Source organism: Exiguobacterium sp. s21 (assembly GCF_018617975.1).
Lineage (GTDB): Bacteria > Bacillota > Bacilli > Exiguobacteriales > Exiguobacteriaceae > Exiguobacterium > Exiguobacterium mexicanum_A.
Window position 1 is genome coordinate 115,344 of record NZ_JACSLF010000002.1, and the last position, 56,145, is coordinate 171,488.

The window sequence follows — 56,145 nt, forward strand, 5'->3', positions numbered from 1 at the left end:
CCGGACGCTGACATCCGATTTCCTCTCTTTTTTATGCCGCCACTTTCGCCCGGTCGATGACCGAGACGAGACGCCGGAACTGTTCAAGCCAAAACTGGAAGAACGGACCGATCAAGAAAATCGACAGCACCGTCCCGAAAAAGACAGGTCCGCCCAGTACCCAGCCGATGAGGCAAGCCGTCAGTTCTATCCACGTCCGCATCATGCGGACCGACGTGTTGAACCGGTCGGCCAAGGCGAGTGTCAATCCGTCCCGTGGGCCGGCCCCGTAGCCGATGGCGACGTACAAGCCGGCACCCATGCCGATGACGAAGATGCCGAGGACGAGCCAGGCGATGTTGAGCGCGATGCCATCAAGCTGCGGCAACCAGTGATGGTCGAGAATCAAGTTCATGAACACGCCGACGAAGACAGCGTTGACGAGTGTCCCGAACTGGGGCCGAATCCGGTCGAGTATGTACTTGCAGAGGACGAGCAAAAGACCGACGAGCAAGATGATCGTCCCGACGGAAATCGGAGTGTGCCGGGCGAGCCCGAGATGGAGCACGTCCCATGTCGACACGCCGAGGTCGGCCGTGATCATCATCGACGACCCGAGGGCGAGCAGGAACAGGCCGCCCATGAATAACGCCCACTTCAAACTGATTCGTAAAGATTGTACCCATACCGCGTGCATGATGGTCGCCTCGATTCCCTAAAATGTTCCACCATCATATCATATCTCGTTTCCACACAAGAAAAAAAAGCCTCGGACGAGGTCCGAAGCGCTTGGCTCACTTTTTAGGTGTCGATGCTTTTTTTGCTTTGTTCTTTTTATAGTAATCGTAGACGAACGGTGCGACCGCCGTCGCGACTTTGATGAGTGTACCAAATTTACCTTTTCTAGCCATGTTGCTGCACCCCTTTCTGTTCTAATGATGTATATTCCACCTGTTTAGGAAATGAAAACATGTTTTCTACAGTTTCGTCTAAGGTAACACCAGCAGCCATGTCCCATAATGGGGGAAGGAGGCGAAAAAGATGAAGACGATTATCTGGTATCAAAACGATTTACGGGTCGACGACCATCGTCCGCTCGAGGAGGCGCACCGTCATGACGATCCGATTGAGGGCCATTACGTCATTGCGCAAGAAGAGCTCATTGAAAACCGCTTCGGCCATATTCCGCTCGGGCCGCGGCGACTCCAGTTTTTGAACGAGGCACTCGACGACTTGGCCGGTTCGCTCACAGCGTTTGGCATCCCGCTGTTCATCCATGTCGGACATCCACTCGACGTCTTCGAACCGACCGACCGCTTGTTATTCCAACGGTCGATCGGCTATAACGAACGGAGACGTGAACGTGAGGTCACAACCGCGTGGCAAGGCGAATATCAATCGTTCGACGGATTCACCCTCTATCCGCGGGAAGAGATTCCATTTGAGAAGCTGCCATTCCTCTTCACCGAGTTTCGGAAAGCGGTCGAAGCTGATGCGAGACCGGACCGATTGGTCGAACGTTCGCCTATGAAGGAATGGCGTGCCGTCGATTTTCCGGTCGCTTATACACAGCCGGGACAGGACGCACGGACTGCGTTCCCGTTCCAAGGCGGGGAACGGGCGGGGCGAGCGCGTCTCGCCGCCTATTTGGCCGATCCGGTCAGAACGTACAAAGAGACACGAAACGGCTTCGGGGTCGACGACTCGTCGAAGCTGTCGGCTTATCTCGCCAACGGGTCGCTCTCACCGCGCCGGGTGCTGCACGAGCTCGAGCAACATGAGCGGTCACACGGGGCGAATGAGTCGACGTATTGGCTCTATTTTGAATTGCTCTGGCGTGATTTCTTCCAATGGGTCGCACTCGAGCAAGGGAAACGACTCTTTCGGGCCCAAGGCATCCGTTCGAAACGAAAGACGTGGCGCGTCGACCCTGACGTCATCGCGCGTTGGCAGGCGGGTGAGACAGGCGTCGACTTTGTCGATGCGTTCATGCGTGAGTTGAACGCGACGGGATGGATGTCGAACCGGGGCCGTCAAATCGTCGCGAGCTACTTCGCAAAAGAACTCGGGCAAGACTGGCGCATCGGCGCGTCCTATTTCGAATCGACGCTAATTGACTATGATGTCGCGAGCAACTACGGTAATTGGGCGTACCAGGCCGGTGTCGGCAACGACTCACGCGACCGGCATTTCAACGTCAGTCGGCAACAAGACACGTACGACCCGACCGGTGCGTTTCGTAACATGTGGTTGTGACGAAACTGTCACGAGAAGTCATCGTTTCTGATTGACTTCTTTTTACAGACAGTGCTATAGTAAGGTCAACAGATGGGATACCTGAGGTGTACGAGAGCCGCCTTCGTTATTTTGAGCCAACACTTTGAATACGGGAGACCGAACTGCTATCCAGATCAACTGCCTCATCACGTGCAGGAGGACTTGTGAAGGGGACGCTAGGTCACCCACCTGCTTAAGCAGGTTCAAAAGCAGGGCATCGTCACGGCACTCCGGGTCCCATCAATTTTATTGTAAAACGTCGCTAGGCGTCTTTTTTTTGATTATAATTCCGAGTAAAATAGTGTGAGAAAATAGGATTCATTTGGAGGAAGAGTATGTTACACCAGTTTTCACGTAATGAGTTGGCCATTGGTCAAGAAGGTTTAGAAACATTGAAAGGGAAGACGGTCGCCATCCTCGGTGTCGGCGGTGTCGGGTCGTTCGCGGCCGAGGCGCTCGCACGCAGTGGCGTCGGACGAATCGTGCTCGTCGATAAAGATGATATCGATATCACGAACGTCAACCGCCAGATTCACGCGCTCTTATCGACGGTCGGGCAACCGAAAGTCGAAGCGATGGCGACACGCCTCCTCGATATCAACCCTGAGCTCGAGCTCGTCAAATTAAAAATGTTCTACACGGAAGAGACGTTCGAAGAATTCTTCGCGCAAGACCTCGACTTCGTCATCGATGCCTCGGACACGATCATCTATAAGATCCACTTGATCGTCGAGTGCAAACGTCGTGGCATCCCGGTCATCTCGAGCATGGGCATGGCCAACAAGATGGATCCGACGCGCATCAAAGTCGTCGACATCAAGGATACGACATACGACCCGATCGCCAAAATGGTCCGGACGCGTCTCCGTAAAGAGCGCATCCATAAAGGCGTCCCGGTCGTCTTTTCAGACGAGTCGCCGATCGTGACACGCGAAGACGTGAATGAGGTCGTCGGGAAGAAAGATGCCCCGATCCGTAAAGCGAAGATGCCGCCGAGTTCGAACGCGTTCGTCCCATCGGTCGCCGGCCTCGTCGCAGCAGGGTACGTCGTCAACCAAATGCTTGAGACAGCTGGTGTCGAGATCAACCGCATCCAGAAATGAAAAAACGACGCGGCTCAAAAGAGTCAGCGTCGTTTTTCCCAATAATCGAGTCGTTTTTGCAGCTGTTGCTCGAAGCCACGGCTCGTCGGTGTATAATATTTAGGACGTTTTCGGGCCAAGTTCTCCGGCCAGTAGTTTTGCGCGACGTAGCCGTCTTTCTCGTCGTGCGGGTATTTGTATCCGGCACCGTTGCCGAGCTCGCGGGCGCCTGGGCTGTGCGCGTCACGGAGATGGACCGGTACCGGACCGCCTTCGACCGTCCGGACGTGGTGAATCGCCTTATCGATGGCGGTGATGACCGCGTTCGATTTCGGTGCCGTTGCGAGATATAGGACGGCCTGTGCCATCGGGATGCGCGCTTCCGGGAAACCGACGTGTTCGCTCGCGCGAGCGGCTGCATCGACGATGACGAGCGCGTTCGGGTCACTGAGCCCGATATCTTCGGCCGCATGCACATAGAGCCTGCGCATGATGAAACGCGGTGATTCGCCGGCCTCGATCATGACGGCGAGCCAGTACAGTGCCGCGTCCGGGTCCGAGCCGCGAATCGACTTAATGAACGCCGAGATGACGTCATAGTGCCGGTCACCCGTCTTGTCGTACTTGATGGCCTTTTGTTGAATCGACTCCTCGGCCACGTCGAGTGTGATTTGAATCTTGCCATCGACCTCGGGCGTCGTCAATACGGCCAGCTCGAGGGCGTTCAACAGGACACGGTAGTCACCGTCCGCCATTTTGATATAATGGTCCACGGCAGCTTCCTCGATTTGGACGGGATAGTTGCCGAGTCCCTTTTTATCAGCGAGAGCCCGCTCCAAGACGACACGAAGTTCGTCTGGTCCAGGCGGTTCGAGCCGAAACACGGTCGCGCGCGACAGCAACGCCGCGTTGACCTCAAAACTCGGGTTTTCGGTCGTCGCCCCGATCAAGATGAGCTTCCCGGCCTCGAGTGCCGGGAGCAGGGCGTCTTGTTGCAGTTTATTGAAACGATGAATCTCGTCTAAAAATAAGATCGTTCGTTCTTGTTCGAAGTCGAATCGGGACTCGGCCTCACGGATGACACTCCGGAGTTCATCAAGTTTGGCCGTGACGGCGTTCAATTGGACGAACGTCGCTTTCGTATAATTTGAAATGACGCGGGCGAGCGTCGTCTTGCCCGTTCCCGGCGGTCCATACAGGATGATCGTGCCGAGGCGGTCGGCCTCGATGGCCCGCCGCAGCAATTTGCCTTCGCCGATGATGTGGCGTTGACCGATGACTTCGTCTAACGTTTCAGGCCGCATCCGATTGGCGAGCGGGCCGCTATTCGATTGCTGAAATAAATCACTCATACGTACACATTCCTTTCGACAAACGTTTGTTCGACTAGTATAGCAGAAGGAGACATGAAGATGAAAATATCTACAAAAGGTCGTTATGGATTGACGATCATGATCGCACTGGCCCGGGAAACGGACAACAAACCGCTCAGCTTGAAAAAGATTGCGGCCCGGCATGACTTGCCGGAACATTACTTAGAGCAGTTGATCGGTCCACTTCGCAACGGCGGTCTCGTCAAGAGCGTCCGCGGGGCGTACGGCGGCTATCAGCTCGTCAAACCGGCAACGGACATCACGGCGGGAGAAATCATCCGCTTGCTCGAAGGGCCGCTCACAATCGTCGAAGACTCAGAAGCGGACGATGCCGTGAAACGGAAGCTTTGGGATAAAATCAAAGCGGCGATCGAGAAAGTGCTCGAAGAGACGACACTCGCCGATCTCGCTGAAGAAGATTCTGATGGCTATATGTTCTATATATAAAGATGAGGTGAATGAATATGAACTATTTTGATCATGCCGCAACGACGCCGATGCGTCCGGAAGTGCTCGAAGCGATGACACCTTATATGCTCGAACATTATGGCAACCCGTCGAGCATCCACGGCATCGGACGGACGGCCCGCGCCGAGCTAGACGCTTCGCGCCGGACACTCGCCACGTGGATTGGGGCGACTTCGAACGAGATCGTCTTCACGTCCGGTGGGACTGAGTCGGACAACTATGCGTTGTTCGGCGCGGCGTACGCGAATCAACATAAAGGCAAACATTTGATTACGACGAAAGTCGAACACCACGCCGTCTTGCACGCGATGGAGCAACTCGAACGGGAAGACTTTGATGTGACGTATCTCGATGTCGACGCGACGGGTGCGGTGACGCTTGACTCCGTTCGTGCTGCGCTCAGGGACGATACGATTCTCGTCTCGGTCATGTACGGCAACAACGAGGTCGGCACACTTCAACCGATTGCGGAAATCGGTGCGCTCCTCGCCGACCATCAGGCCTATTTCCATACGGACGCCGTCCAAGCGCTCGGTACGGAAACGATTGATGTCAAGGCGCTCGGGGTCGATTTATTGTCGGCCTCGGCCCATAAAATCAATGGCCCGAAAGGTATCGGTTTTCTTTTTATAAAAACAGGTGTAAAATTAGCGACGCGTTCTTTTGGAGGACAACAAGAACGGAAACGTCGAGCCGGCACGGAAAACGTTCCGGGTGCCGTCGGGTTCCAACAAGCAGCCGAACTGGCCAAAATCGAACAGGTCGAACGAGTGGGCGCGTACCAGCAAATGACCGAGGCGCTCTTCAAGCGACTCGATGAACTCGGAGTCGAGTATGACGTGAACGGGGCGAACCGCTTACCGCACATCGTCAACTTGTATCTCCCGGGCATCGAACTTGAACCGTTCCTCATCATGATGGACATGCGCGGCTTTGCCATCTCGAGCGGCAGTGCCTGCACGGCAGGGTCGATTGAACCGTCACACGTATTGACGGCGATGTTCGGGACGTCGGATCGGACGAAACAGTCCGTCCGCATCAGCTTTGGACATGGCAACTCGGTCGCAGACGTGGAGCGGCTCGCCGAACGACTCTCTGAGGTCGTCTCGACATTCACGAACGGAGTGAGATAAATCATGAACTTACGCACAAAAGCCCCTGCCGAGACGACGGTCGTCGTCGGGATGTCAGGCGGCGTCGATTCATCGGTGACGGCCCATTTGCTGAAAGAGCAAGGGTATAACGTTATCGGAATCTTTATGAAAAACTGGGATGATACGGACGAGAACGGTGTCTGTACGGCGACCGAAGACTATGAAGATGTCATTGCGGTCGCGAACCAAATCGGGATTCCTTATTATGCGGTCAACTTTGAGAAAGAATATTGGGACCGCGTGTTCGAATACTTCTTGGCCGAGTACCGTCTCGGGCGGACGCCGAACCCGGACGTCATGTGTAACAAGGAAATCAAGTTCAAGGCATTCCTTGACCACGCGCTTCGCCTCGGTGCCGACTTCGTCGCGACCGGGCACTACGCACGGGTCGAGTACGTCGACGGTGAGCATCGACTTCTTCGTGGGAAAGATGACAACAAAGACCAAACGTACTTCTTGAACCAGTTGTCACAAGACCAACTCGCGCGGACGATGTTCCCGATTGGTCATGTGGACAAGAAAGACGTCCGTGTCATCGCCGAAGAAGCGGGGCTCGCGACAGCGAAGAAAAAAGATTCGACGGGCATCTGCTTTATCGGAGAGCGCAACTTCAAAGAGTTCCTCTCGGAGTATTTGCCATCACAACCAGGCATCATGCAGACGCTCGATGGGGAACAAAAAGGAAACCATGACGGGCTCATGTATTACACGCTCGGTCAACGCCACGGCCTCGGCATCGGCGGCGACGGGGACCCATGGTTCGTCGTCGGCAAAAACGTGGAAGAAAACATCCTCTACGTCGGCCAAGGGTTCCATCATGACGCGCTCTATTCGGACGCGTTGCTCGCATCGAAGCTGTCATGGACAGGTGCCGTCCCAACAGGCGAGTTCCGGGCGACGGCGAAATTCCGCTACCGTCAACAAGACGTGCCTGTGACGATCGCGCCACTTGAAAATGGCGAAGTGCTCGTCAAATTTGATGAGCCGCAACGTGCGATCACGCCAGGACAGGCCGTCGTCTTCTATGACGGTGATATCTGCCTCGGTGGTGCGACGATTGACGAAGCGTATCGAAACGGAAAACGACTCGACTATATCGGATGAGGTGATGACTTTGAACGCAAACGAATTAGGCATCCAAGCGATGCAACAAGGTGAGTTCGAACAGGCGGCCAAGCAGTTCAATGCTGCCATCGAAGCGGACCCGACGGACCCGACCGGTTACGTCAACATGGGTACGCTCTTGCAAGCGATCGGCGACCATGAACGGGCCGTCGTCTTTTACGATAAGGCGCTCGAACTCGACAACGCGTTCGGCGCGGCCCATTACGCGAAGGGAGCGCTCGCCTATGAGCTCGAACAGCTCGACTTGGCCGAGGCATCTCTGCGTCAGGCGCTGCTCGCCGGGATGGACGACGCCGACCTTCATTTCATGCTCGGCTTGACGTACAAGGCGATGGGCGACTTCGTCCGGGCCTTGCCGCGTCTTCGGGAAGCGATGAAGCAGGCACCGGAAGACGTCGAAATTTCGTTCCAATACGGGCTCGCGCTCGCGCAGAACGAACAGCTCGACGAGGCCGTCGAAGCGCTCGAGCATACGCTCGACCTCGACGCGAGCCATACGGACGCACGCTACAACTTGGCGATCGCCTACGCCTTCCTCGGTGAACAGGACAAGACGTACGCCGAGCTTGAACGTGTGCTCGAGTTGCAACCGGACCACGCGCTCGCGTATGACGCGAAAGCGAAAATGGATGAATTGCTCGGTAACTAAATTAATATAGCGCTTCTCGCAGTTTTTGCGAGAGGCGCTTTTTGTTAGTCCCAATAATGGAAGATGACGTTACCGACCGTCTCTGGTTCCCAATATTTGATTTCTCCGCGTTCCGCCTTGTTCAGAAACGGCTGTAGCGACAAATCGAACCGCTCATTCAACTCAGCCGCTAACGGAATCTGATAGGTGTCAGGAAACATGTCGGTCAGTTCGGGTACATCGATGAATTCATATTGAAACGGTTCGAGTTTGGAGATGCCGATGACAGGATAGTTTCTGCTGAGCAGGACATAGATGGTTTGCTCACTCCATGTGATACTCGCCTGGTGATAATTCGGAGTGATTTCGTCCCCAATGGTAAAGGAACATATTCCTCGTTTAATCCGGGTGAACTCAAAACAAATCGATTTGAACGTCTTCCAATCTGACCCTGGGGCGGAACAGTCGCCGTATGAAAAGCCGGTGATACATTCAGGGAGGGTGAGCGTCATGCGGACACCTCCCCGATGACCCAAATCAAAAGATTAAAAGTCGTCAATACAAGCGTGCCGGAGAGCGCGAGGTAGCTCCACAAGACACGCTTTCCGGACTTGGCTCGTCGTACACCATCCATCAAAATCAGGAAACTCGTCCCGAATGAGACGAACGCCAACGCTGCAAACGAAGTGGGTCGGTCGAGCGTGGGAAACGCATCGATCACAAAATACAGCCCAAAGGTGAGCAAGCCTAAACAAGCCATGAGGAAAAGCGGGAAGAAACGCATAAAACACAACCTTTTCCATTTTCTCTCATCGTATCATGTGGGGTTGTCGAGCGTATACGTGAATCAGAGTTGCTTCGTCGTGATTTTTACGGGCTCGCCACCGAACTTCTCGTACGCCTCGTCCATATTTTTCGTGTATAGCTCGATCACGTTCTTGCTCGGGTCTTTGAAGTAGGCCGAGCGCTCTTTACCGTTGACCGTCTCGTCCTCGTCCCACGTCCGGAGTTTCGTCGGGATGTTTGACGCCTCTAACACTTCGAGCGTTTGGTCGAACGACTCCATCGGAACGAAAAATGCGCAGTGGACGTGGGCGCCGCCTTCATCATAGAGCGTGTCCCACTCGGTCACGTCCTCTTGGCGATTCGATTCTTCTTCTGACGTGAAATCTCGTTTCAGCCAAAGGCCGAGGCGCGTATTCCCACCGACATAGAGCCACGTCGCCCAAGGTTCGTCCGCGTGCTCCTGTGCCTCGCTCGGCTCGGCATCATCACCGACCCATTGTTCGACGACGGGCAGTCCGAGCTTGCCGTGCCAAAAATCGACGGCCTCGGTCATGTCGGTCACTTCTAACACGAGTTCACACAGGCCACTGATTGGAATACGGTTCATCATACATAATCCCTCCTTCATAGGTTCACTCGAACAGTTCCCGCTTTGATTCGACGAAAAACGTGCATAGCCGTCCGAGTGTTCGGGAAATGGATTAGCAATGTGAGAGGGGAGAAATCATATGCGGATGTTTAGTTTGGTCAGCGTCGTTATTTTTTTCATCATCGAATGGTTCATGCTCGGTCGTCTGTTCATCGAAGTCGATAATCGTCTCGCGACGGGCGAGTGGACGAATAATCTCTTGTTCCGGGTCGTCGTCGAGTCGGAACGGGCGACGACCGTGCTGTTACTCCTGTTTGCGACATTTTTTGTGATCGGTGTCGTCATGCATTGGGTATTGTCGGCGAACAAGTCCTGGTCCGTGACGTTTGGTGCGGTCGGGGTGGCGTGGGTCGTCCCGGCCCTGCTTGCCCTCGTGGCTTGGTTCATCCCGAACCCGTACGTCCAGCTAGGGATCATCGTGTTGCAGCTGTCGTTCATCCCGCTCGTCCCGTTCGTCGGACAGACGGTACGGCTCGGTCACGTCGTGTTGAACTGGGGCGTCCACGTCATCGCCGCGGGACTTGTGCTGTTGATTCAGCGACCATCGCTTGAGCAACTGTTTCGTGTCGAGCGGACCGAGCTGTTCGAGCGGCTCGAAGGTTATGTTAATTCGGGGGAGCTGGAACGGTTCGAACGACTGCTTGAAACCGTGGACTTGGAGCAACTTGAGCGCATCTTGAACCGAATCGATGTCGATCAGCTGATTCGGATTCTTGAACGTGTCGACCTCGACCAGCTCGAGCGCATCCTCAACCTGTTCAGTTAGGCGATTTGTCCTACCGTTCAAACTCGGGCTATAATGGGGGATGGAAAACTAGCTGGAGGTGGCTCGAATGATGGCAGCACCTTACGAGTTGACAGGAAAAGTCATCCGCGTCCTGTTTCAATCGGAAGAAGAAGCGCACACGATCGCGCTCGTACGTATAAAAGAAAAGAACTTTGAGACAGACGAGACCGAGATGGTCATCGCCGGTGTCGGCGTCGGCATCGAGAAAGGCGAGACGTATAAAGCGCACGGGCGTCTCGTCGACCATCCCCGATTCGGGAAACAGATGAAAGCGGAATGGATCCGCCGTGTCGTCCCGATGACAAAACGCGCGGCCGTCCGGTTTTTGACGAATGGCTCTTTCCCGGGAATCGGGCAAAAGACGGCCCAAAAGATTGCTGACGCACTCGGAGACGACTGCATCGACCAAATCGTCAAGCATCCGAGTATCTTGTCGAACGTCGACGGCTTGAAAGAAAAGCAGGCCCGTGTCATCACCGAACGGTTGAACATCTTGTATGGGGTCGATCAGTTGCTGTTGTTTTTGGCGCCGTTCGACGTCACACCACGACTCGCCTCGAAGATTCATAAAGAGTATGAAGGTCGGGCGATGGAGACGATCGAGAAAAATCCATACGCCCTCATGTATGACGTTCAAGGCATCGGCTTTAAGACGGCCGACGCCATCGCCGCCCATTTCGGGATTCAAGGGATTCACCCGGAACGGATCGCGGCGGCCGTGTTGTACGTGCTCGAGCTCGAGCAAGGGAACGGGCACTTGTTCGTCACGGCCGATCAGCTCGCGAATGAGATGCCGCGCATCATCGGCGGCGACCCGGGCGAGGCGCTCGTCTCGGCGCTCGAGACGCTCGCGAACGATGAACGTGTCATCGTCGAGGACGGGGTCGTCTATCATCCACGCGTGTACCGGGCCGAACAAAAAGCGGCCGAGGAACTCGCGCGCATCATGTCGACATCGACGACGGAAGACGTCGATATGACGACGATCTTTGATGCGGTCGGTCGCGTCGAGGAGATGTTCTCGATCGAGTATGCCAAGCAACAACGAGAGGCGATCGAACTTGCCTTGAAGTCGCCGCTCATGGTGCTGACAGGCGGACCCGGGACCGGTAAAACGACCGTCGTCCGCGGTATCATCCACGCGCTCAGCGACGTGTTCGACTGGAAGCTTGAACCGGTACAGAACCAACCGTTCCCGTTCGTGCTCGCCGCACCGACCGGCCGGGCCGCGAAACGGCTCAGTGAGTCGACGGGCTTGCCGGCCTCGACGATTCACCGTCTCTTAAAGTTTGATGGCAGCTCGTTCCAAGTCGATGACACGAATCCGCTCGTCGGAAAAGTGCTCATCGTCGACGAGGCGTCGATGATTGATATCTTCTTGTTCCGCAGCCTGCTTCGGGCCGTGCCGAACGGGATGAAAATCCTCTTCGTCGGTGACCGGGATCAATTGCCTTCGGTCGGACCGGGCCAAGTGCTCGCCGATTTGATGGCGACCGACGGGATTCCCGTCGTCCGGCTCGATGTCGTCCATCGGCAGGCGTCCGAGTCGAGCATCCTTCGTCTGGCGCACGCGCTCAACGCGAAACAGATGCCGGACGATTTGCTCGCGGCACTGCCGGACCGTCGCTTTTATACGGCCAACCAAGAGACGGCACTCCGGGCGATCTGTCAAATGGCCGGGGCCGCGCTGCGAAAAGGTTATTCCCCATTCGATATCCAAGTGCTCGCACCGACGTACCGTGGGGTGTGCGGCATCGACGGATTGAACGAGGCGCTCCAAAACGTGTTCAATCCGAAATCGGCGGCCCGGGAAGTGAAACACGGCAACCGGACGTACCGAAACGGGGATAAAGTGCTCCAACTCGTCAATAACGCCGAGGAGAACGTTTATAACGGCGATATCGGTGAAATCACGAACATTTTCTATGCGAAAGAAAACGTCGACAAGGTCGACAAAATCTATATCCGCTTCGATCAGACCGAGGTCGAGTATAACCGGAGCGAATGGGACCAGTTCACCCACGCCTATGCCATCACCATCCATAAGTCACAAGGGTCCGAGTTCCCGATCGTGCTCATGCCCGTCTTCTTCAACGGCGGCTTCCGCTCGTCGCGCAACTTGATTTATACGGCCGTCACCCGGGCGAAGAAGAGTTTGCTCTTGTTCGGGGACGTCCGTGCGCTCGAGGCGGCGACGCGAGAAGAAGAGCCGGTGCGGCGGACGAAACTCGTCGAGCGGCTAGGCGGCAAGTCTTGACGTCTCCCGATTGACGTGTGATAATGACGAATAGAAAACTGAAACGATTAAAGACGATGAAGGAAATGAGTACGTCGTAACCGCCTCACCAGAGACATCTTCCTAGGCTGTGAGAAGATGGGGGTCCGGTCGACCGAAGCTAGTCTGGAGTCCCCACTCACCCTGGGCGCCTCATCCGCGTTATCGGATGTTCGAGGCACGGCTTTGCCGTGCGAACGAGGGTGGTACCACGAAGCGATGCTTTCGTCCCTTTCCACAGGGATGAGCATCGCTTTTTTTCGTTTCGTTTAAACTGAAGGAGGAATTGTTGATGAAACCGCTCAAACCATTAACTGGCGCACAGATTCGCCAAATGTATTTAGATTTCTTCAAATCGAAAGGACACAGTGTCGAGCCGAGTGCCTCACTCGTACCGGTCGAAGATCCGACGCTTCTTTGGATCAACTCAGGCGTCGCGACGCTCAAAAAATACTTTGACGGCCGTGTCATTCCAGCCAACCCGCGCATCGTCAACGCGCAGAAGTCGATTCGGACAAACGATATCGAGAACGTCGGGAAGACGGCGCGTCACCATACGTTCTTCGAAATGCTCGGGAACTTCTCGGTCGGTGATTACTTCCGCGAAGACGCGATCAAATGGGGCTGGGAACTTCTGACGAGCGACGAATGGTACGGGCTCGACCCGGATCGCTTGTCGGTGACGATTCACCCGGAAGATGAAGAAGCGAAACAACTTTGGCTCGCACTCGGCGTGCCGGCCGACCGCATCATCCCACTCGAAGAGAACTTCTGGGAAATCGGGGAAGGCCCGTCTGGCCCGAACACAGAAATCTTTTTCGATCGCGGACCTGCGTTCGGCGACGACCCGACCGATCCAGAACTATACCCGGGCGGCGAGAACGAGCGTTACCTTGAAATTTGGAACATCGTTTTCAGTCAGTTCAACCATGACGGGCACGGCAACTATACCGAGCTCCCACGGAAAAACATTGATACAGGGATGGGTCTCGAGCGGATGGCGAGCGTCATGCAAGACGTACCGACGAACTTCGACACGGACTTGTTCATGCCAATCATCCGCGAGACAGAGAAAATCAGCGGCGAGACGTACCGCACCGACAGCAGCAAAGATGTGGCGTTCAAAGTCATCGCTGACCACATCCGCACCGTCTCGTTCGCGATCGGCGACGGGGCGCTCCCATCGAACGAAGGCCGTGGCTACGTGCTTCGTCGTTTGCTTCGCCGTGCCGTCCGCTATGCGAAGATGCTCGGCATCGAGCGTCCGTTCATGTATGAGCTCGTCGACGTCGTCGGCGACATCATGGTCGACTTCTACCCTGAAGTCCGTGAGAAGAAAGACTTCATCAAGAAAGTCGTCAAGAATGAAGAAGAGCGTTTCCACGAGACGCTTCATGACGGTCTTGCTATCTTGAACGAAGTCGCGAAAGCACAAAAAGCGGCCGGTTCGAACGTCATCAGCGGTGAAGATGCGTTCCGTCTCTACGATACGTACGGTTTCCCGCTCGAGTTGACGATCGAGTACGCCGAAGACCACAAATTGACGGTCGACGAGGATGGATTCAAACAAGCGATGAACGCTCAGCGTGAACGCGCTCGGACTGCCCGTGCCGACGTTGAGTCGATGCAAATCCAGTCAGGCGTTCTTGCGGAAATTACGCTTCCATCATCATTCGTCGGGTACACGAACCTCGGAACTGAAGCGAAAATCATCAGCTTGATTCATGATGGAGAGCTCGTTGACGTCGTCGCGGCAGGGGAAGAAGCACAAGTCATCCTCGATCAGACGCCATTCTACGCTGAGAGCGGCGGTCAAATCGGCGATAAAGGACAAATCGTCGGGTCGGACTTCGTCCTTCACGTGAAAGACGTCTCGAAAGCGCCGAATGGCCAAAACTTGCATACGGTCACGGTCACGTCAGGTGTCGCCAAGGCAGAAGTCGCGGTGACGGCTACGGTCGATCAAAGCTCGCGTCAAGCGATCATCAAAAACCACACAGCGACGCACTTGTTGCATCGCGCGTTGAAAGACACGCTCGGTGAGCACGTCAACCAAGCAGGTTCGCTCGTGACACCAGACCGTCTTCGCTTTGACTTCTCGCACTTCGGCCAAGTGACGGCTGAAGAGCTCCAATCGATTGAACGTCAAGTGAACGAACGCATCTGGGCGTCAATCGCTGTCGATATCGAAGAAATGAACATCGCCGATGCGAAAGCGAAAGGTGCGATGGCGCTCTTCGGTGAGAAGTACGGGGATGTCGTCCGCGTCGTCGCTGCCGGTGACTCGGTCGAACTTTGCGGTGGTTGCCACGTCGGCAACACGGCGGAAATCGGTCTCTTCAAAATCTTGTCGGAATCAGGAATCGGAGCCGGTACACGTCGCATCGAGGCGGTCACAGGAGCTGGTGCTTACGAAGTGATGAACCAGCACATCGAGACGCTCGAGACGGCAGCGAAACTGCTCAAGACAAAACCGCTTGAAGTGCCGACGCGTGTCCAAGCGCTTCAAACTGAAATGAAAGAACTTGAACGCGCGAGCGAATCGCTCAAAGCGAAACTCGCCAACATCGAAGCATCGTCACTCACAGACGCCATCGAGACGTTCGGTGATGTCCAATTGATCGCTAAGCGCGTCGACGGACAAGATATGGACGCGCTGCGTGGCATGGTCGACGAATTGAAAGGCAAGCTCGGCTCGGCCGTCATCTTGCTCGGCTCGGCGAACGGCGACAAGGTCAACCTCGTCGCAGGTGTGACGAAAGACTTGAACGACCGTGGCTTCCATGCCGGGAAATTGATCAAAGAAGTGGCGACACGTTGTGGCGGAGGCGGCGGAGGCCGTCCTGACATGGCGCAAGCCGGAGGCCGTGATGCGACAAAACTGGATGAAGCATTGAAGTTTGCTTCACATTACGTTCAATCACTGGCATAATAGAGTGTGAAGTGCAAACGGAAAGAGGTGGATTCTTGTGAGCCAAATGGATCGCACGATGCAATTCAATTTTCCAGAAGATGATAATCGAGCCAACACTCGGGAGACACTGATCACGGTGTATCAAGCACTCGAGGAGAAAGGCTACCAACCGATCAATCAAATCGTCGGATACTTGTTGTCAGGTGACCCTGCCTACATCCCGCGTCATAACGATGCGCGAAACTTAATTCGCAAAATCGAACGAGATGAGCTGCTCGAAGAGCTGGTCAAATCGTATTTGAACGATCGTAGAGAGGATTAATATGAAGCGAGTCATGGGGCTCGATGTCGGTTCGAAGACGATTGGGGTCGCCGTGAGCGACCTCATGGGATGGACGGCGCAAGGTGTGGAGACGGTCTACTGGACCGAGCCGGACTTTGAGGAAGCTGTCCGTCTGCTTCAACCGATTATTGAGCAGTACGATGTGAAAGAAGTCGTTGTCGGCCTCCCGAAGAACATGAACGCGACAATCGGACCTCGGGGCGAGGCGTCACAGGCGTTTGCCGCGGCCCTCACCGAAGCGACCGGTTTGCCGACAGTTCTCGTCGACGAGCGTTTGACGACGATGCAAGCGGAGCGGATGCTCATTTCAGCAGACGTCAGCCGAAAAAAGAGAAAGGCCGTCATCGATAAGATGGCAGCCGTCATGATTTTACAAAATTACCTGGATCGTGCAGGCAAATAAGGAGGAATTACTCATGGCAGAAATCCGTCGTGAAGAAGAAATGTACCGTATTCCAGACGAAAATGGAGACGAGCATTTATTTGCAGAAATTTTCCGGATGACGAGCGACCGCTCGAAGAAGACGTTTGTCGTTCTTGAGCCGGTCGGCAATCCAGAAACAGAAGACGAAGATGACGACACAATCGAAGTGTACGCGTTTGAAATCGAAGAACTTGAAGATGGCGAGTTCATCTTGAAGCTCGTCGAAGACGATGATGACTTCGAGGAAGTCATGGAAGCGTTCGATATCGTCAATGACGAAGTTGGTTTAGACTAATACGTGGACGGGCGACTAGGGGAAACCCTCGTCGCCCATCTTCATAACAGAAGAACAGGGGAGAAATGCGCATGAACCATCCATCGATGTTTGATGAGAAGCGTGCACGTAACCGGATTGTTCGGCGAATTACGGTTATCATCCTTGCTGTCTTTCTTCTAGTGATCGCCACAGGTGCCGCGGTATCTTATGCGTTCGTGAAACGATCGCTCGAACCCGTTGACCCAGCTTCGACCGAAACGGTCGAGGTCGAGGTTCCGCTCGGTGCAGGTTCTGGTTACATTGGCGAACTACTCGAAGAGAATGGCCTCGTGAGGAATAGCACGATTTTCCGTTTTTACACACGGTTTAAAAATGAATCATCGTTCCAAGCGGGGACGTATACGTTGTCTCCGTCACAATCACTTGACGAGTTGATCGCCACGTTGAAGACGGGGAAAGTCATCGTCGTCCCGGATATCAAATTGGTGATCCCGGAAGGTTTTACGATCGACCAAGTCATCTCGCGTCTCGCAAAACAGGCTGATATTCCGAAAGAAGAGATTTCGGACCAACTGAGCGACGAGGAGTATATCCGCTCGCTCGTCAATGAGCATGAGATGCTGACGGACGAAGTGCTCGCCGACGGAATTTATCACCCGCTCGAAGGTTACTTGTTCCCGGCAACGTATGAGTTCGATAAAGGTGTGACGCTCACTCAGATCATCGATGAGATGCTCAAGCCGACCGAACAGCTCTATCTCGAATACGGCGATGCGGTCGAAGCGTCGGGACGCACGTTCCATGAGACGTTATCGCTCGCCTCGATCGTTGAGAAAGAAGCGGTCTCGACGGAAGACCGTCAAGAGATCGCGGGTGTGTTTGAGAACCGTCTGGCCGATGGCATGAAGTTGCAGTCCGACCCGACCGTCTGGTATGGTACCGGGGAGACTTCGATTTTCACATCGTTCAACGATCTCCAAAACGATTCACTTTATAACACATACCGCTACGAAGGGATCCCAATCGGACCAATCGCTGCGGTCAGTCGTGACGCATTCGTCGCCACGCTCAATCCGAACGATACGGATAACGTTTATTTCTACGCCCGACCACCGCGTGAAGGATTCCCGAACGGGGAAGTCTTGTTCGAAGTGGAGTACGAGGCGCACCAACAGAACGTCAACAAGTATCGTCCAGAATGGGAAGCGTTCGAAGAAGCAAACAACAATTGACGGATATGCGACCGGAAGCCTTGGCTTCCGGTCGTTTGAATGATTAGAGAGGTGTACGACGTGGAACATTCATCCTATGAAGGTTACGTGGAGAACTTGGTCACGCCCCGGTCGCCGTTATTGGCGGAGATGGAGGCGTTCGCCCGAGAACATCACGTGCCAATCATGGACTTGACCGGATCTGAAGTGTTGCTGTCGCTTCTCGCGATGCAACGTCCGAAACGGATCCTTGAGGTCGGTACGGCAATCGGATACAGTGCGATTCGAATGGCTGAACTGTTGCCGGACGCGGAAATCGTCACGATCGAACGAAACGCACGACGTCACGAAGAGGCACTCGGCTTTATCGGACGCTCGGACGTATCGGACCGAATCACTGTCATTCATGGTGATGCGGTGGAGTTGATCGGGACGATTGAAGGAGAATTCGATGCGGTCTTTATCGACGCGGCCAAAGGTCAGTATCAAAAATTCTTTGATGGGTATGGCGCTTTAGTACCAATTGGTGGTACGATTTACAGCGATAATTTATTTTTACGAGGGGACGTCCTGCTCGAGGATGTGTCAGTGCTTGACCGTCGACGCCGCCGGCTTGTTCGTCTCGTAAAAGAGTTTACTGAGCAATTGATGGCACGGACCGATTATCATACTGCAATTTTGCCCCTTGGTGATGGCCTAGCAATCAGTCGTAAATTACGATGAGGAGGACTTAACTTTGATGCAACATAAACCCGTCATTATCGGCGTGGCCGGGGGGACCGGATCAGGTAAGACGACCGTGGCCCGCGCGCTCGTGGATGCGTTCAAAGGACAATCGGTCGTCATGATCGAGCAAGACGCGTATTATAAAGACCAGTCAGAGATGACGATGGAAGAACGATATAAGACGAACTATGACCACCCGTTCGCATTCGATAACGATCTTTTGATCGAGCATATCAAGCAGTTACAAGAGCACAAGGCCATCGAGAAACCGGTGTATGACTATGCGGCGCACACGCGCTCGGACAAGACGATCTTGATCGAGCCGGTCGACGTCGTCATCGTCGAAGGTATTTTGGCGCTCGAGGACGATCGTCTGCGTGACTTGATGGACATTAAAGTGTTCGTCGACACGGATGCGGACGTCCGCATCCTACGCCGGATGCAGCGCGATCTCAATGAGCGGGGCCGGTCAATCGACTCGGTTGTCGCCCAGTATACGAACGTCGTCCGGCCGATGCATCTTCAATTTTGTGAGCCGACGAAACGCTACGCGGATATCATCGTCCCTGAAGGCGGAGAGAACTTTGTCGCCATCGATTTGCTCGTGACGAAGATTCGCTGGGTGCTGACAGAACGTAACCGCGCGTAAGGGAAATAAATCGTTTTCAATGTGAACTACTCACCACTTGCTTGTTTCGCAACTTGAAGTGGGAGTTTCTTGGGAAGACCGTGCTTTTACTAGCCGCGGTTATGGACCAAGCTCGTCGGGCAGTCCCTGCCCTGAGGTGTTCCGGTCGGCGAGGCGCAACAGGTTGAGGCTCGCGTTGACGTCGCGGTCGTGGTGTGCGCCGCATGCGCCGCATGTCCACTCCCGGATGTCTAGGCCCTTCCTGCCGTCGTTCTCGCCACAGTTCGAACAGAGTTGGGTCGAGGCGAACCACGGGTCGGCCTTGATCAGCGTCCGCCCGTAGAACTTACATTTATATTCGAGTTGTCGGACGAACTCGCCCCATCCGGCGTCCCCGATCGATTTCGCCAGGCGGCGGTCTTTCATCATCTCTCTGGGCTTCAGCGTCTCGACCACGACGACTTGGTTCTCATCGACGATGCGTCGCGACAGCTTATGGAGGAAGTCGTGCCGTCGGTTTTTGACCTGTTCGTGTCTCTTCGCGAGGAGGAGCCGCGCTTTCTCACGGTTCTTGCTGCCGGGCTTCTTGCGGGCGAGGGCGCGCTGCGCTTGTTTGAGCCGCGCCTCGGCCTGTCGCAGGTTGCGCGGGTTCGCAATCTTCTCCGTGACGAGATCGTCGTTCGTCATGACGGCGAAGTGCCCGAGGCCGAGGTCGATCCCGACCTTGTGCTCGGCGGGGACCCACGGCTCGTCGTCCTGTTCGACGAGGAGCGACACGAAGAACCTGCCCGTCCGTGTCATCGACACGGTCGCAGACCGGATCTCCCCGTCGAAACTGCGGTGCTGTGTGAACCGGATGAACCCGACCTTCGGCAGACGGACTTTTCCCGCCTCGATGCGGATCGTGCCGTGCTGGTTGTTCGTCGTGTAGGAGGCGCGCGCCTTCCGTCTCGACTTGAACACCGGGAAGCCGGCCGTCCCTGCGAAGAATTTTACGAACGCCGCGTCGAGGTGCAGCTTCGCGTTCGCGAGCGCGAGGCTGTCCGCCTCACAAAGGAACGGGAACAGTGGCTTGTAGGAGGCGGGTGTCGGCGATTTCCGTCTCGGCCCACCGCCCGCCTTCGCCTCCTCGTGAATGGTGATACGGTCCTCGAGCAGCTTGTTGTAGATGAACCGGGCGCAGCCGATCGTCCGGATCAGGAACTCGGCCTGTGCCGCCGTCGGGTGGAGCCGGTATTTGTAGCCCTTCAGCATGTCCGTCCCTCCTTTGGGCGGTGTCAGGATGAGTCTCGTCCCATTCCGATACCCGCGGTGGGGGCGAGAGAATCTGACAGAATCACGAACCTTTGTTCGTTATATCTGTCACAGGGATATCCAAAGAATTTGCAAGCAGGCGGTTCATCTTCCACCTACGCTGGGCCTTCCCTCTTCGACGTTTAGAGGTGGGAGAATTCTCGCCAAATTTAGTTAAAAGAGCTTTGACACTCTCACCATTGAAACCGTGGGATTCTGAAGTGCTTGTGCGAACGCAGTTCATTTTTGTTTTGTTCAAGCCTTCAAATGAGAGTGTGCCATCACCTCTACCGAGATAGACTCTATAGGTCCCCAGGTTGGTGGACTGTGACCATCTACCACAGGTCGTTACAGGTGTGCCTACTTGATGTTTTAGCGTCTTTAGCATGACGACAAGCATCGTATCATCGGTCTGCTGCCGGACTCGATTTTAAAGGTCGGTGGACAAAGGTGTTTTAGAGACTTGTATGTGTCTATGCGATAGATTTAACCGAATGTCGGATATGGAGAACGTCCGAACTCACGTTTATCCCATGTTTAAAAACGGGATGTGTCGGATATGGGCTTTCCCGTTCGTAAATTCTGTAATATACTAGGAGACAATGAAGGAGTGACAGAAATGGCTGAAAAACAACATTACATGACGTTAGACGGAAAAGCGAAAATCGAAAATGAATTGAACGAACTGAAGACGGTGCGCCGTAAAGAAGTCGTTGAGAATATTAAGATTGCCCGCGATTTCGGAGACTTGTCTGAGAACGCTGAGTACGATGCAGCGAAAGAAGAGCAGGCAATGGTCGAAGGACGGATTGCTCAACTCGAAGAGATGCTTCGTAACGCAGTCATCATCCAAGACGATGTGGCTGATAACTCGATGGTCGCAATCGGAAAGACCGTGACGTTCTTCATTCAAGAAGATAACGAGAATGAAACGTACACAATCGTCGGTGGCGCAGAGGCTGACCCGTTCACAGGAAAAATCTCGAACGAATCACCGATTGCGAAAGCACTTCTCGGCCGTACGGTCGGAGATGTCGTCAACGTGCAAACGCCGGGCGGCGACATGGTCGTCGAAATCAAAGAAATCAAGTAACACAAACGAGCGACTTCCGCATGGATGTCGCTCTCTTTCTGAGGAGGCAATTATCATGAAAATCGGAATCATTGGAGCGATGGAAGAAGAAGTGAACTTGCTCCGCAACGAATTGACAGAACGGACAGACACAGAGATCGCCAACTATCACTTCTATGAAGGATACCTCGGCAACGTCGAAGTCGTCATTTTAAAGTCAGGCATCGGGAAAGTGAATGCGGCCATCGGTACGACGCTTCTCATTGACAAGTTCAAACCGGATGTCGTCATCAATACCGGTTCGGCGGGCGGCTTTAAAAAAGGAATGAAAGTCGGAGACGTCGTCGTCTCGACCGAAGTCCGTCATCACGATGTCGATGTGACCGCGTTCGGCTACGAGTACGGGCAAGTGCCAGGCATGCCGGCAGCGTACACGGCTGACGCTCATTTGATGGATGTCTGTAAAGAAGTGATTGAGAGCCTCCATGATGTGAACGTCCACACGGGCCTCATCGTGACAGGTGACTCGTTCATCAACGACTCGAAACGTGTTGCCGACATCCTCGGTCGTTTCGAAGGTGTCGCGGCTGTCGAGATGGAAGCCGCTCCGATCGCACAGACGTGCTACCAGTTCGGGATTCCGTTCGTCGTGACCCGTTCGATTTCGGACAGCGCCGACGAGGAAGCAAACTTGTCGTTCGATGAATTTTTAGAAACGGCATCCATCAATTCGGCAAAAATGGTCATGGCCGTCACGAAACGACTCGGTCAAAGTGAATAATCGAGAGGGATGCGTTGACATCCCTTTTTTATTCCCTTATATTAGTACCAGATACTAAGAATAGGGGTCATCACTATGAACATTGGAATCATTGGGATTGGTTCGTTCCTTCCGGAGCACCGGGTCACGAACATCGATTTGGAAAAACGAATGGATACGAGCGACGAATGGATTCGGACCCGGACCGGGATCGAGGCGCGCCATTTGGCAGACGCTGATTTGAGCGTTGCCGATATGGCCACAAAGGCTGCCGAACGGGCGCTTCAAAGTGCGGGTGTGTCGATTGAAGATATCGACGCGATCATTTGCGCGACGGCGACGGCGCCATCATTCCCAGCGACGGCTTGTCTCGTGCAAGCCAACCTTGGGGCAAAGCAAGCGGTCGCCTTCGACGTTAGCGCCGCCTGTAGCGGCTTCATCTTCGCGATGGATACGGCGAAGAGCATGATGCTCGCGAAAGGGTTGAAGCGCACACTCGTCATCGGAGCTGAGAAGATGGGCAACTTGATCGATTGGGACGACCGTTCGACCGCCGTCTTGTTCGGTGACGGGGCAGGTGCCGTCGTTCTCGGCGAAGACGAGGTGGCCGCCATCGAGTCGGTCATTCTCGGAAGTGACGGAACCGGCGGAAAGTTCTTATATGAGAATGAAGAAGGTAAGATTGTCATGAACGGTCGTGAAGTGTTCAAATTCGCCGTCCGTAAGATGCCTGACATCGTCTTAGAGGCGTTGCAAGGGGCCGGGAAGACGATTGAAGACCTCGACGTCCTCGTGCCGCACCAGGCTAACCGTCGTATCATTGACGCAGCGATTGAACGGTTAGGGATTGACGAAGCAAAAGTTGTCGTCACGATTCAAGACCATGCGAACACGTCAGCTGCTTCAATTCCACTTGCTTTGGCCGAAGCGGTCAAGCAACGGAAAATCTCAAACGGTCAAACGATCGTCGTCGCCGGCTTCGGCGCCGGGCTCACATGGGGAGCGAGCTGTTTAACATGGAATAACGCTAACATCACGGAGGAGATTAACGCATGAAACGAGTAGTCATCACAGGATTAGGAGTCGTTTCCCCACTAGGGAACGACGTTACGGCAATGTGGGAGCGACTGTTGAACGGGGAAAATGCAGTCGATACGTTAACAAAGATTGATATTAGCCAGTATCCGGCGAAAGTCGGGGCGGAAGTAAAGGAATGGAACATCGATCATTTGGTCGAACCGAAGGAAGCGCGCAAGATGGATTCATTCATTCAATATTCGATTCTTGCGGCTGACGCTGCGCATCGGGATAGCGGTCTAGATGTGAAAGCAATCGCGGACGATGTCGGGATTTGGATCGGAAGCGGGATCGGTGGTGTCGAAACGATCGACAAACAAGCGAGCATCTTGCATGAACGGGGACCACGTCGCATCAGCCCATTCTTCATCCCGATGATGATTCCAAACATGGCGAGCGGTCAAGTTTCGATTTACCTCGGAGCAAAAGGGCCGAGCAACTGCTCGGTCACAGCTTGTGCGTCTGGAACGAACTCAATTGGTGAGGCGTTTAAAGTCATCCAACGTGGTGATGCCCTCGCGATGTTCGCAGGTGGGGCCGAAGCACCAATCACGCCGCTCTCATTCTCAGGATTCTGTGCCAACAAGGCACTATCGACGAATCCAGACCCGAACACGGCATGCCGCCCGTTCGATCAGAACCGTGACGGCTTCATCATGGGTGAAGGCGCGGGCGTGCTCGTTCTCGAGGAATATGAGCATGCGAAAGCGCGCGGAGCCAAAATGTATGCGGAGGTCGTCGGGTATGGCATGAGTTCGGACGCTTATCACATCACGGCGCCGTCACCTGAGGCAGAAGGTGGATCAAAAGCGATGAACGAGGCGCTTCGTGACGCGGGAATTCGTCCAGAAGACGTTCAATACATCAACGCACACGGGACGAGCACACCACTCAACGACATGCTCGAGACGAAAGCGATCCACAACGTCTTCGGTGACCACGCGCACAACTTGGCCGTCAACTCATCTAAATCGATGATCGGGCACTTGCTCGGCGCAGCCGGCGGAGTCGAGGCCGTCATCACGGCGCTATCGATTCATGAGGGACGGATTCATCCGACGATCAACTGTGAGACACCAGCTGATGATTGTGATTTAGACTATGTCCGTGACGGAAATCGGGAACTTGATATCCAGTACGCACTGAGCAACTCGCTTGGCTTCGGGGGCCACAACGCGACGCTCGCATTCGCGAAAGTGAACGACTAATAGTAGAAAAAAGTGACAAAAACGGGTAGGGTATAAGGGTTGGTCTAACAGAGAGGAGAATGCCAGATGAAACGATTTTTCATCGGTGCCGCCTTGTTGGGTTCAGTCCTTATCCTTTTTTTCGTTATTTGGTACGGACAACGAGAGCAGGCACGAGAGTTACTACCACCAGAAGAACAAATCGTGACGATCCATGGAGAGACGTTGCCGGAGCAGCCGAACACACTGCTCGCGATCGATCCGAGTTCGCAAACTGTGTTATCGCATATTTATGAAGGATTGTATCGCTTCGGAGCGGACGGTGAGATTGAACCGGGACTCGTTGAGACGATGACGCGTTCCGAGGACGGGGCGACATATACGTTTAACTTGAAGGCAAGTCAAACTGTGAATGGAAATGCGATCACGGCTGAAACGTTCGTCGAGCATTTTCGCATGCTCGCCGATGACGATACGAATTCCCCGTTCAGTTTCCTCCTCGGAGATGTATTGAACGCGAAAGCGATCAGTCTCGGGACGAAAGAACCAGAGACGCTCGGCGTGAAAGCGATTGACGAACAGACATTTGAACTGACGCTCGAGCGTCCGATGGAAGGGTTCGAGCAGATGTTAGCGATGCCGGCCTTTCTGCCGCAGACGATGATTGGGGAGTGGCAAGAACTCGACGCGAACGGACCGTTCCAAATCGAGTCAATCGACGCGGCCCAGGCGACGTTGATAAAAAACGAGGATTATTATGATGCAGATCGCGTCACGCTCGAAAAGGTTATCATCTGGGCGGATGAAGGTCTAAGTTCAGAGCCCGACGGTATTCACCCGATCCCTTACGGCACGGACGAGGGGACAATCGAATCAGTCGAAGGTAAGCTCGTTGATGTTCCGCGAAGCGGCGTCTTCTATTTAAAACCGAACGTCGACGAGTATCCGTTCGATGATGCCGATTTCCGACGCGCGCTCGCGCTCTCCTTAGATCGCGAAGCAGTGGAAGGGTCACTCGCAAGAGCCGAACGGACGACAGAACGATTGCTCGTCACCGATCAAACGAAGACGGAGCCGACGCTTGAAGGAGAGGCGGCGACACTGTTCGCAGACGTGCTTGATCGGCTCGAAGAAGAGGAAATCGAGATTGAGTTGCTCAGCTTTGTCGATGAAGAGGCGAGACAGATCGCCCAGACGATTGAAACAGAGATTGAACAACTTCCCGGTCTTCAAGTGAACGTCGTCGAGTTGCCGCTCGGTGACAAAGTTAGGAAAGAAGTCGCAGGCGATTACGCGTTGTCACTATCAGGGTGGCAACCGGACTACCCGACATTCAGTGCCTATTTGACCCAATTCGAGACAAATAACTATTTGAATTCGAGCGGATACACGGACGAAACGTTCGATCGTTTGATGGATGAGGCCCGCTCGACAGAAGTACTTGCGGACCGGAACGAGACGTATCGACAGGCGGAAAAACGGCTGTTGGAAGAAGCTGTCGTTATCCCAATCTACCAAGCTGGAAGATCTTTCGCAGTCGATTCCAAATATGCGGAAATCGGTTTTCCGGTCATCGGTCCTTCGTACGTCCTAACTTTTTCTAAAGTTTATGAAAAATGAGCTAAAAGCCCGTCTCCCTAGGCGGGCTTTTAGCCTATAATAAAAATTTTTTAGAAAAATTAAAATAAACACTTTGCAAAATTATCAGAATATTGTATTATTGCTTCAACGGGATTGTGGTAGCAAATTTTGTAAAGTGAGATATCTGAATTTTCTACCATCGTTCATTTCGTTAAACCGAAAAAAATCAGGGGGTCATCGCAATGAATAAGAAAAAAGGTTTTGCTTTAGCAACGTCGGTAACGCTTCTATCTAGCGCGTTCCTAGCAGCATGCTCAGGTGGGGAAGAAGATACAACGTCAACGGATAAAGGGACAGGATCAGAAGGAAGTGCAGATGAAGCGCAAGTCCTCAACTTGCTCGATAGTTCTGACATCCCTTCACTTAACCCAACACTCGCGACAGACTCGGTTTCGTTCAACGTGTTGAACAACGTCAACGAAGGTCTTTACCGTATGGATAAAGATGACAACCCGACACCGGGAATCGCAGAATCACACGAAGTTTCTGAAGACGGAAAAACGTACACGTTCAAACTCCGTGAAGGCGCAACTTGGTCTAACGGCGAGCCTGTAACAGCGAACGACTTCGAATACGCTTGGAAAGAAGTGCTTAACCCGGACAACGCTTCACAATATGCTTACGTTATGTCAATCATCGAAGGTGCTGAAGCCTATAACACAGGCGAAGGCGAGCGCGACGCTGTCGGCGTCAAAGCACTTGATGAGCAGACACTTGAAGTTAAATTGACTGCACCAGCTGATTACTTCCTCGGTCTCACAAGCTTTGGCGTATTCATGCCTAAACTTGAGTCGTTCGACAAAGAGCAAGGCGAGAACTTCGGTACGTCTGCAGAGACAACGCTCTACAACGGACCGTTCAAACTCGAAAACTGGGAGCGCGAGCAAGGCTGGAAAATGGTCAAAAACGACGACTATTGGGATGCTGAAGCCGTCAAACTTGAAGAAATCAACGTTAAAGTCGTTAAAGAAGTTTCAACAGGTGTTAACTTGTACGAAAACGGCGACGTTGACCGCACTGGTTTGACTTCTGAACTCGTTGCTCAATACCAAGACAACGAAGACTTCTCGACTGTCGTTGAGCCAACACTCTTCTACCTTCAGTTCAACACTGAGGTTGAAGCGCTCGACAACCAAAACATCCGTAACGCGATTGACGCGGCATACGATAAAGCAGCGATCTCTGAAACGCTCCTTGCGAACGGTTCAGTCCCTGCGAACTACCTCGTACCAAAAGACTTCGTAACTGGACCAGACGGTAAAGACTTCCGTGAAGCGAACGGCGACATCGGCGGCTATGACGTAGATCGTGCGAAAGATCTTTGGGAAAAAGGACTTGAAGAGCTCGGTCAAGACTCTGTCGAAATCGAACTCCTCAACTATGACTCAGAATCTGCGAAGCAAATCGGTGAGTTCATCAAAGGTGAACTTGAGAAGAACCTTCCAGGGATCACGCTCACAATCAAGCAACAACCGTTCAACAACAAACTTGACCTTGAAAACAAAGGTGATTTCGAGTTGACATTCGCTGGATGGGGCCCTGACTACCAGGATCCAATGACATTCGTTGACCTCTTCGTCACTGACGGACCATACAACCGTGGTAAGTGGTCGAACGAAGAATTCGACAAGCTCATCGAATCTGCGAAATCAAGCACAGATGCTGAACAGCGTTGGGCTGACCTTCAAGCTGCAGAGAAAATCGTTCTTGAAGAGAACGCGATCTCGCCAGTTTACCAACGTGGATCGGCTCGCCTCACGAAGCCATACGTTAAAGGAATCGTTGAACACGCGTTCGGCGCTGACTACTCGTACAAGTGGGCATCTATCGAAGGCAAAGAGTAATAAGAAACAACACGCATACAAAAAAGAGACGGGGATGCCTGTCTCTTTTTTTGTGTCTTCAGTTTGACCAATCACGTTGCACGAACAAGCCGCCCTTTGCATGCAAAGGGCGGCTACTTTTTATTTCTTCACTTTGGCCCGTTTCCGGTTGAGTCCCATCGCTTTCTCGATTTTCGCGAGATTTTTGTTGGCGACGGCTTCTGCCTTTTCACGACCTGCGTCGAGGATCGCATCGAGCTCAGCTGAATCGACGAGTTCATGATAGCGATTCTGAATCGGCTCGAGCATGGCGACGACCGCTTCAGCGACATCTTGTTTGAACGTCCCGTAGTTCGAATCTTGATAATGTTCGACGAGTTCGTCGATTGGCGTATCGGTCGAGAGTGAATAAATCTCAAGCAAGTTTGAGATTCCCGGCTTGTTCTCTCGGTCGAAGCTGATGATCCCGCTCGAGTCTGTGACCGCGCTCTTGATTTTCTTGCGGATGACGTTCGGCTCATCGAGCATCGAGATGAAGCCTTTCACGTTCGCATCCGATTTCGACATCTTCTTCACCGGGTTCGTCAAACTCATGATGCGGGCGCCTTCTTTTTGAATGAGCGGCTCAGGAATCGTGAACGTCTCGTAGTATCGCTTGTTGAAGCGCTCGGCCAAGTCACGCGTCAATTCGACGTGTTGTTTTTGGTCATCACCGACCGGGACGAGTTCTGTCCCGTACAAGAGGATATCGGCCGCCATGAGCGTCGGATAGACGAACAGGCCGGCACCGATATTTTCACTGTTTTGGGATTTGTCTTTATACTGCGTCATCCGGCTCAGTTCACCCATGCCGGCGATACACGTCAACATCCATCCGAGCTGGGCGTGCGCCTTCACTTCCGACTGGACGAAAATCGTCGACTTCTCAGGGTCGAGACCACAAGCGAGATAAAGCGCCGCAAGTTTACGCGTGTTGTCCATCAACTCGACCCGGTCAAGTTGGACCGTGATCGAATGGAGATCGACGACACAGTAGAACGCTTCGTGCTCGTCTTGGAGCTCGACAAACTGTTTCATCGCCCCTAAGTAGTTACCGAGCGTCACGACGCCGGTCGGTTTAATGCCAGAAAAGATTTTTGCCATGATTGCACCTCCATAGAATATAAAAAAAACCGCGGTTCCCCGCCCGAAAAATCGGGACGAATAACCGCGGTGCCACCCAAATTTGCATGAAGCTCATGCCACTTGATCGCGTTAACGGGCGTGACCGTCTCACCATACTATCGTTCAGGTGAGCCACTCCGAAGTCCATTCGCTCGACGCTCTCCATCTACTCGCAGCAACGTAGACTCTCTGGGGGAAAGGGGGATCGAGGTACTTGTCTTCTTCATCGTGTTTCCTATTGTTCTAGCCATAGTGTAGCATATCGTCTGAAAAATCGGAAGGTCAAACGAGGGTGATAATGTAGGAGAGAATGATGCTACCGACGCCGACGTACACCCAACGCGAAGCCGAATGTTTTTGAGCGGCCCGTTCTTCCGGTGTCGCCTCTTCGTCTTCCTCGTAATCCGGGTCAATCTCTTTCAACTTGGCGCGTCGGTTACGTTTGAACCCGTACATGATGCCGTCGAATAGTCCGGACGCGCTCATTTGAGAGAACATACCGATTGCAAAGACGAGCATCCCGGCGACGAACAGACCGCCGCTCAAATGAAACAATAACGTTTCATCCTGGTAATAAGAGAGGCTCGACCAGACCGTGTAGGCAATTGTGACAATCCCCCAAACAATTAATATACTTCTAAATTTTTTCAATGTGACAAACTCCTTTCAGCTTGGATGTGCTCCATCGAGTTATCCGCCCTATGGCTCTATGATACCTGTTGCTTGGTGGAGAAGGCGAGAAGTTCGTGTTGAAAATGACGGCGGTTTATTAGGGAGTTGACAGTTTGATTAAAAATTTTTTACAATAGCCCTAACGTTTTTTCGTCGGATACAAAATGAAATATTCAGAAAATTAAAGAAAAAGTAAGATGTTATCGTCCGACGAAACGCCATGCTTCACGATTCAGAAAGGGGACATCGCAATGAAGAAAAAATCGATTTTGCTCATGATGACACTCATCTTGGCACTCGGTTCAGTGCTCGCCGCTTGCTCGACTGGCGGAGACTCTGACGGCGGTTCGTCTTCGAACGGAGAAAAAGTTCTCCGCTTGACGGACACGTCTGATATTACAACGGCTGACCCGGCGCTCGCGACGGACGCAGTCGCGTTCAACTTGATCGCCAACACGATGGAAGGTCTTTACCGTCTGGATCAAGACGGGAATGCCGTTCCTGCAATCGCCGAAGGAGAACCAGAAGTGAACGAAGACGAAACGGTCTACACGTTCACACTCCGCGACGCGGAATGGTCTAACGGCGAACCTGTCACAGCGAACGACTTCGTCTACGCTTGGCAACGCGCTGTGGATCCTGAAACAGGTTCACAATACGCGTACATCATGAACACAGTAAAAAATGCCGAAGCCATCAACACGGGTAAACTTCCTAAAGAAGATCTCGGTGTGAAGGCAATCGATGAGAAGACACTTGAAGTTACACTCGAGCGTCCAGACCCATCATTCATCTCGCTCACATCGTTCGGTACGTTCACACCGATTAACGAAGCGTTTGCGACTGAAAAAGGCGAAGACTTCTCGACGACTCCAGAAAACCACATCTACAACGGTCCATTCACATGGTCGGAGTGGGATCGCGAGCAAGGATACGTGTTGACGAAAAATGAATCGTACTGGGATGCTGAAAATGTAGCCCTAGAAAAAGTCGACGTTCGCGTTGTTAAAGATACATCGACAGTCGTCAACTTGTATGAAGCAGGAGAAGTCGACTACGCCGGCCTCTCATCTGAACAAGTTGCCGCATTCCAAGAGAACGATGACTACAGCACAGGCCTTCGATCATCTGTCGGTTACTTCAAGTTCAACCACGAAGATGAACTCTTCGCTGACATCAACGCTCGTAAAGCTGTCGCTCGTGCGGTCGACCCAACCGGGATTATCGATCAGCTGTTGAACAACGGCTCAATCGCCACGACTTCGTTCATCCCGAAAGACTTCATCAAGTATGAAGACGGCACGGATTACACGGAAGGCGTGACGCACTTTGAAACGAACGCTGACGAAGCGGCATCACTTTGGGAAGAAGCGACTGGCGGCGAAGCTGCTACAATCGAACTTCTCTCATTCGACAGCGAAGTATCGAAACAAATCTCAGAGTACATGAAAGGCCAAATCGAATCGAACTTGCCGAACGTGACCGTGAACATCTCACAACAACCGTTCAACAACAAGCTTGAGCTCGAAGCGAACGGAGAGTACCAAATGTCATTCGCCCTTTGGGGACCTGACTATCAAGATCCGCTCACAAACCTTGGCATCTTCACGTCTGACAACGGTCAAAACGACATCAACTACAAGTCTGCTGCCTACGACAAGTTGATTGATGAAGCATCTGCTGAAACAGCAATCGATGCCCGTTATGACAAATTTAAAGAAGCAGAGACGCTCTTGATCGAACAAGACCAAGCCATCATGCCGATTTACCAAGCTGGTGTCGCTTACTTGCTCCGTCCAAACGTCGAAAACTTCAACCGTCAACTATTCGGTGCTGATTACCAGTACAAATACGTCGATATCAACTAAATGAGAAGGGGGCATGCAACGTGCATGTCCCCCCTTTTATAAAAAAAAACTGGAAATGTGAGAAAATACTATTCAAATGTTTTGTTGGTAAAGTATAATGTAGTAACAGTGAAAATTCAGAATACTTTACAAACTAAGGATTCTTTAATTTTCAAGTGCTGTGCTAAGAGCCTTGAGATGACGTTTCATCTATTCTTTCAGAAAATTCCTTTCATTTCGTGAATTATAGAATAGAGACATATGTCATAGTGATGCTGTTGGTGCAAGCATAGACATTAGAAAAACAGGGGGTATTTATTTATGGGACGTTATATTCTGCAACGGCTGACTTACGGCCTCATCACGTTCTTCTTGATTGCGACGTTCACATTCTTCTTGATGGACCTGCTTCCAGGTTCGCCGTATCAGAACCAGGAGAAATTGACGGACACGCAAATTCAACTCTTGAACGATCGTTACGGACTCAATGATCCACTGCCGGTTCGTTACGCGACTTATTTAGGGAACCTTGTGCAAGGTGACCTTGGTGTGTCGTTCCGTACGGCCAACCGGCCAGTGACGGAGTTGATCATGGAGCGGATCGGTCCTTCGGCACAATTGGGTATTCAGGCATTAGTCCTTGGTACTTTCGTTGGGTTGTTGCTCGGAATCGTAGCGGCCATCCGTCACAACACGTACATCGACTATGGTTCAATGTTCGTATCGGTAATCGGGATTTCTGTCCCGTCGTTCGTCTTTGCAGCCCTCCTTCAGTACTATGTAGGGGTTAAGTTGCAGTGGTTGCCTGTCGCGTTCTGGGATTCACCGGCCCATACCATCTTGCCGACCATCTCGCTCTCCCTCGGTGTAACGGCGTCCATCGCCCGTTTCGTCCGGACTGAGATGCTAGAAGTAACCGGACAAGACTATGTCACGCTCGCCAAGGCGAAAGGGTTGACCGGGAATGCCATCGTTTGGAAACATATGGTGCGTAATGCGATGATTCCTGCCATCACCATTCTCGGACCGATGACGGCTGGCCTGTTGACAGGTACGTTCGTTATCGAAAAAATCTTTGCGGTACCTGGGCTTGGTGAATTGTTCGTTACGTCCATCACGTTGAATGACTATTCGGTCATCATGGGCACGACACTGTTCTTCTCAGCTTTGTTCATTATTATCATTTTGCTTGTCGACTTGCTCTACGGAGTCGTTGACCCACGTATTCGTCTTGGGGGGGATAACTGATGATTGAAAATAAAAAGAATTTCGAGCAGTTCGACCAAGACATGTTCCAACGTGTCGAAATGAATGAACAGCTCGGTGAACGGATCGCCGGTAAAAGTTTAAACTTCTGGCAAGACGCTTGGATGCGCTTAAAGAAAAACAAGGCCGCCATCCTCTCGTTGTCAGTCATTGTCATTCTTGTCTTACTTGCGCTATTCGGTCCGATGCTTTCAGGCCGTGACGCATATGAACAAAACATCTCACAAGCCAAACTCCCACCTAAAGTCACTGGACTTGAATGGGCTGGATTTGATGGGATGGCCAACCTCGGTGGGCGCGACATTAATTTTTATGAACAGAAAAATGTTGAAGAGAACTTCTGGTTCGGTACAGACTATCTCGGCCGTGATCTTTGGTCACGTGTTTGGGAAGGGACACGCATCTCGCTCTTCATCGGTTTGATGGCCGCCATCATCGATACGGTCATCGGTGTCGCTTACGGTGGAATCTCGGCTTACTTCGGTGGCCGCACGGATAACATCATGCAGCGGATCGTTGAAATTTTGACAGGTGTGCCGAACTTAATTTTGATCATCTTGTTCATCTTGATTTTTGACCCAGGGGTGTTCACCATCATCCTCGCGATGACGATCACCGGTTGGATCGGGATGAGTCGACTCGTCCGCGGTCAAATCTTGAAACTCAAAAACCAAGAGTTCGTCTTGGCAGCCCGTACACTCGGTGCTTCAAGTAACCGTTTGATTTTCAAACACTTGATCCCGAACACGCTCGGTGCCATCATCATCACACTCATGTTCACGATTCCATCTGCCATCTTCTTCGAGGCATTCCTCAGTTTCATCGGAATCGGACTTCAACCGCCGCAAGCTTCACTTGGTACGTTGATCAACGACGGATACAAAGAGCTACGGACGTTCCCGTACTTGCTCGTCATCCCGTCAGTCATCATCGTCTTGCTCATGGTCAGCTTCAACTTGCTCGCCGATGGCTTGCGTGATGCGTTCGACCCGAAAATGCGTAAATAATTATAGAAACAGGGGGACTCGTGAATGGAAACGATTTTATCTGTCCGAGACTTAGCGGTCTCGTTCCATACGTATGCTGGAACGGTACAAGCCGTTCGCAACGTATCGTTTGATTTGAAAAAAGGCGAGACGCTCGCCATCGTTGGTGAATCGGGTTCTGGTAAATCCGTCACTTCGAAAGCGATTATGCGTTTGATTCCGAACCCGCCAGGTGAAATCACGAACGGGGAAATCTTGTTCGAAGGCAAAGACTTGGCGAAGTTGTCGGAAAAAGAAATGTTGAAGATCCGTGGCCGTGATATTGCCATGATCTTCCAAGATCCAATGACATCACTTAACCCGACGATGACGATCTTCAAACAGATTGCTGAAGGATTGAAGCAGCACCAAGGTCTTACGGGTGAAGATGCGAAGAAGCGTACGCTGGAATTGCTCACACTCGTCGGGATTCCAAACCCAGAAGCACGTCTTAAGCAATATCCGCACCAACTCTCAGGTGGTATGCGTCAACGGATCGTTATCGCGATCGCGCTCGCATGTAACCCTAAAGTATTGATCGCCGATGAGCCGACGACGGCTCTCGATGTAACGATTCAAGCTCAGATTTTGGAGCTCTTGAAAGACATCCAACAAAAGACCGGCACAGCGATTATCTTCATCACGCACGACCTCGGTGTCGTCGCGAACATGGCTGACCGTGTTGCCGTCATGTACGCTGGTAAAATCGTCGAGAAGGGAACGGTCGATGAGATCTTCTACGAGCCGCGTCACCCATACGCATGGGGACTGCTCGGATCGATGCCGCGCCCATCTGATGACCCGAACGAGGCGCTTCCTGCCATCCCAGGTACGCCGCCGAACTTGCTCGACCCGCCAAAAGGCGATGCGTTCGCACCACGTAACCCGTATGCGATGAAGATCGACTTTGAAAAAGAACCACCGATGTTCCAAATTAGCGACACGCACTATGCGGCAAGTTGGTTATTGCACCCGCAAGCACCGCAAGTGAGCCCGCCGAAAGCAATCCGTGACCTTGCACTCAAGTATCGTCCGGACAGCGCGTTCGCCAAATCGATTTTGAAAGGTGGTGCTGAATAATGGAACGCGAGAAATTACTCGAAGTAAAAGACCTGAAGCAGCACTTTAAAATTGGCCGAGGCCGCGTCGTTAAAGCGGTCGATGGCATCTCGTTTGATATCTACAAAGGTGAAGTACTCGGTCTCGTAGGGGAGTCAGGTTGTGGGAAATCGACGACAGGTCGTACCATCATCGGTCTTTATGACGCGACGGACGGTGATGTCGTCTTCAAAGGCGAAAACGTTCATGGCAAGAAGTCGAAAGCGGAGAAGTTGAAATTCAACCGGGCCATGCAAATGATCTTCCAAGATCCTTACGCATCGCTCAACCCGCGGATGACGGTCGCTGATATCATCGCTGAAGGCATTGATATCCACGGCCTTGCCAAGACGAAGGAAGACCGGATGAACCGTGTCTATGACCTTCTCGAAACGGTCGGTCTTACGAAAGAGCACGCGAGCCGTTACCCGCACGAATTCTCGGGCGGTCAACGTCAGCGGATCGGGATTGCCCGCGCTCTCGCGGTTGAACCAGACTTCATCATCGCCGATGAGCCAATCTCGGCTCTCGACGTATCGATCCAAGCCCAGGTCGTCAACTTGATGAAAGAATTGCAACGCGACCGTGACTTGACGTACTTGTTCATCGCCCACGATTTGTCGATGGTCAAGTATATCTCAGACCGGATCGGTGTCATGTATCAAGGTCACCTCGTCGAACTCGCTCCAGCAGCGCGTTTGTATGAGAACCCGATTCACGCCTATACGAAGTCACTTCTCTCGGCGATCCCGCTTCCGGATCCAGAGCATGAGCGCACACGTAAGCGGATCGTGTATGAGTCGAAGTCACTCGGTGCCGTCGGACGTTCGGATGAGGATTCAAGCATCCCACCGCTCCGTGAAGTCGAGCCAGGCCATTACGTCTCATTGACAGACGAAGAATACGAAGCGTATAAAGCGCAACTCGTATAATTAGAAAGTCCCGAATCCAACCGGATTCGGGACTTTTTTGAACGCAAAGAAAAACACCATCCAAGGACGGTGTCAGGCGTTTGAGATGCGTGGCAAGTTCGAGAGCCGTTCGACGACCGCGTCAATCAGGCGGACACGGGCAAGGGCATCTTCGATTTCCATCGTCTCATAGTGATGCAGTCCGCCAGGTTGTTCCACGTACGTATCCGCATCATGGACGAGCTGTTGGAGTGGGGTACGTTGAATCCGGTTAGGCGGGAGATAGGAATCGGTATGAAGCAAAATCATGACCGAGATCTCTTTCGCGCGCGCTGGGTCTTCCCCGAGACGAATCAATAGCTTATGGGCGCGTTCGGCCCCTTTAATGGCATGAATGTCGTTTTGACGGTATAAATCGTAGTTCCATTTGCCTTCGGTGTACCATTCGTAGTGACCGATGTCATGGAGCAGAGCAGCTTTCGTCGCTAAATCCGTATCGAGTCCTCGTCGCGTCGCCAATTCGAGAGCGCGTTCACACACGTCGACGGCGTGTTTCAGACCGGAACGGGTCAAATATTTTTGGGTGACCGGATGTCGCATAATCGTCTCTAGCGTAATTCTCATATTCGCTCTCCTCCTTGGTGATTTCAAAGGTTATTTCTATTAACTATACGGGAATTGAAAAAGAAAAGCAAATTTGGAACGTGTGAAATGATGAAAATCTTCGAGATTGTTCAACCATTTTCATAAGAATGTGCTATAATTTAATTGTAGATTAGTGCAAGTTCAAGATTTTCAGATTCAGTAACGGTCGGTGGGTCGAGTCCTTATGGCGTTGGGGGTGAGAGACCATGAAAGAGCGTGACAAAGTATTGCAACAGAAAAAGAAACTTCTGAAGGAAGTCCTCAAGAAGAAATTGAAAGACTTACAAGTGAAGCCTGGCAAAGAGACGGTATCACAACCGGTTTCTCGAATGCCGGCGTCCTAGAACGGTCGATCAAGGGTCGCATTCTCCTGAATGCGTCCTCTTTTCTTACCCGAGTGAGAAAAGTTATCATTGAAGTTTCAATAAATAAGAATTATTATAATTAAGTGGACGAATTTTTGGGTATACAAATAGAGTCACTTGAAAATGATGAACGAACACTTGATCAGGGAGGAACGAAAATGGTCACATTGTACACGTCTCCGAGTTGCACATCGTGCCGAAAAGCACGAGCATGGCTCGAGGAGCATGATATTCCATTCACGGAACGGAACATATTTTCAGAACCACTCTCACTCAATGAGATCAAACAAATCCTACGTATGACAGAAGATGGGACAGATGAAATCATCTCGACCCGGTCTAAAGTTTTCTCGAAAATCGACGTATCGGTCGATGCGCTTTCACTCCAACAACTATATGATTTGATTCAAGAATATCCAGGATTGCTCCGCCGTCCGATTCTGATTGATGAAAAACGTCTTCAAGTCGGGTACAACGAAGATGAGATTCGTCGATTCTTGCCGCGCAAGGTCCGGACGTTCCAACTTCAAGAAGCGCAACGACTCGTCAACGAGTGAGGAAGCATACTGTCTAAGCAGTGTGCTTTTTATTATTCCGTTTTTCCGATAAAATAATAGTAACAACCCCATCATCAATAGATTGACACGTTAAAAAAAGGGTACTATGATAACAAGACAATTTCCCCTCTCCTCCTTAATTGTTGAAGTAGGAGTGAGGTGAGAAGGGAGTGGACAATCGTGAAAATTGAGCGCATCAACGACAACACCGTCAAATTTTTCATTACGTATGTCGATATCGAGAAACGCGGTTTCGCTCGTGATGAAATCTGGTATAACCGAGAACGTGGTGAGCAGCTGTTCTGGCAGATGATGGACGAAGCGCACGAACGAGAAGATATCTCGTTTGATGGTCCACTATGGATACAAGTACAAGCGTTTGAAAAAGGACTTGAAGTGACCGTGACGATCGCGAAAAATGTGATTGACTCTGAAGACGATTCTGAGCTTGGGTCACTGCTGCGCTCGGCAATCGATGAGGCGCGCGATCAGCAATCGGTGCTTGATCAATTGAGTGAACTTGATGAAATCGAAGCTGAGCCGGAGGCGTGGGCTCCGCTCGCCATGGAAACGGATGACTTTGAGGCGATCATCTCGCTCAGTAAACGAGCAGGAGAGGCGTTGAACAACGTCAACCTTAAGTTATTCCATTACGACAATCGGTATTACTTGTGGATTGACTTCCCAGACGAGATGGAACCGGAAGAAGAAGAGAACGTATTAAGTCTCTTAGCCGAGTATTTGACGTTCAGCACGCAGACGTTAGCGATGCTTGAAGAATACGGCAAGCTCATTCTCGACGGGGATGTCTTCTCAAAAGTCCGTCACTATTTCTAAACCCTAATCGCCTGTTCATGTGGACAGGCGATTTTTTTACCAATTTATACATATGAAGAGGTGTCGTGATGCTCAAGCGGATTCAATTAAAGTTGGAAGATAGCACCTGGTTCGTCCCGTTTTTATACGGAGTGGGAGGGATCACATTAACGTTCCTGACTCAATATTTTGGAAGCTTCTTTCGGGAGCTGTTACCGGAAATCATTTATTTAGACAAGGATTCAGCAGCTTCTGTCCTGTCTTCGTCGTTCACGAGCCTCATGACGATGATGACGTTCAGCTTTTCGACGATCCTCGTCGTCTTGACGACGTATTCGTCGCAGTTCTCGCCTCGGACGATCAATAACTTTTTGACGAACTCGGCGTCGAAGCATACACTCGGCCTGTTCATCATGACGACGGTGTACGGCATTACGAACTTGTTCCTTATCCGGACATCGGATGAAGACGTCGTACTCGCTTCAGGCATCAGTGTCCTGCTCGTCGTCAGCTCGATTTGGGCGTTCGTTAAATTCATTCAAACGATCAGCGTCTCGATTCAAGCGGAGCGCCTCTTATCGGCATTGCACCGCGAAGCGCTATCCGTCATTGAAAACCAGAGACGGGCGGTCGAAGAGGAAGACATGTATATCGTCCCGAAACGAACGGTGCACACGTTCGAAGGACAGGCGGTCTATGCCTCTCGAACGGGCTACGTCCAACTGTTCTCGAGCGAGAAGCAGGAGAGCCGTGACGTCGACTTCGAATCGGTCGTGGCCGTCGGGGACTTTGTAGCGGAAGGAGATATTCTCGGCTATTGGCTCGCAGAAGAAGCGCCCGATATCGACGTGTTCCAAATCGGTGAAATCCGTTCATCGATTCAAGACCCGGCGTTCGTCATCGAGAAGTTGAGTGAGATCGCGCTGAAAGGCGTCTCACCGGGCATCAATGATCCGAATACGGCGATTCACGCGATTCACTACATCGGCGATATTTTACGCGAACTGAGCCGATTGCCGGCAGGCGACTTTTTATTCTCCAACGACAAGAGCAACTGGCATGCCAAACGTAAAACGATGGAAGCGACATTGTTCGAGGCGTTCGCTCCTGTGAAGACGTATGCGAGTCACGACATTTTCGTGATGGCATCCGTCTTCGAGGCGATCCGAATCGCGCGGATTCAGGCACACGCCTCGCATGATGAAACGTTCGAGGACTTCATCGACTACTTTGAGGAAGCGCTCGACTTGGATGAGTTGCATCCACGAGAGAAAGCGTTCTTGACGAATCAGATGACGAAAGCACGGAAAATACGTGATTAACGAGAAAGGAAGGGGTCCGAGAAGACCCCTTCCTTTCTGTGCATCATGAGAGGGTATAGCCCCCATCGACCGTAATGGCTTGGCCGTTGATATAGCTCGACGCCTCACTCAACAAGAAGGTCACGACCGGCGCCACTTCATCCGGTTTAGCGGCATGTCCCCGGAAATGATGGGTCATCGCCTCTTGGAACTTGGCTTCCCCGCCGTACAACTTGTGACTGAGCGGGGTGTCGACCGGACCGAAACAGACCGCATTGAAGCGGATTTTGCCTTTCATTCGATGGGCGAACGTCTTCGTCAAGGCGATGACGGCCGCTTTGGAGGTGGCGTATGGACCGAGCATCGGTGGGAATTTGACGTGGCCGACGATGGCAGCGTTGTTGACGACGCTCGCTCCATTCGCGAGGAGCGGGATAGCGCGTTGGATAAGTCGGTTTGTCGCGAGCACGTTCAGTTCAAAGACGTCATCGAACGCGGACGCAGGCAACCGTTCTGGTGTCCCGGGGCGCCCGAACGTCGCCGCGTTATTGAATAGTCCGTCTAACGTGATGGCCCGGTCTTTGAGTTCGTCCATCATCGCCTCGATGTCGTCGGGTTGGGACAAATCGCATGCCATAAACGTGACGCGAGCGGATGCCGCCTCGATTTCTTCGCCTCGTGCCTCATCTCGGCCGATGCCGATGACGTCATGTCCTTCCTCTGCTAACCGGGGGGCGACGGCCCGTCCAATCCCGCTCGTCGCTCCCGTAATCAAAAATGTGCCCATATTTCGTTCGCTCCCCTCAAAAGATGGCGTTAAGTTGTATAATTATGATAATACAAGATAGAAACGGGGTCAGTTTATAATATGTTGCGACGCATACAAGTCCTTTTATCCCTGATTTTGCTCGCAGGTCTCATTGCCGTATTATCATATTACTGGAGCTCCCAAGTGATTGGCTTGTTCTCGGTGCTCGTCTTTTTGACGACGTTCAGCATTTTGCTCGTCATCTTGCTCGAGAACCGCAATCCGCAACGGACGCTCATTTGGGCGATCGTCATGCTCGGCTTCCCGGTCGTCGGTCTGTTCGCTTATTTCGTGTTCGGACAGAACTATCGCCGGAAGCGGATGTTCAAAGAGAAAGCGATGCTCGATGAAGAGACATACCTCGCCTATCGGCAGAAGGCGATGACGTTGTCGCCGTCACTCATGTTCTCCCACGACGATTATGAGAAATTGCTCCATTTGACGTCGTCACTCAATCAATTACCCGTCTCATCGAACACGTATACGCAAGTGCTGACGAACGGGCAAGAAAAGTTTTCGAAACTGTTGCCCGCCTTGAAAGGGGCGACCCGCCACATCCATCTTGAATATTATATTTTCCGGGAAGATCGTATTTCTCGGGAAATTCAACGCATTTTGATCGACAAGGCGAGGGCGGGGGTCGAGGTCCGCTTCTTGTACGATGCTGTCGGTTCGATCCATACGAGCGGGACGTTCTTCGACGAGATGCGGCAAGCAGGCGTCCACGTCCAAGCCTTCTTCCCCGTCGTCTTACCGCTCGTGTCGAGCAAGACGAACTACCGCAACCACAGGAAGATCGTCGTCATCGACGGGACGGAGGCGTTCACCGGCGGGTTGAACGTCGGTGACGAGTATTTGGGCGAACATTCGAAGTTCGGGTTCTGGCGTGACACGCATCTGTACGTCAGAGGGGAAGGGGTGTCGGAACTGCAACTGATCTTTTTGCAGGACTGGTACTATATGACGGGCGAGCGCCTGTTCACTCCGTTTTATCTCGAACCGCTCGAGACGGTACGCAGCGCGAGCGGGGGTGTGCAGATCGTGGCGAGCGGACCGGATGAACCGTATGAGACGATGAAGTCGATCTATTTTGCGCTGATCAACGCCGCGAAAAAATCGGTCTATATCTCTTCGCCGTATTTGATTCCCGATGAGGACATCATGAGCGCGCTCAAGACCGCCTCGCTATCAGGAATCGATGTCCGGATCGTGCTCCCGAGCTATCCGGACCATAAGATCGTGTTTTATGCGAGCCGGTCGTACTTCGAGGAGCTGCTCAGCGCCGGTGTGAAGATTTATCTGTATGAAGAAGGGTTCATGCACTCGAAAGTCATCGTCGTCGACGATGGGCTGGCGACGATCGGGACGGCGAACATGGACTTCAGGAGCTTCCACCTCAATTTCGAGGTGAATGCGCTCTTATACAACACGAATTCCGTCCATCAGCTCAAGCAAGATCTCTATAAAGACTTTGAAGGGTCACACGAGTTGGAGTTGCAGGCGTTCTCGGAACGGTCATACTTCATCAAACTCGTCGAGTCATTGGCCCGAATGTTTTCACCACTACTATGAGGGGGAAGCGGCATGCGGTTTGCCATCGATCGGACAGGGGGGTATGTCGATGCCCTTACGTTAAGTCGGGGGCGGATCGAACCGTTTGCCCCTTTTGTGTGTCCAGAATGCGGGGAACGGGTCATCGTCAAGCAAGGTGTGAGGCGACGGCTTCATTTCGCACATGTCCATCCGTGTGGACGAGGCGAGTCGACGGGGCACCACGAAGACAAATGGGGTGTTCGGCAGTGGCTTCAGACACAAGGTTACGCCGTCGAACAAGAAGTCATCATCGGCGCACGGCGTGCCGATTTGCTGGCCCGACGCGACGATACAAGTCTCGTCATCGAAATTCAAGCGTCGACGCTCACAATCGAGTCTTACGTCGAGCGGACGAGACATTATCGCGACAACGGACTCGATGTCGTCTGGCTGGCGAGCGGATTAGAACCTAGTGCTTGGCCTTCATTGCAGCCGTGGATGCGTCACGAACTGTTTAGACGGCATGGCCTCCATGTCCCTTACAAGCAATCACTTTATCGTTTCATTGGCTTCCCGATATCGGTTCGACGTGGCGTTGGTCATTGGCAGACCGTATCGTCATTCTCGAGTTCGCCGTTCGAATGTTATTATCGTTTCGACGCCCAGCAATGGGTTCAACTCGTCCGGCGGCGCCGCATGACCCCGCCCTATCCGACGCCGCAGTACCGGCGGCTCGTCTTGAACCGGTTGTATCCGATCGGAATGCTACCGTCTCTTATGCCGAGTTGCTGTTACTTGCCGTTATCCTCGCTTTGGGGCATCCACGTCCATCCGTTCACGTTTCAGAAGGTGCTTTATTTGAATCGGCGTGAGCGTCCCGACGACTCCGTCGCATGGAGTATCGAAAAGACGTGCCGCCAGTTTGACGTGACCCCGACAAGCGACTTTCTCCAAGCGTTTGAAGTACAATGGAGACAACTCTTGAACGTGTTTGATATGACGGAGTCGGTGCGGGATTGGCACGTCCCAAAGACGCTAGAGACGGCCCTTCTCCACGATCTTCGATTATTTCAAGGGTTTCAGCGATTCATGGCGAAATCGTATACAAACTAGGAAAAGGAAGTGGACATATGTCAGAAGTACTCACACGAAAACAAGTACCCGTCGAGGAGACGTGGAACTTGGAGACGATTTATGCGGACGATCAGGCGTGGGAACACGATTTTGAAGCATTGAAAGTAAACGTGCCGGCCTTGGTCGAGTTTAAAGGTAAACTCGGGGAATCAGCCTCTACTTTGTTTGAAGGCCTGCAACTTCGCGACGACATCTCACGTCAATTGCATAAACTGTATACATACGCCCATATGCGTTATGACGAAGATACGTCGAACAGTCATTACCAAGCGTTGAACGACCGGGCGGGCTCGCTCGCGGCCCAAATCTCGGCTCAGCTCGCATTCATGACGCCGGAACTGCTCGCCATCGATGAGAGTCAAATCGAGGCGTTCATGGCGGAACACGAATCGCTCAACGTCTATCGCCATGCGTTCGACGAGTTGGCGCAAGAGCGTCCGCACGTGTTGACGGAAGCCGAAGAGGCGATTCTCGCTCAAGCTGGTGACGTGCTCGGCCAGTCGAGTTCGACGTTCGGCATGCTCAACAACGCCGATTTGAAATTCCCGAAAGTGAAGAACGAGAAAGGTGAAGACGTCGAATTGACGCATGGCCGTTACATCACATTCCTCGAGTCGAGCGACCGTAGCGTCCGCGAAGGGGCGTTCAAGGCGATGTACGGCACGTACGAGCAATATTTGAACACGTTCGCCTCGACGTTGTCAGGCAGCGTGAAGAAGGATAACTTCTATGCGACGGTCCGTAAGTTCGAGAGTGCCCGTCAAGCGGCGCTCCATCATAACGCCATCCCGGAAGCGGTATACGACGGTCTCGTCGAAGCGGTGAACGAGCGCCTCGACTTGTTGCATCGTTACGTCGCGCTCCGGAAACGGGCACTCGGTGTGGACGAGCTGCATATGTATGACTTGTATACACCGCTCGTGAAAGACGTGGACATGAAAATCCCATATGACGAAGCGAAAGACTTGATGGTCGAGGGACTCGCACCACTCGGTGACGAGTACGTCCAAATCGTCAAGGACGGTCTCGATTCACGCTGGGTCGACGTCCGTGAGACGCGTGGCAAACGGAGCGGTGCTTACTCTTCAGGCGCGTACGACACGCAGCCGTTCATCTTGATGAACTGGCAAGACAACGTCAACAACTTGTTCACGCTCGCCCATGAGTTCGGTCATTCGGTCCATAGCCATTACACGCGGGCGTCGCAGCCGTATCCATACGGGGACTACTCGATCTTCGTGGCCGAAGTGGCATCGACGACGAACGAGGCGCTCTTGAACGACTATTTACTGAAGACGCGTACAGACCGCCAAGAGCGGCTCTATCTCTTGAACAATCAGCTCGAGACGTTCCGTGGCACGTTGTTCCGTCAGACGATGTTCGCCGAGTTCGAGCATATGATTCATAAAGCGGCCCAAGATGGCGTCTCGCTCACACCTGAGTACTTGAATGAGACGTACCTCGAGCTCAACAAGCGATACTTCGGAGACGAGCTCGTCATCGATGGGGAGATCGCCTTCGAATGGGCACGGATCCCGCACTTCTATTACAACTACTACGTTTATCAGTATGCGACGGGCATCTCGGCGTCAGCCGCATTGTCGCATCAGATCATGGACGAAGGGGAACCGGCCGTCCGTCGTTACATCGACAAGTTCTTGAAGGCCGGGTCGAGCGATTATCCAATTGAAGTATTGAAGGCGGCTGGAGTCGATATGACGACGAAAGCACCGGTGCTCGCAGCGCTCGATCAGTTCGAGGCCGTGCTAGACGAGATGGAAGCGTTACTTTTCCAATAAAAGGAGCGGGGAGTGAACATTATGTGACAATATGAACAAAGTGCTTGTCACGGTGCGCTCGTCTCGGTATATTATAAGTGTGAAATCAATCACAAACCCCTTTATTGACCGTAAACTTTCTCCCAACCTGTGATCTGTATAGATACTCGGGTACGATGTTTTCCGTCCCCGCGGGAAACATCGAAAAAACCCACGGCTCCCCGGCCGTGGGTTTTGTTGTGTCATTTATTCGTCGCCCAAGCTTCGCCGCTGCAGCCCGGGACAGGCCGGCAACGTTGTTGGAGCGACAGTTTTTTTAATTCTCTTTCGATGACAGGCTTGTCGAGCTCTAAAATGAAAGCGAGCTCGGTAATCGTCGAGGCGTCATAGTGTCCTAACACTTTCTCGACGTTCCAATCGGTCTCACGGGTCGGTACATAGCCGAGCAGTTCGACCATGACAGCCTGATAGACGTCATACGGATAGAGTCCTTCGATTTTGAGCGCCTCGTCACGCGTGACGAACGTCAAGGCGGGAAGCGATTCGATTTCCCAGTCTTTCAAGATCTCATGATCGACCGCCAGTGCGCTTAGCAGTTGATTGGATTGGATATCGGCAGCCAACTCATCGATGTCGAGTCCATAACTGACGAACGAGCGGGCAATTTCCCATAAGTCGTTGTCGCTAGAGCCATCCTTCAAAAAGATATCGTTAATATGCAGATGGCGCATGAAGCGCATCGCATGACGTTTCCCTTGTAACTCCATAGCCTTGATCATCGTGAGAAGGCGAACCTCTTCTTGACATCCGCCAACACAACTAGGAACCGTCGAAACCATACGGAAACGAATCAAGTGCCCGTATTCAAGTTCGAGTTTTTTAATGAGTGTCATCACGTGAAGCCCGTCTGGATCTGAGATGTCCATGAAATAGAATAACTCTAATGGCTTATATGTTACTTGGATAGAAGATTCTTCCAATGAACAGGATGACTCATTACATTGTTCAAGTTCCATTGTGTCGCCTCCTCTCGTAAACAAAAATCAAATATATCGTATGCTCATTGTAGCAACGAAAAAAAAAGGTTGGCAACGTATCTGCTCAACCTTGATTTCGACGCATCTTTTCTTCCGTGAATCGAACGATTTTATTTTTGGCGGGCCGGAGGGGAATGCCATGGCGATGAAGAAGCTGTTCGAACGCGAGTTTGCCCTTCGCTTCATCGGTCACTTCAAATTCTATTTCATAGTCGTGAATCTCCAAATAATGACTTTCGTCAAGGACGAGCAGACCGTCTGGCGTCTCGATTTCCGCACGTTTCGTCTCAAGGCGACCGAGATGTTCGAGCGGGCCGGACAACTCGAACGCGGCGAGCGCCTCTTTCATTTGGTCATCATGGATGATGCCGTATTTGAACAGGTTCTCGGCCTCTGCCTCATTGATTGGGGCATGTGTCTCGAGCAGTCCCACGTCATGCGGTTGTTTGAGTGTCAACACTTGGCCATGTTTTTTCTCGCGAATCCGTAGGGCGGCGCCGTGCTTCTTCAGTTCGAACGTCGGTGTATCGAAATAGTCATTCGCCTGCCATTTCACTTTGTCCGTTAAATCGTAGGCGGTGAGCAAGGTCTCATACTCGTCTTTCGTCAACATCGATTTGAATTCAATTTCCACTTCTTGGGTCATAAATCATCGCTCCATTCTATGAACAATTGTTCGTTTATGATACCATACAATCGGATACATACGGAAAAAGCAGGGTTTTCCGAAATGAACGAAAGTGGTGACAGCATATGCAATCAATGGATTGGGATCAATTTTTAGTGCCGTATCAAATCGCGGTCGATGAACTGAAAGTTAAATTCAAGGCGATTCGGAAACAATATAAATCTCAAAACGACCACTCACCGATCGAGTTTGTCACGGGACGGGTCAAACCGGTCGGTAGCATTCTCGAGAAGGCGAAGCGAAAGCAAATCCCTTACGACAAGTTGTCGACGGAGATGCAAGACATCGCCGGACTCCGCATCATGTGCCAATTCGTGGACGATATCGTCCACGTCCTTGAACTGCTCCATCACCGGACCGACTTTAAAATCGTCGAGGAACGTAACTATATCACGAACCAAAAGGAATCGGGCTACCGCTCATACCATTTGATTCTCGAATACCCGGTTCAAACGATTCATGGCGAGTTCCCGACGCTTGTCGAAGTCCAAGTGCGGACGCTTGCGATGAACTTTTGGGCAACGATCGAGCACTCGCTCAACTATAAATACGACGGGGATATGCCGGTCGAGGTGCAGGAGCGCCTGCGCCGGGCGGCTGAAGCGGCATTTTTGCTCGATGCCGAGATGAGTCAGCTCCGCGTCGAGATTCAAGATGCACAGCAAGTGTTCCGGGATAAAGAAATGAACGTCCAAACGGACCAAGACTAGGGGGCCAAGGCATGCAGTTTGCGATTGTAGCACGGGGAGACGCGCGTTCGGCCGATATTGCGCGCGAGTTGACGAATAAATTGACCGAAGCGGGGCATTCGGTCTCGAAAGAGCCGCGGATCGTCGTCTCGGTCGGTGGGGATGGAACGATGCTCCAAGCGTTCCACGAATATATCGACCGGCTCGATGATACGCTGCTCGTCGGGATCCATACGGGCCATCTCGGTTTTTACGCCGACTGGCAACCAGACGAGCTCGACGAGTTGACGGAAATGATCACGAGCGAATCGTTCGAACCGGTGTCTTATCCGCTCGTCGAGGTGCTCATCGATTACGAGGACGGGACGACCGAACGACAACTCGCCATGAACGAGTGTACGATTAAAAACTATAAACGTACGCTCGTCTGTGACTTGTCGATTCGCGACGATTATTTCGAGACGTTCCGCGGTGACGGGTTATGTATTTCGACACCATCCGGGTCGACAGCCTATAACAAAGCACTCGGGGGTGCCATCGTCCATCCGTCGATTGAAGCAATCCAAGTGACGGAGATGGCGTCAATCAATAACTTGGTGTACCGGACGATCGGTTCACCGCTCTTGTTGCCGAAGCATCATCAAGTGAAGATCGAGCCGCACACGAAAACAGAATTCGAACTCGCGTTCGATCACCAAGAAGCATTGTCTTGGTCGAACGTGCGCTCGATTCGCTGTGCGGTCGCGAAAGAAAAAGTGACATTTGCCCGGTTCCGCCCGTTCCCATTTTGGCGACGGGTCCGGGAATCGTTCATTGAGGAAGGGAAGTAACCGATGTACGGATTCACATTGCATCGCGTCGCGGGGACGAACGTCCCGCTGCGCGATTTTTTAATGACAGACTGCGGCATCTCGCGCAAGATGTTGACCCAAATCAAACAAGGGGGGCTCATCCTCGTCAACGGAGAGCCGCGGACGGTACGTTATGACATCAGCGAAGGAGATGATGTGACGGTCCATTTCCCGGTCGAACAGCCGGCGGAGACGATGGTCCGCTCGTCACGCCCGCTCACGATCCTGTTTGAGGACGACTATTTACTTGCCGTCGATAAACCGGCTGGGATCGCGACGATCCCGTCGCGGCTTCATCCCGACGACACGCTTGCCAATGCGGTGCTCGGATATTACGAGCGAATCGGATTGCAGTCGGCGATTCACGTCATCAATCGACTCGATCGTGACACGAGCGGCGTCGTCATATTCGCGAAATACGCATACGTGCACCATCGGTTCAGTGAATTGCAACAGACCGGCGGATTGTCACGGACGTATCTCGCTCTCGTCGAAGGTGAGGTTTCGCCACAGACGATCGACGCTCCCATCGGCCGTGCCCCGGATTCAATCATGGAACGAATCGTGACGGCAGACGGACAGCACGCCGTGACCCATATTCTCGAAGTAGAGCCACACGAGGCATATACAGCGCTGACGATCGCCCTCGAGACCGGACGGACGCATCAAATCCGCGTCCATCTGCGCCATATCGGGCATCCGCTCCTCGGGGATACGATGTACGGTGGTAAGACCGTACTCGACCGTCACGCGCTCCACAGCGCCTCGGCGACGTTTTGCCACCCGATGACGGGCGAGAGACTCGTCATTGAGGCGACATACCCGCATGATTTTCGACTTGAAGCATAATACAAACAGTCCCGCACTCGGATGAGTGCGGGACTATTGTTTAGTCGTCGTCGAACATATACGTTTTTGATTTAGAGGCAACGTTCATGACGAGGCCGACGGCAATCATGTTCATGAGTAACGACGTCCCGCCGTAACTGATGAACGGGAGTGGCAAACCGGTGATTGGAAGTACCCCAATCGTCATGCCGATGTTTTGGAACACTTGGAACGTGAACATGGCGACGATGCCGGTAACGATATAGCTGCCGAACGGGCTGCTCGACTCGAGGGCGATATGGATCATGCGATACAAGAACAAGAAGAAGACGATGATGACGATCGCGGCACCGATAAAGCCGTAGTGCTCGGCGATGACGGCAAAGATAAAATCGGTTTGGGATTCGGGCAAATAGACGAGCCCTTGGCCGTAACCGGCCCCAAACATTTGTCCCGAGCCAATCGCTTGGAGCGATTTGATGAGCTGGAACGCCAAATCGTCCGAATACTCGTACGGATAAATCCAGGCCTGAAAACGGTTGAGCGCGTGACCAGGGAAAATCTTCGAGAGCGTCTCGAACTGGAAGAAGAACAGATACATGAATCCGCCGATGGCGATTCCGGCCGCTGTGAACAGGCCGAGGAGCCACTTCCAACCGATCCCGGAGACGATGATGACCGCACCGAGCATCGTGATCAAGACGAGTCCAATCCCGAGGTCAGGCTGTGTAACGATGAGCCCGAGCGGCGGCAATGTCACGAGCACGAGTTTCGTCAACAGCCACGTGTCGAGCTGCGATGTGCCGAATCGTTTGTTATGGTCATAGATGATGGTCGACATCGTGATCAACAAGAACAACTTCATGAACTCTGCCGGTTGGAAGCTGAATCCCGGCAAGTTATACCAGCCATACGCCCCGTTGATGTTCGGGACGAGCGTCGTGTCGCGGAGCGGGATGAGCCCACCGAGTAAAATCAGACCGAACGCATATAAAAACCAATGAATCTTTCGAAGCTGTTCATATTCGATCGTCATGACGACAAGCATCGCCACGAACCCGATGACATACCAAGTGGCTTGTTGGACGGCAAAGTTGATGCCTTGCAGGCGGACAGGGAGCATCGGCTGGGCCGTGTAGATGGCTCCGAGGCTAATCACCATCAAAAAGAAGACGATGGTCAACAGCGTCGTGTCCAAACTTTTAAAATAAGATTGAATGCGGTTCATGTGGAGTCGTGTCACCCTTTCTATACGTATTTATCTTACATTAACTAAAAAAAATCGCAATACGTTCTGAGTCGGTTGACAAAACAGACACCGTTCTGTAATCTTATAACAGATATTATCACCAGGTACTAAAAAAGGGGAGTTTACAATGTCAATCTATCCAACGTTAACGAACAAGACATACGTCGTCATGGGGATCGCCAATAAACGTTCAATCGCCTGGGCGATTGCCAAAACGCTAGACGAAGCCGGAGCGAAGCTCGTGCTCACGTATGCCGCGGAACGGTTCAAGTCGGGACTCGAGTCACTCGCAGCTGAACTTAAAGGAGACGCGCTCCTGCTCGAGTGTGATGTGACGAATGACGAAGCGATTGACACGACGTTCAAAACGATCCATGAACAAGCAGGGCCGATTCAAGGAATCGCCCATTCAATCGCATTCGCTGACAAAGAAGCACTACGCGGCGAATTCTCGGAAATGACGCGCGGGCAGTTCGCGCAAGCGCTCGACATTTCGGCGTACAGTTTGACGGCAGTCGTCAAAGCGGCCAAGCCGTATTTCGCAGAAGACGCTTCGGTCATCACACTCACGTACCTCGGCGGTGAGCGCGTCGTCCCGAACTACAACTTGATGGGTGTCGCAAAAGCAGCCCTCGACTCGAGCGTCAAATACTTGGCGAACGAGTACGGACCTCACGGCGTCCGCGTTAACGCGATCTCGGCAGGACCGATTCGCACGTTATCGGCCAAAGGTGTCGGCGACTTTAACAGCATTTTGTCTGAGCTTGAACAGAAGGCGCCACTTCGTCGCAACGTCTCGGCAGAAGAAGTGGCCTCGACGGGCTTGTTCTTGTTATCGAGCATGGGCAGCGGTGTGACAGGAGAAGTCATCCACGTCGACAGCGGTTATCATATTTTGTAAATATAGGGGAAGGGCGCAGCGATGCGCTCTTTTTTGTATTATTCCGACCTGATTTCGGGTAAGGACCTGTGAAGGAGGTTGGATCATGGGTCCTTATCAGATTGATTTCACGGTCGTCCAATATGGAAATCGCCAAGTTCAACCGACAGAACGGGCGAATATCGAGCCGGTCACGCGGATTCAGCGTGTCCAACGAATCCGGCCGCGCCAAGAAGAATGGCTAGAAGCCGAACAACAAAACAGCCCCGGTCGATTTGTCGACCGGAGCGTGTAATCTTATCCGCGGAACCGGAACGTCTCATAGACGTTCCATGTTTCGTTTTCGAGCTCATACATGACGGCCATACGGTTGACCGTTTCCTCGAAATGAACTTGCTCCATGCGCATCCGTTCGAGCACGTCGAACAGTTCGGCATCGGTCAAATCTTGCCCGATGGTGATGTGCGGGAGAAACTCGTATTTGGGAGGCTGGTTGAGAAGCCCCTCGTGGAGCTTGTCTTGGAGCGCTGACAGTTCGCGCGTCGGCAACACTTTTAAGTAGAGGACGTTGTTCGTCGGTGCGAACGAGCGGACCCCATCGATTTTTAATTGGATCGGTTTGGTCGAGTCCGCGACTTGTTGCAAATACTCGAGCACTTTCGGTAAATCGGCTTCGTCAATCTCCGTGCGTTCCTTGATTGTCACGTGTGGTGAAATCAAGGCGTACTTCGTATCGTACCGCTTCCGATACGAGTTGGCGAAATCTTGAACTTGTTTTGATGGAAATAAGACTACCCCAATCTTCATTCCAGTTCCCCCTTTATAAAGTGGTCTACTTTTTTATGATGACCGATTTATTGAATGAAGTCAAAGCGGGCTTAGTCTTTTTTTCGAGTTTTCAGTATAATAGAGGTTGAGTACTTCGGGAGAAACCTTCTCGAGATGAAAGGATGTGTAGCGGGAGTGTTCCCGCCTAGATGATGAAACATGTACCACACTCACGAGACGTACGCGAGGCCGCACGGGCTCGCTTGATTGAACGGGGCGTATCGATTGAATCGATCGCCGAGATCGTCTATCAAATGCAGGCGCCGTATTCGCCACACTTGTCATTGAAAGACTGCACGGAATCGGTCGAGGCCGTGTTAGATAAACGAGAGCTCCAACATGCGATTCTCGTCGGATCAGAACTTGATATTCTCGCCGAACGCGGACAGTTGTCCGAGCCACTGTTGTCAATCGTGGCATCGGACGAGGGCTTGTTCGGTGTCGATGAGACGATTGCCATCGGGGCCGTCAACACGTATGGTTCAATCGCCGTCACGACGTTCGGATACTTAGACAAAGCGAAAATCGGCATCATCAAACAGCTCGACACGAAAATGGAAGATGGTCAAGTCCATACGTTCATGGACGACCTCGTCGGCGCGATCGCGGCGAACGCATCGGGACGCTTGGCGCACCGCTTGCGCGATATGACCGACTTTGGCGAAGACGAGATGCGGGAACGGAAAGGCTTGTATTAATGACACCGCGCTCAAACATGTTGGCGATCACCGGGGCGATCAGTTTCGTGCTCTTCTCGGTGGTCGTTGTTTTAGGTTGGGTGGTGCCGGTTGATCGGTTCATCACGTCTACGCTTGACCCGCTCGCCGGTCCGCTGTTCGTCTATGTGACCGAGCTCGGCAGCGTGAAGGTATTGATCGGCCTGTCGTTTATCGGCATGCTTTATTTTTTGTGGCGGGGCGACCGGTTCGAGGCGTTTCGTTTACCGATTGTCGTCATTACGACGCTACTTGTGACGCAAGGGCTGAAACTCATCTATGGTGTCGACCGGCCGTCGATCGATGCGGCGCTCGACGCGACGACGTACAGTTTCCCAAGCGGTCATGCCTCAGGGTCACTCGCGTTGTATGGACTGCTCGCCGTATTGGTGTATCGACGGAATGAGACCGTCGCCGGCTTGATTCTGCTCGTCACACTGACGTTGGCCGTCTCGTTCAGCCGGGTCATCTTGAACGTCCATTATTTTAGTGACGTCATCGGAGGCTGGCTCGTCGCCCTTGTCATCGTGGCGGGGTCAGAAATGGTAAGGAGGAAACAAATTTGATTCTTGTAACACAAGTCGAAACATGGTTGTTTATGGACCGCGACCGGGCTGATGCGGCGGAAGCGCCGACGATCCTGGTCGAAAAGGATGCGTCCGGAGCCAAATCGTTCACCGCGATGCGGACATTGTTCCAACTGAAGAAGTGGACAGGGCAACACCGCTTCGTGCCGCTCTTGTCGTGTGATGAAGCGGCTTATCGAGCCTACGAGGTGTTTCATGTCGATGCCAAGCCCCCATTCACCATCATTGAATCGGGACATGTATTGATGAAGGACAATGAGCGGGATGAGGCCTATGAAGGCGCCCTGCGCGACGCAGGTGTCACGACAGACCGCGAGCGGATCGCGTTCGCAGCGGATTACCTTGAACGGGAACTCGGTGAACCGGTCATACTCGCCATCGATGAGGCGATCACGTCGCATCCCCGCGTGCCAGATGACGTATGCGTACCGGGAAATGTGACGCAGACAAGTGAACGGCTGTTCGCTTGGGCGAACCGACAACAAGCGGAGAGAGGTGACGTACGATGAACGAGTGGGAACAAAAGATCCAAGCACTACTCGACGGTTCGGTCGAAGAGTTACTCGTGCCAAAAGACGATTTTTTGACGGTCCGCTCGCTGTTGATTGACAAGGGCTGGATGTTTGAAGTCGTCGGGGAAGCGAAACACGGGGGCGTCACAATTTATCGGAAGAACAAACAAAGCGCGTCCTCTTAAGAGGAACGCGCTTTGTTTGTTTAGGCATTTAGGCGTTAGAAGCCAACTTGATTTTTTGTCGTTTTAACTTGTGTAATAACCAGGCATGTAACACTTCACAAGAATGGTGAGGAAGGGTCAGTTCAACGAGCGGGTGTGACTGACCGAATATAGTGAAGCGCGAATGGTCCTCGTCGAGCATCGATACTTGAATATCGGTCGCTTCTTGAAGCGAAATCCGTTGCTCGCCGGCTACTGCATCTTTTAGTTTCAGCATTTTTCCATTCGTCGCAAACTTGGTGAACGAAGACATTCCCTGTACTTTCAGTTGTTCCATCTCGTGTATCTATCCATCCGCATGATGAATAGATTTTCACCTCGCTTTCTCTATATTGCCTTCCATTCCTCCAGAAGGTTATTCCTAGTATACCGCCCTCACGATAAAAGAAAAGAGTTAATTTAACGAAAAATTAAGACAATTTGTTATCAGTTTTTAAAAATAGTGTCACAGGCGCATCGCTAAGGGATTTAAGGTGTAATCCGTATGGGCGGGATAACAAAAAAGAACCTGATGAGATCAGGTTCGACAAAGATTCATGCAGGGATGAACTTAAAAGCGTTCGATCTCCCACGTGCGCCGGCGATACGTCAATTGTCCCTTCAACGCAATCGATTCCTTCTTCGCGTCAAAGTCTTCCTCGAGGACGGACATGTCCTCGTATCGGCCCGCGACATAGAAGGCGATCGACACGTGGCGATTGAATAGACTCCGTTTCGTATGGTCAAAGTCGATGATCAGGCCTTGCGGTGACAACGCCAAAATTTCATCGATCACCGGGAGGGGGATGGGGACAAAACTGATGTTACGGATGTCCCGATCGAGTTTGCTTTGCAAGACGCTTTGGAGAAACTGGCTAATCGTCGACCAGTCTCTGATGTAGAGGCTGCTGTGACGATCGTTCGACTCGTTGAAGAAAGCGATCTCGTTTTGAATCGAGTTGAGGAACGGCCCCTTCAAACCTCGTTCCATGTGGCTGAGGAACAAAATCTCGGCGATTTCATGGTCTGATAACGATTCGAGCAGGTGGTAGTCGGGAAAGTCGATAGCAGTGAAGCTTGTTTGATTGTTTAAGTATTTCGTCGAGAACGTCGACAGTTCGTGCGCCTCGATATAGCGAAACCGGGTCCGGGACGACTGTCTCATCCCTTTTATGTCCGTGCGACAGATTATCATCGGGCGAGCGAGTGATAGCGCCTCGGTGACATCGCTCAGCGTCACGCCGTGAAGTGTAAAACGTTGCAGTTCTCGGTCTTGTTTAATATAGAACAACTGTTTTGACATGTTTATCCCCTCAGTTCAAAGTCACTATAGTTTGATTTTAGCAAATCCCTATCGAGAGCGCCATGTTTGAGCGGTTCGGGAGGATTGAGATGATGGTTTTTTTGTGAAAATGGTTATAATTGAGGAAAAGAAGCAGAAAGGCGGATTCCATATGTGGGGGTTGAAAAAAAGTTTTCCTGAACTCATAACGAGTCGGTTCATCTTAAGAGAACTCGAACCCCGTGACGCGAGGGCGCTCTATGTGATTCTCTCGACCGGGGAAGTGATGCGCTATTACGGGTCTGACCCTTTATTGGCCGTATATGAGGCGAAGAACGTTATCGCTTATTTCAAAGACCAGTTTCAACAAGGCAAAGCGATCCGCTGGGCGATCTGCGACCGTGAGACGAACGAACTGGTCGGGACCATCGGCTTTCATAACTGGACGCCCCAATACTTTCGTGCCGAGATCGGCTTTGAGGTTGCGCCGAACCACTGGCGTCGCGGCGTCGCGCATGAGGCGGCATCGGCCGTCATCCGTCACGGGTTCGACGAGTTCAAGTTTCATCGCATCTCGGCGCTCGTCGCCCCGGAAAACGAAGGGTCGAACCGGTTGGTGCAGAAGCTTGGATTCACGGAAGAGGGGCTACTTCATGATTATGCCTATAGTCATGGCCGTTTCATGGACTTGACGATGTATCGTCTCTTGAAAGAGGAATGGAATGAGAGGGAGGAAAGATGATGAGACAACTTGTGCTGTTACACGGTTTATGTGGGTCACCTGACTACTTTAAGGAACTTATCCCGTTGCTTGATGCGGAAGTATATGCGCTGACGCTGCCAGGTCATGCTGGAACCGAAGCAGGACCTGAGACGATGGACCAGTTCGCGGATTGGGTGGTTGCCGAGATGCGGC

The 56,145-nt window shown here is 52.4% G+C and carries 60 protein-coding genes, 1 other RNA gene and 1 other annotated feature (1 of these 62 cut by a window edge); of the genes, 45 read left to right on the plus strand and 16 right to left on the minus strand.

Annotated elements, in window-relative coordinates; genetic code table 11:
* Window positions 1-31 precede the first annotated feature (31 nt).
* On the minus strand, window positions 32-676 hold the full coding sequence (locus KNP06_RS03070) for a YczE/YyaS/YitT family protein (protein ID WP_214787894.1): 645 nt from the start codon (window positions 674-676) through the stop codon (window positions 32-34).
* A 344-nt stretch (window positions 677-1,020) separates the two neighbouring features.
* On the opposite strand from KNP06_RS03070, the gene KNP06_RS03075 reads away from it, so the two are divergent.
* The 3 genes from KNP06_RS03075 to KNP06_RS03085 all read left to right on the plus strand — a co-directional run bounded on the left by KNP06_RS03075 (window position 1,021) and on the right by KNP06_RS03085 (window position 3,359).
* Window positions 1,021-2,235, plus strand: coding sequence for a DASH family cryptochrome (locus KNP06_RS03075; RefSeq protein WP_214787896.1), 1,215 nt, complete (start codon window positions 1,021-1,023; stop codon window positions 2,233-2,235).
* Window positions 2,236-2,310: 75 nt separating this feature from the next.
* Window positions 2,311-2,497, plus strand: a non-coding RNA gene (gene ssrS, locus KNP06_RS03080) — 6S RNA.
* 94 nt (window positions 2,498-2,591) lie between these two features.
* Window positions 2,592-3,359, plus strand: a complete 768-nt coding sequence (locus KNP06_RS03085) for a tRNA threonylcarbamoyladenosine dehydratase (RefSeq protein ID WP_214763823.1) — start codon at window positions 2,592-2,594, stop codon at window positions 3,357-3,359.
* Window positions 3,360-3,382: 23 nt separating this feature from the next.
* Here the strand turns inward: KNP06_RS03085 and KNP06_RS03090 are convergent, their stop codons facing one another.
* Window positions 3,383-4,690, minus strand: coding sequence for a replication-associated recombination protein A (locus KNP06_RS03090; protein ID WP_034776901.1), 1,308 nt, complete (start codon window positions 4,688-4,690; stop codon window positions 3,383-3,385).
* A gap of 60 nt (window positions 4,691-4,750) precedes the next feature.
* Between KNP06_RS03090 and cymR the strand changes: the two genes are divergently transcribed.
* The 4 genes from cymR to KNP06_RS03110 are packed head-to-tail and all read left to right on the plus strand — an operon-like array spanning window position 4,751 to window position 8,107.
* The gene (gene cymR / locus KNP06_RS03095; protein ID WP_021066920.1) at window positions 4,751-5,158 is read left to right on the plus strand and encodes a cysteine metabolism transcriptional regulator CymR; all 408 of its coding nucleotides are present in this window, start codon (window positions 4,751-4,753) and stop codon (window positions 5,156-5,158) included.
* Between the two features lie 11 nt (window positions 5,159-5,169).
* Window positions 5,170-6,312, plus strand: coding sequence for a cysteine desulfurase family protein (locus KNP06_RS03100; protein WP_214787898.1), 1,143 nt, complete (start codon window positions 5,170-5,172; stop codon window positions 6,310-6,312).
* Between the two features lie 3 nt (window positions 6,313-6,315).
* On the plus strand, window positions 6,316-7,437 hold the full coding sequence (mnmA, locus tag KNP06_RS03105; RefSeq protein WP_214787900.1) for a tRNA 2-thiouridine(34) synthase MnmA: 1,122 nt from the start codon (window positions 6,316-6,318) through the stop codon (window positions 7,435-7,437).
* Window positions 7,438-7,441: 4 nt separating this feature from the next.
* The gene (locus KNP06_RS03110) at window positions 7,442-8,107 is read left to right on the plus strand and encodes a tetratricopeptide repeat protein (protein WP_214763825.1); all 666 of its coding nucleotides are present in this window, start codon (window positions 7,442-7,444) and stop codon (window positions 8,105-8,107) included.
* A gap of 44 nt (window positions 8,108-8,151) precedes the next feature.
* Here the strand turns inward: KNP06_RS03110 and KNP06_RS03115 are convergent, their stop codons facing one another.
* From KNP06_RS03115 to KNP06_RS03125, 3 genes are all read right to left on the minus strand, one after another.
* Window positions 8,152-8,598, minus strand: a complete 447-nt coding sequence (locus KNP06_RS03115; protein ID WP_214763826.1) for a hypothetical protein — start codon at window positions 8,596-8,598, stop codon at window positions 8,152-8,154.
* Window positions 8,595-8,870 (minus strand): hypothetical protein, encoded by a 276-nt coding sequence (locus KNP06_RS03120; protein ID WP_214787902.1) that lies wholly within the window; start codon window positions 8,868-8,870, stop codon window positions 8,595-8,597. The genes KNP06_RS03115 and KNP06_RS03120 overlap by 4 nt, the downstream gene beginning before the upstream one ends.
* Window positions 8,871-8,933: 63 nt before the next feature.
* Complete coding sequence (locus KNP06_RS03125) at window positions 8,934-9,482, minus strand: VOC family protein (protein ID WP_214787904.1); 549 nt, start codon at window positions 9,480-9,482, stop codon at window positions 8,934-8,936.
* A gap of 118 nt (window positions 9,483-9,600) precedes the next feature.
* On the opposite strand from KNP06_RS03125, the gene KNP06_RS03130 reads away from it, so the two are divergent.
* From KNP06_RS03130 to udk, 9 genes are all read left to right on the plus strand, one after another.
* Window positions 9,601-10,287, plus strand: coding sequence for a magnesium and cobalt transport protein CorA (locus KNP06_RS03130; protein WP_214787906.1), 687 nt, complete (start codon window positions 9,601-9,603; stop codon window positions 10,285-10,287).
* A 70-nt stretch (window positions 10,288-10,357) separates the two neighbouring features.
* On the plus strand, window positions 10,358-12,565 hold the full coding sequence (recD2, locus tag KNP06_RS03135; RefSeq protein ID WP_251129595.1) for an SF1B family DNA helicase RecD2: 2,208 nt from the start codon (window positions 10,358-10,360) through the stop codon (window positions 12,563-12,565).
* Window positions 12,566-12,875: 310 nt separating this feature from the next.
* Window positions 12,876-15,515, plus strand: coding sequence for an alanine--tRNA ligase (alaS, locus tag KNP06_RS03140; RefSeq protein WP_214787909.1), 2,640 nt, complete (start codon window positions 12,876-12,878; stop codon window positions 15,513-15,515).
* 37 nt (window positions 15,516-15,552) lie between these two features.
* The gene (locus tag KNP06_RS03145; RefSeq protein ID WP_029595797.1) at window positions 15,553-15,819 is read left to right on the plus strand and encodes an IreB family regulatory phosphoprotein; all 267 of its coding nucleotides are present in this window, start codon (window positions 15,553-15,555) and stop codon (window positions 15,817-15,819) included.
* 1 nt (window position 15,820) lies between these two features.
* Window positions 15,821-16,243 (plus strand): Holliday junction resolvase RuvX, encoded by a 423-nt coding sequence (gene ruvX / locus KNP06_RS03150; protein ID WP_034776916.1) that lies wholly within the window; start codon window positions 15,821-15,823, stop codon window positions 16,241-16,243.
* Between the two features lie 13 nt (window positions 16,244-16,256).
* Entirely contained in the window at window positions 16,257-16,559 is a 303-nt protein-coding gene (locus KNP06_RS03155; protein ID WP_034776918.1) for a DUF1292 domain-containing protein, read from the plus strand.
* 71 nt (window positions 16,560-16,630) lie between these two features.
* Window positions 16,631-17,773: an endolytic transglycosylase MltG gene (gene mltG / locus KNP06_RS03160; RefSeq protein WP_138859711.1), complete on the plus strand. Its 1,143-nt coding sequence runs from the start codon at window positions 16,631-16,633 to the stop codon at window positions 17,771-17,773.
* Between the two features lie 60 nt (window positions 17,774-17,833).
* Window positions 17,834-18,475: an O-methyltransferase gene (locus KNP06_RS03165; protein ID WP_138859710.1), complete on the plus strand. Its 642-nt coding sequence runs from the start codon at window positions 17,834-17,836 to the stop codon at window positions 18,473-18,475.
* Between the two features lie 16 nt (window positions 18,476-18,491).
* Entirely contained in the window at window positions 18,492-19,127 is a 636-nt protein-coding gene (gene udk / locus KNP06_RS03170) for a uridine kinase (protein WP_034776924.1), read from the plus strand.
* 99 nt (window positions 19,128-19,226) lie between these two features.
* Here udk and KNP06_RS03175 read toward each other — a convergent pair whose 3' ends face one another.
* Window positions 19,227-20,360: an RNA-guided endonuclease TnpB family protein gene (locus tag KNP06_RS03175; RefSeq protein WP_138859709.1), complete on the minus strand. Its 1,134-nt coding sequence runs from the start codon at window positions 20,358-20,360 to the stop codon at window positions 19,227-19,229.
* Window positions 20,361-21,018: 658 nt separating this feature from the next.
* Between KNP06_RS03175 and greA the strand changes: the two genes are divergently transcribed.
* The 6 genes from greA to KNP06_RS03205 all read left to right on the plus strand — a co-directional run bounded on the left by greA (window position 21,019) and on the right by KNP06_RS03205 (window position 27,980).
* Window positions 21,019-21,492 carry a transcription elongation factor GreA gene (gene greA / locus KNP06_RS03180; RefSeq protein WP_138859707.1) on the plus strand — a complete coding sequence of 158 codons (474 nt, stop codon included), beginning with the start codon at window positions 21,019-21,021 and terminating at the stop codon, window positions 21,490-21,492.
* A gap of 55 nt (window positions 21,493-21,547) precedes the next feature.
* Window positions 21,548-22,252, plus strand: coding sequence for a 5'-methylthioadenosine/S-adenosylhomocysteine nucleosidase (gene mtnN, locus KNP06_RS03185; protein ID WP_138859706.1), 705 nt, complete (start codon window positions 21,548-21,550; stop codon window positions 22,250-22,252).
* A 75-nt stretch (window positions 22,253-22,327) separates the two neighbouring features.
* Entirely contained in the window at window positions 22,328-23,287 is a 960-nt protein-coding gene (locus tag KNP06_RS03190) for a beta-ketoacyl-ACP synthase III (RefSeq protein ID WP_214787912.1), read from the plus strand.
* A complete protein-coding gene (gene fabF / locus KNP06_RS03195) occupies window positions 23,284-24,516 on the plus strand; it encodes a beta-ketoacyl-ACP synthase II (protein WP_029595790.1) in 1,233 nt (410 codons plus the stop codon). Before KNP06_RS03190 ends, fabF begins: the two co-directional genes overlap by 4 nt.
* Window positions 24,517-24,582: 66 nt before the next feature.
* Entirely contained in the window at window positions 24,583-26,115 is a 1,533-nt protein-coding gene (locus KNP06_RS03200; RefSeq protein ID WP_214709590.1) for a peptide ABC transporter substrate-binding protein, read from the plus strand.
* A 203-nt stretch (window positions 26,116-26,318) separates the two neighbouring features.
* Window positions 26,319-27,980 carry a peptide ABC transporter substrate-binding protein gene (locus KNP06_RS03205; protein ID WP_214787915.1) on the plus strand — a complete coding sequence of 554 codons (1,662 nt, stop codon included), beginning with the start codon at window positions 26,319-26,321 and terminating at the stop codon, window positions 27,978-27,980.
* A gap of 120 nt (window positions 27,981-28,100) precedes the next feature.
* Here the strand turns inward: KNP06_RS03205 and trpS are convergent, their stop codons facing one another.
* Both trpS and KNP06_RS03215 read right to left on the minus strand, forming a co-directional pair.
* Window positions 28,101-29,102, minus strand: a complete 1,002-nt coding sequence (gene trpS, locus KNP06_RS03210) for a tryptophan--tRNA ligase (protein ID WP_214709586.1) — start codon at window positions 29,100-29,102, stop codon at window positions 28,101-28,103.
* 49 nt (window positions 29,103-29,151) lie between these two features.
* Window positions 29,152-29,359, minus strand: a binding site (T-box leader).
* 46 nt (window positions 29,360-29,405) lie between these two features.
* Window positions 29,406-29,774, minus strand: coding sequence for a DUF3899 domain-containing protein (locus tag KNP06_RS03215; protein WP_214709584.1), 369 nt, complete (start codon window positions 29,772-29,774; stop codon window positions 29,406-29,408).
* Between the two features lie 272 nt (window positions 29,775-30,046).
* Here KNP06_RS03215 and KNP06_RS03220 point away from each other — a divergent pair, with 272 nt between their 5' ends.
* The 5 genes from KNP06_RS03220 (at window position 30,047) to KNP06_RS03240 (ending at window position 35,963) form a co-directional block, all read left to right on the plus strand.
* A complete protein-coding gene (locus KNP06_RS03220) occupies window positions 30,047-31,663 on the plus strand; it encodes a peptide ABC transporter substrate-binding protein (protein WP_214710527.1) in 1,617 nt (538 codons plus the stop codon).
* A 300-nt stretch (window positions 31,664-31,963) separates the two neighbouring features.
* Window positions 31,964-32,890: an oligopeptide ABC transporter permease gene (opp3b, locus tag KNP06_RS03225; protein WP_214709580.1), complete on the plus strand. Its 927-nt coding sequence runs from the start codon at window positions 31,964-31,966 to the stop codon at window positions 32,888-32,890.
* Complete coding sequence (gene opp3C, locus KNP06_RS03230) at window positions 32,890-33,915, plus strand: oligopeptide ABC transporter permease (protein ID WP_371819500.1); 1,026 nt, start codon at window positions 32,890-32,892, stop codon at window positions 33,913-33,915. The genes opp3b and opp3C overlap by 1 nt, the downstream gene beginning before the upstream one ends.
* Window positions 33,916-33,939: 24 nt before the next feature.
* On the plus strand, window positions 33,940-35,013 hold the full coding sequence (locus KNP06_RS03235) for an ABC transporter ATP-binding protein (RefSeq protein ID WP_034776940.1): 1,074 nt from the start codon (window positions 33,940-33,942) through the stop codon (window positions 35,011-35,013).
* Complete coding sequence (locus tag KNP06_RS03240) at window positions 35,013-35,963, plus strand: ABC transporter ATP-binding protein (protein WP_034776942.1); 951 nt, start codon at window positions 35,013-35,015, stop codon at window positions 35,961-35,963. Before KNP06_RS03235 ends, KNP06_RS03240 begins: the two co-directional genes overlap by 1 nt.
* Window positions 35,964-36,035: 72 nt before the next feature.
* Here KNP06_RS03240 and KNP06_RS03245 read toward each other — a convergent pair whose 3' ends face one another.
* Entirely contained in the window at window positions 36,036-36,566 is a 531-nt protein-coding gene (locus tag KNP06_RS03245; RefSeq protein WP_214709578.1) for an HD domain-containing protein, read from the minus strand.
* 227 nt (window positions 36,567-36,793) lie between these two features.
* On the opposite strand from KNP06_RS03245, the gene KNP06_RS03250 reads away from it, so the two are divergent.
* The 4 genes from KNP06_RS03250 (at window position 36,794) to KNP06_RS03265 (ending at window position 39,647) form a co-directional block, all read left to right on the plus strand.
* On the plus strand, window positions 36,794-36,931 hold the full coding sequence (locus KNP06_RS03250; RefSeq protein ID WP_016510424.1) for a hypothetical protein: 138 nt from the start codon (window positions 36,794-36,796) through the stop codon (window positions 36,929-36,931).
* Between the two features lie 179 nt (window positions 36,932-37,110).
* A complete protein-coding gene (gene spxA / locus KNP06_RS03255; RefSeq protein ID WP_015881217.1) occupies window positions 37,111-37,509 on the plus strand; it encodes a transcriptional regulator SpxA in 399 nt (132 codons plus the stop codon).
* Between the two features lie 180 nt (window positions 37,510-37,689).
* Window positions 37,690-38,346 carry an adaptor protein MecA gene (gene mecA / locus KNP06_RS03260; RefSeq protein WP_034776946.1) on the plus strand — a complete coding sequence of 219 codons (657 nt, stop codon included), beginning with the start codon at window positions 37,690-37,692 and terminating at the stop codon, window positions 38,344-38,346.
* Between the two features lie 68 nt (window positions 38,347-38,414).
* Entirely contained in the window at window positions 38,415-39,647 is a 1,233-nt protein-coding gene (locus KNP06_RS03265) for a DUF2254 domain-containing protein (RefSeq protein ID WP_034776948.1), read from the plus strand.
* A gap of 43 nt (window positions 39,648-39,690) precedes the next feature.
* Here the strand turns inward: KNP06_RS03265 and KNP06_RS03270 are convergent, their stop codons facing one another.
* Window positions 39,691-40,413 carry an SDR family NAD(P)-dependent oxidoreductase gene (locus tag KNP06_RS03270; RefSeq protein WP_214710528.1) on the minus strand — a complete coding sequence of 241 codons (723 nt, stop codon included), beginning with the start codon at window positions 40,411-40,413 and terminating at the stop codon, window positions 39,691-39,693.
* A gap of 81 nt (window positions 40,414-40,494) precedes the next feature.
* On the opposite strand from KNP06_RS03270, the gene cls reads away from it, so the two are divergent.
* From cls to pepF, 3 genes are read left to right on the plus strand one after another with little or no spacing between them, the layout of a single operon-like run.
* Window positions 40,495-42,006: a cardiolipin synthase gene (gene cls / locus KNP06_RS03275; RefSeq protein WP_034776952.1), complete on the plus strand. Its 1,512-nt coding sequence runs from the start codon at window positions 40,495-40,497 to the stop codon at window positions 42,004-42,006.
* A 12-nt stretch (window positions 42,007-42,018) separates the two neighbouring features.
* Window positions 42,019-43,080 carry a competence protein CoiA gene (locus tag KNP06_RS03280; protein WP_214710529.1) on the plus strand — a complete coding sequence of 354 codons (1,062 nt, stop codon included), beginning with the start codon at window positions 42,019-42,021 and terminating at the stop codon, window positions 43,078-43,080.
* 17 nt (window positions 43,081-43,097) lie between these two features.
* Window positions 43,098-44,900 (plus strand): oligoendopeptidase F, encoded by a 1,803-nt coding sequence (pepF, locus tag KNP06_RS03285; RefSeq protein ID WP_214710530.1) that lies wholly within the window; start codon window positions 43,098-43,100, stop codon window positions 44,898-44,900.
* Between the two features lie 221 nt (window positions 44,901-45,121).
* Here pepF and KNP06_RS03290 read toward each other — a convergent pair whose 3' ends face one another.
* Window positions 45,122-45,895 (minus strand): DsbA family protein, encoded by a 774-nt coding sequence (locus KNP06_RS03290; protein ID WP_214709570.1) that lies wholly within the window; start codon window positions 45,893-45,895, stop codon window positions 45,122-45,124.
* 85 nt (window positions 45,896-45,980) lie between these two features.
* A complete protein-coding gene (locus KNP06_RS03295) occupies window positions 45,981-46,562 on the minus strand; it encodes a CYTH domain-containing protein (RefSeq protein WP_214709569.1) in 582 nt (193 codons plus the stop codon).
* A 107-nt stretch (window positions 46,563-46,669) separates the two neighbouring features.
* Between KNP06_RS03295 and yjbM the strand changes: the two genes are divergently transcribed.
* The 3 genes from yjbM to KNP06_RS03310 are packed head-to-tail and all read left to right on the plus strand — an operon-like array spanning window position 46,670 to window position 48,993.
* The gene (gene yjbM, locus KNP06_RS03300) at window positions 46,670-47,314 is read left to right on the plus strand and encodes a GTP diphosphokinase (RefSeq protein ID WP_034776960.1); all 645 of its coding nucleotides are present in this window, start codon (window positions 46,670-46,672) and stop codon (window positions 47,312-47,314) included.
* Between the two features lie 11 nt (window positions 47,315-47,325).
* Entirely contained in the window at window positions 47,326-48,123 is a 798-nt protein-coding gene (locus KNP06_RS03305; RefSeq protein WP_034776962.1) for an NAD kinase, read from the plus strand.
* Window positions 48,124-48,126: 3 nt separating this feature from the next.
* Entirely contained in the window at window positions 48,127-48,993 is an 867-nt protein-coding gene (locus KNP06_RS03310; RefSeq protein ID WP_214709567.1) for an RluA family pseudouridine synthase, read from the plus strand.
* A gap of 40 nt (window positions 48,994-49,033) precedes the next feature.
* On the opposite strand, the gene KNP06_RS03315 is transcribed toward KNP06_RS03310, so the two are convergent.
* Entirely contained in the window at window positions 49,034-50,200 is a 1,167-nt protein-coding gene (locus tag KNP06_RS03315) for an FtsW/RodA/SpoVE family cell cycle protein (RefSeq protein WP_214709564.1), read from the minus strand.
* Between the two features lie 148 nt (window positions 50,201-50,348).
* Here KNP06_RS03315 and fabI point away from each other — a divergent pair, with 148 nt between their 5' ends.
* Together fabI and KNP06_RS03325 are read left to right on the plus strand one after the other, a co-directional pair.
* Window positions 50,349-51,122: an enoyl-ACP reductase FabI gene (gene fabI / locus KNP06_RS03320; protein ID WP_214710531.1), complete on the plus strand. Its 774-nt coding sequence runs from the start codon at window positions 50,349-50,351 to the stop codon at window positions 51,120-51,122.
* Window positions 51,123-51,207: 85 nt separating this feature from the next.
* The gene (locus tag KNP06_RS03325) at window positions 51,208-51,396 is read left to right on the plus strand and encodes a hypothetical protein (protein WP_021066964.1); all 189 of its coding nucleotides are present in this window, start codon (window positions 51,208-51,210) and stop codon (window positions 51,394-51,396) included.
* A 2-nt stretch (window positions 51,397-51,398) separates the two neighbouring features.
* Here KNP06_RS03325 and KNP06_RS03330 read toward each other — a convergent pair whose 3' ends face one another.
* Entirely contained in the window at window positions 51,399-51,908 is a 510-nt protein-coding gene (locus KNP06_RS03330) for a YjcG family protein (protein WP_034776969.1), read from the minus strand.
* 173 nt (window positions 51,909-52,081) lie between these two features.
* On the opposite strand from KNP06_RS03330, the gene KNP06_RS03335 reads away from it, so the two are divergent.
* From KNP06_RS03335 to KNP06_RS03350, 4 genes are read left to right on the plus strand one after another with little or no spacing between them, the layout of a single operon-like run.
* On the plus strand, window positions 52,082-52,627 hold the full coding sequence (locus KNP06_RS03335) for a phosphatidylglycerophosphatase A family protein (RefSeq protein WP_034779805.1): 546 nt from the start codon (window positions 52,082-52,084) through the stop codon (window positions 52,625-52,627).
* Window positions 52,627-53,211: a phosphatase PAP2 family protein gene (locus KNP06_RS03340; protein WP_214710532.1), complete on the plus strand. Its 585-nt coding sequence runs from the start codon at window positions 52,627-52,629 to the stop codon at window positions 53,209-53,211. Before KNP06_RS03335 ends, KNP06_RS03340 begins: the two co-directional genes overlap by 1 nt.
* Window positions 53,208-53,741: a hypothetical protein gene (locus tag KNP06_RS03345; RefSeq protein ID WP_214710533.1), complete on the plus strand. Its 534-nt coding sequence runs from the start codon at window positions 53,208-53,210 to the stop codon at window positions 53,739-53,741. The genes KNP06_RS03340 and KNP06_RS03345 overlap by 4 nt, the downstream gene beginning before the upstream one ends.
* On the plus strand, window positions 53,738-53,929 hold the full coding sequence (locus tag KNP06_RS03350; RefSeq protein WP_138859685.1) for a nucleotidyltransferase family protein: 192 nt from the start codon (window positions 53,738-53,740) through the stop codon (window positions 53,927-53,929). The genes KNP06_RS03345 and KNP06_RS03350 overlap by 4 nt, the downstream gene beginning before the upstream one ends.
* A gap of 28 nt (window positions 53,930-53,957) precedes the next feature.
* On the opposite strand, the gene KNP06_RS03355 is transcribed toward KNP06_RS03350, so the two are convergent.
* Together KNP06_RS03355 and KNP06_RS03360 are read right to left on the minus strand one after the other, a co-directional pair.
* Complete coding sequence (locus KNP06_RS03355) at window positions 53,958-54,245, minus strand: FHA domain-containing protein (RefSeq protein WP_029595769.1); 288 nt, start codon at window positions 54,243-54,245, stop codon at window positions 53,958-53,960.
* A gap of 273 nt (window positions 54,246-54,518) precedes the next feature.
* A complete protein-coding gene (locus KNP06_RS03360; protein WP_138859683.1) occupies window positions 54,519-55,250 on the minus strand; it encodes a hypothetical protein in 732 nt (243 codons plus the stop codon).
* 151 nt (window positions 55,251-55,401) lie between these two features.
* Between KNP06_RS03360 and KNP06_RS03365 the strand changes: the two genes are divergently transcribed.
* Together KNP06_RS03365 and KNP06_RS03370 are read left to right on the plus strand one after the other, a co-directional pair.
* Window positions 55,402-55,971 carry a GNAT family N-acetyltransferase gene (locus KNP06_RS03365; RefSeq protein WP_214710534.1) on the plus strand — a complete coding sequence of 190 codons (570 nt, stop codon included), beginning with the start codon at window positions 55,402-55,404 and terminating at the stop codon, window positions 55,969-55,971.
* Window positions 55,971-56,145, plus strand: partial view of an alpha/beta fold hydrolase gene (locus tag KNP06_RS03370; protein ID WP_214710535.1) — the 5' portion only. Its footprint extends 539 nt past the window's final position; only the first 175 of its 714 coding nucleotides appear in the window; the start codon lies at window positions 55,971-55,973; its stop codon lies off the right edge, out of view. The genes KNP06_RS03365 and KNP06_RS03370 overlap by 1 nt, the downstream gene beginning before the upstream one ends.

Coding starts and splice junctions, on each gene's coding strand:
- KNP06_RS03070 (WP_214787894.1), bottom strand. CDS start 676: ATGCACGCGGTATGGGTACAATCTTTACGAATCAGTTTGAAGTGGGCG.
- KNP06_RS03075 (WP_214787896.1), top strand. CDS start 1,021: ATGAAGACGATTATCTGGTATCAAAACGATTTACGGGTCGACGACCAT.
- KNP06_RS03085 (WP_214763823.1), top strand. CDS start 2,592: ATGTTACACCAGTTTTCACGTAATGAGTTGGCCATTGGTCAAGAAGGT.
- KNP06_RS03090 (WP_034776901.1), bottom strand. CDS start 4,690: ATGAGTGATTTATTTCAGCAATCGAATAGCGGCCCGCTCGCCAATCGG.
- cymR (WP_021066920.1), top strand. CDS start 4,751: ATGAAAATATCTACAAAAGGTCGTTATGGATTGACGATCATGATCGCA.
- KNP06_RS03100 (WP_214787898.1), top strand. CDS start 5,170: ATGAATATGAACTATTTTGATCATGCCGCAACGACGCCGATGCGTCCG.
- mnmA (WP_214787900.1), top strand. CDS start 6,316: ATGAACTTACGCACAAAAGCCCCTGCCGAGACGACGGTCGTCGTCGGG.
- KNP06_RS03110 (WP_214763825.1), top strand. CDS start 7,442: ATGACTTTGAACGCAAACGAATTAGGCATCCAAGCGATGCAACAAGGT.
- KNP06_RS03115 (WP_214763826.1), bottom strand. CDS start 8,598: ATGACGCTCACCCTCCCTGAATGTATCACCGGCTTTTCATACGGCGAC.
- KNP06_RS03120 (WP_214787902.1), bottom strand. CDS start 8,870: ATGCGTTTCTTCCCGCTTTTCCTCATGGCTTGTTTAGGCTTGCTCACC.
- KNP06_RS03125 (WP_214787904.1), bottom strand. CDS start 9,482: ATGATGAACCGTATTCCAATCAGTGGCCTGTGTGAACTCGTGTTAGAA.
- KNP06_RS03130 (WP_214787906.1), top strand. CDS start 9,601: ATGCGGATGTTTAGTTTGGTCAGCGTCGTTATTTTTTTCATCATCGAA.
- recD2 (WP_251129595.1), top strand. CDS start 10,358: ATGGCAGCACCTTACGAGTTGACAGGAAAAGTCATCCGCGTCCTGTTT.
- alaS (WP_214787909.1), top strand. CDS start 12,876: ATGAAACCGCTCAAACCATTAACTGGCGCACAGATTCGCCAAATGTAT.
- ruvX (WP_034776916.1), top strand. CDS start 15,821: ATGAAGCGAGTCATGGGGCTCGATGTCGGTTCGAAGACGATTGGGGTC.
- KNP06_RS03155 (WP_034776918.1), top strand. CDS start 16,257: ATGGCAGAAATCCGTCGTGAAGAAGAAATGTACCGTATTCCAGACGAA.
- mltG (WP_138859711.1), top strand. CDS start 16,631: ATGAACCATCCATCGATGTTTGATGAGAAGCGTGCACGTAACCGGATT.
- udk (WP_034776924.1), top strand. CDS start 18,492: ATGCAACATAAACCCGTCATTATCGGCGTGGCCGGGGGGACCGGATCA.
- KNP06_RS03175 (WP_138859709.1), bottom strand. CDS start 20,360: ATGCTGAAGGGCTACAAATACCGGCTCCACCCGACGGCGGCACAGGCC.
- greA (WP_138859707.1), top strand. CDS start 21,019: ATGGCTGAAAAACAACATTACATGACGTTAGACGGAAAAGCGAAAATC.
- mtnN (WP_138859706.1), top strand. CDS start 21,548: ATGAAAATCGGAATCATTGGAGCGATGGAAGAAGAAGTGAACTTGCTC.
- KNP06_RS03190 (WP_214787912.1), top strand. CDS start 22,328: ATGAACATTGGAATCATTGGGATTGGTTCGTTCCTTCCGGAGCACCGG.
- fabF (WP_029595790.1), top strand. CDS start 23,284: ATGAAACGAGTAGTCATCACAGGATTAGGAGTCGTTTCCCCACTAGGG.
- KNP06_RS03200 (WP_214709590.1), top strand. CDS start 24,583: ATGAAACGATTTTTCATCGGTGCCGCCTTGTTGGGTTCAGTCCTTATC.
- KNP06_RS03205 (WP_214787915.1), top strand. CDS start 26,319: ATGAATAAGAAAAAAGGTTTTGCTTTAGCAACGTCGGTAACGCTTCTA.
- trpS (WP_214709586.1), bottom strand. CDS start 29,102: ATGGCAAAAATCTTTTCTGGCATTAAACCGACCGGCGTCGTGACGCTC.
- KNP06_RS03220 (WP_214710527.1), top strand. CDS start 30,047: ATGAAGAAAAAATCGATTTTGCTCATGATGACACTCATCTTGGCACTC.
- opp3b (WP_214709580.1), top strand. CDS start 31,964: ATGGGACGTTATATTCTGCAACGGCTGACTTACGGCCTCATCACGTTC.
- opp3C (WP_371819500.1), top strand. CDS start 32,890: ATGATTGAAAATAAAAAGAATTTCGAGCAGTTCGACCAAGACATGTTC.
- KNP06_RS03235 (WP_034776940.1), top strand. CDS start 33,940: ATGGAAACGATTTTATCTGTCCGAGACTTAGCGGTCTCGTTCCATACG.
- KNP06_RS03240 (WP_034776942.1), top strand. CDS start 35,013: ATGGAACGCGAGAAATTACTCGAAGTAAAAGACCTGAAGCAGCACTTT.
- KNP06_RS03245 (WP_214709578.1), bottom strand. CDS start 36,566: ATGAGAATTACGCTAGAGACGATTATGCGACATCCGGTCACCCAAAAA.
- KNP06_RS03250 (WP_016510424.1), top strand. CDS start 36,794: ATGAAAGAGCGTGACAAAGTATTGCAACAGAAAAAGAAACTTCTGAAG.
- spxA (WP_015881217.1), top strand. CDS start 37,111: ATGGTCACATTGTACACGTCTCCGAGTTGCACATCGTGCCGAAAAGCA.
- KNP06_RS03265 (WP_034776948.1), top strand. CDS start 38,415: ATGCTCAAGCGGATTCAATTAAAGTTGGAAGATAGCACCTGGTTCGTC.
- KNP06_RS03270 (WP_214710528.1), bottom strand. CDS start 40,413: ATGGGCACATTTTTGATTACGGGAGCGACGAGCGGGATTGGACGGGCC.
- cls (WP_034776952.1), top strand. CDS start 40,495: ATGTTGCGACGCATACAAGTCCTTTTATCCCTGATTTTGCTCGCAGGT.
- KNP06_RS03280 (WP_214710529.1), top strand. CDS start 42,019: ATGCGGTTTGCCATCGATCGGACAGGGGGGTATGTCGATGCCCTTACG.
- pepF (WP_214710530.1), top strand. CDS start 43,098: ATGTCAGAAGTACTCACACGAAAACAAGTACCCGTCGAGGAGACGTGG.
- KNP06_RS03290 (WP_214709570.1), bottom strand. CDS start 45,895: ATGGAACTTGAACAATGTAATGAGTCATCCTGTTCATTGGAAGAATCT.
- KNP06_RS03295 (WP_214709569.1), bottom strand. CDS start 46,562: ATGACCCAAGAAGTGGAAATTGAATTCAAATCGATGTTGACGAAAGAC.
- yjbM (WP_034776960.1), top strand. CDS start 46,670: ATGCAATCAATGGATTGGGATCAATTTTTAGTGCCGTATCAAATCGCG.
- KNP06_RS03305 (WP_034776962.1), top strand. CDS start 47,326: ATGCAGTTTGCGATTGTAGCACGGGGAGACGCGCGTTCGGCCGATATT.
- KNP06_RS03310 (WP_214709567.1), top strand. CDS start 48,127: ATGTACGGATTCACATTGCATCGCGTCGCGGGGACGAACGTCCCGCTG.
- KNP06_RS03315 (WP_214709564.1), bottom strand. CDS start 50,200: ATGAACCGCATTCAATCTTATTTTAAAAGTTTGGACACGACGCTGTTG.
- fabI (WP_214710531.1), top strand. CDS start 50,349: ATGTCAATCTATCCAACGTTAACGAACAAGACATACGTCGTCATGGGG.
- KNP06_RS03325 (WP_021066964.1), top strand. CDS start 51,208: ATGGGTCCTTATCAGATTGATTTCACGGTCGTCCAATATGGAAATCGC.
- KNP06_RS03330 (WP_034776969.1), bottom strand. CDS start 51,908: ATGAAGATTGGGGTAGTCTTATTTCCATCAAAACAAGTTCAAGATTTC.
- KNP06_RS03335 (WP_034779805.1), top strand. CDS start 52,082: ATGAAACATGTACCACACTCACGAGACGTACGCGAGGCCGCACGGGCT.
- KNP06_RS03340 (WP_214710532.1), top strand. CDS start 52,627: ATGACACCGCGCTCAAACATGTTGGCGATCACCGGGGCGATCAGTTTC.
- KNP06_RS03350 (WP_138859685.1), top strand. CDS start 53,738: ATGAACGAGTGGGAACAAAAGATCCAAGCACTACTCGACGGTTCGGTC.
- KNP06_RS03355 (WP_029595769.1), bottom strand. CDS start 54,245: ATGGAACAACTGAAAGTACAGGGAATGTCTTCGTTCACCAAGTTTGCG.
- KNP06_RS03360 (WP_138859683.1), bottom strand. CDS start 55,250: ATGTCAAAACAGTTGTTCTATATTAAACAAGACCGAGAACTGCAACGT.
- KNP06_RS03365 (WP_214710534.1), top strand. CDS start 55,402: ATGTGGGGGTTGAAAAAAAGTTTTCCTGAACTCATAACGAGTCGGTTC.